This window comes from Pseudarthrobacter sp. rb, from assembly GCF_056389225.1.
The window spans coordinates 439,465-494,131 of sequence record NZ_JBWJAR010000001.1 but is presented as its reverse complement, the minus strand read 5'-3'; the positions used below and the strand labels follow the sequence as shown (position 1 = coordinate 494,131).

General features: G+C 67.3%; 56 protein-coding genes and 3 tRNA genes (2 of these 59 running past the window's edge). 20 read left to right on the top strand and 39 right to left on the bottom strand.

Annotation, left to right across the window (positions count from 1 at the left end):
* Window positions 1-566, top strand: the 3' end of a protein-coding gene (locus ACWRN3_RS02165) for a lipase maturation factor family protein (protein WP_476739813.1). It extends 904 nt beyond the left edge of the window; 566 of the gene's 1,470 nt are visible here — the last part of the coding sequence; the start codon falls outside the window, past its left edge; its stop codon occupies window positions 564-566.
* On the opposite strand, the gene ACWRN3_RS02160 is transcribed toward ACWRN3_RS02165, so the two are convergent.
* The 7 genes from ACWRN3_RS02160 to ACWRN3_RS02130 are packed head-to-tail and all read right to left on the bottom strand — an operon-like array spanning window position 567 to window position 8,514.
* Complete coding sequence (locus ACWRN3_RS02160) at window positions 567-1,406, bottom strand: HpcH/HpaI aldolase/citrate lyase family protein (RefSeq protein ID WP_476739748.1); 840 nt, start codon at window positions 1,404-1,406, stop codon at window positions 567-569. It lies immediately after the preceding gene.
* Window positions 1,407-1,410: 4 nt separating this feature from the next.
* Window positions 1,411-1,977 carry a MaoC family dehydratase gene (locus ACWRN3_RS02155; protein WP_476739747.1) on the bottom strand — a complete coding sequence of 189 codons (567 nt, stop codon included), beginning with the start codon at window positions 1,975-1,977 and terminating at the stop codon, window positions 1,411-1,413.
* Window positions 1,974-2,756 (bottom strand): CoA transferase subunit B, encoded by a 783-nt coding sequence (locus tag ACWRN3_RS02150; RefSeq protein ID WP_476739746.1) that lies wholly within the window; start codon window positions 2,754-2,756, stop codon window positions 1,974-1,976. Before ACWRN3_RS02150 ends, ACWRN3_RS02155 begins: the two co-directional genes overlap by 4 nt.
* A complete protein-coding gene (locus ACWRN3_RS02145) occupies window positions 2,753-3,517 on the bottom strand; it encodes a CoA transferase subunit A (RefSeq protein WP_224027299.1) in 765 nt (254 codons plus the stop codon). Before ACWRN3_RS02145 ends, ACWRN3_RS02150 begins: the two co-directional genes overlap by 4 nt.
* 20 nt (window positions 3,518-3,537) lie before the next feature.
* Window positions 3,538-4,701, bottom strand: coding sequence for an acyl-CoA dehydrogenase family protein (locus ACWRN3_RS02140; protein ID WP_255175011.1), 1,164 nt, complete (start codon window positions 4,699-4,701; stop codon window positions 3,538-3,540).
* A gap of 2 nt (window positions 4,702-4,703) precedes the next feature.
* Complete coding sequence (locus ACWRN3_RS02135; protein ID WP_476739812.1) at window positions 4,704-6,875, bottom strand: acetyl/propionyl/methylcrotonyl-CoA carboxylase subunit alpha; 2,172 nt, start codon at window positions 6,873-6,875, stop codon at window positions 4,704-4,706.
* A gap of 31 nt (window positions 6,876-6,906) precedes the next feature.
* On the bottom strand, window positions 6,907-8,514 hold the full coding sequence (locus ACWRN3_RS02130) for a carboxyl transferase domain-containing protein (RefSeq protein ID WP_476739745.1): 1,608 nt from the start codon (window positions 8,512-8,514) through the stop codon (window positions 6,907-6,909).
* Window positions 8,515-8,660: 146 nt separating this feature from the next.
* Here ACWRN3_RS02130 and ACWRN3_RS02125 point away from each other — a divergent pair, with 146 nt between their 5' ends.
* On the top strand, window positions 8,661-9,344 hold the full coding sequence (locus tag ACWRN3_RS02125; RefSeq protein ID WP_476739744.1) for an SACE_7040 family transcriptional regulator: 684 nt from the start codon (window positions 8,661-8,663) through the stop codon (window positions 9,342-9,344).
* Window positions 9,345-9,451: 107 nt separating this feature from the next.
* Here ACWRN3_RS02125 and ACWRN3_RS02120 read toward each other — a convergent pair whose 3' ends face one another.
* The 3 genes from ACWRN3_RS02120 to pdhA are packed head-to-tail and all read right to left on the bottom strand — an operon-like array spanning window position 9,452 to window position 13,019.
* Window positions 9,452-10,843: a dihydrolipoamide acetyltransferase family protein gene (locus tag ACWRN3_RS02120; protein ID WP_476739743.1), complete on the bottom strand. Its 1,392-nt coding sequence runs from the start codon at window positions 10,841-10,843 to the stop codon at window positions 9,452-9,454.
* The gene (locus ACWRN3_RS02115) at window positions 10,840-11,850 is read right to left on the bottom strand and encodes an alpha-ketoacid dehydrogenase subunit beta (RefSeq protein WP_275180341.1); all 1,011 of its coding nucleotides are present in this window, start codon (window positions 11,848-11,850) and stop codon (window positions 10,840-10,842) included. Before ACWRN3_RS02115 ends, ACWRN3_RS02120 begins: the two co-directional genes overlap by 4 nt.
* The gene (gene pdhA / locus ACWRN3_RS02110; protein WP_476739742.1) at window positions 11,850-13,019 is read right to left on the bottom strand and encodes a pyruvate dehydrogenase (acetyl-transferring) E1 component subunit alpha; all 1,170 of its coding nucleotides are present in this window, start codon (window positions 13,017-13,019) and stop codon (window positions 11,850-11,852) included. Before pdhA ends, ACWRN3_RS02115 begins: the two co-directional genes overlap by 1 nt.
* 194 nt (window positions 13,020-13,213) lie before the next feature.
* Here pdhA and ACWRN3_RS02105 point away from each other — a divergent pair, with 194 nt between their 5' ends.
* From ACWRN3_RS02105 to ACWRN3_RS02090, 4 genes are all read left to right on the top strand, one after another.
* Entirely contained in the window at window positions 13,214-13,687 is a 474-nt protein-coding gene (locus ACWRN3_RS02105; protein ID WP_476739741.1) for an Lrp/AsnC family transcriptional regulator, read from the top strand.
* A gap of 142 nt (window positions 13,688-13,829) precedes the next feature.
* Window positions 13,830-14,375, top strand: a complete 546-nt coding sequence (locus tag ACWRN3_RS02100; RefSeq protein ID WP_324644665.1) for a hypothetical protein — start codon at window positions 13,830-13,832, stop codon at window positions 14,373-14,375.
* Between the two features lie 148 nt (window positions 14,376-14,523).
* Window positions 14,524-14,928, top strand: coding sequence for a DUF4383 domain-containing protein (locus tag ACWRN3_RS02095; RefSeq protein ID WP_159632381.1), 405 nt, complete (start codon window positions 14,524-14,526; stop codon window positions 14,926-14,928).
* A 58-nt stretch (window positions 14,929-14,986) separates the two neighbouring features.
* Entirely contained in the window at window positions 14,987-15,571 is a 585-nt protein-coding gene (locus ACWRN3_RS02090) for a hypothetical protein (RefSeq protein WP_476739740.1), read from the top strand.
* Between the two features lie 169 nt (window positions 15,572-15,740).
* Here the strand turns inward: ACWRN3_RS02090 and ACWRN3_RS02085 are convergent, their stop codons facing one another.
* Both ACWRN3_RS02085 and ACWRN3_RS02080 read right to left on the bottom strand, forming a co-directional pair.
* Window positions 15,741-17,357, bottom strand: coding sequence for a solute symporter family protein (locus tag ACWRN3_RS02085; RefSeq protein WP_324644663.1), 1,617 nt, complete (start codon window positions 17,355-17,357; stop codon window positions 15,741-15,743).
* Complete coding sequence (locus ACWRN3_RS02080) at window positions 17,354-17,734, bottom strand: DUF485 domain-containing protein (RefSeq protein ID WP_324644662.1); 381 nt, start codon at window positions 17,732-17,734, stop codon at window positions 17,354-17,356. Before ACWRN3_RS02080 ends, ACWRN3_RS02085 begins: the two co-directional genes overlap by 4 nt.
* 214 nt (window positions 17,735-17,948) lie before the next feature.
* On the opposite strand from ACWRN3_RS02080, the gene ACWRN3_RS02075 reads away from it, so the two are divergent.
* Genes ACWRN3_RS02075 through ACWRN3_RS02055 form a run of 5 tightly spaced genes read left to right on the top strand, consistent with a single transcriptional unit; the run spans window position 17,949 to window position 22,431 of the window.
* Window positions 17,949-19,130: a sensor histidine kinase gene (locus ACWRN3_RS02075; protein ID WP_324644661.1), complete on the top strand. Its 1,182-nt coding sequence runs from the start codon at window positions 17,949-17,951 to the stop codon at window positions 19,128-19,130.
* Window positions 19,131-19,163: 33 nt separating this feature from the next.
* Window positions 19,164-19,880: a LytR/AlgR family response regulator transcription factor gene (locus ACWRN3_RS02070; RefSeq protein WP_476739739.1), complete on the top strand. Its 717-nt coding sequence runs from the start codon at window positions 19,164-19,166 to the stop codon at window positions 19,878-19,880.
* A complete protein-coding gene (locus ACWRN3_RS02065; RefSeq protein ID WP_255174998.1) occupies window positions 19,877-20,248 on the top strand; it encodes a DUF485 domain-containing protein in 372 nt (123 codons plus the stop codon). The genes ACWRN3_RS02070 and ACWRN3_RS02065 overlap by 4 nt, the downstream gene beginning before the upstream one ends.
* Window positions 20,249-20,255: 7 nt before the next feature.
* Window positions 20,256-21,722: a sodium/solute symporter gene (locus tag ACWRN3_RS02060; RefSeq protein ID WP_324645245.1), complete on the top strand. Its 1,467-nt coding sequence runs from the start codon at window positions 20,256-20,258 to the stop codon at window positions 21,720-21,722.
* Window positions 21,723-21,741: 19 nt separating this feature from the next.
* On the top strand, window positions 21,742-22,431 hold the full coding sequence (locus tag ACWRN3_RS02055; protein ID WP_476739738.1) for a hypothetical protein: 690 nt from the start codon (window positions 21,742-21,744) through the stop codon (window positions 22,429-22,431).
* 22 nt (window positions 22,432-22,453) lie between these two features.
* Here the strand turns inward: ACWRN3_RS02055 and ACWRN3_RS02050 are convergent, their stop codons facing one another.
* From ACWRN3_RS02050 to rpsB, 6 genes are all read right to left on the bottom strand, one after another.
* A complete protein-coding gene (locus ACWRN3_RS02050; RefSeq protein WP_324644659.1) occupies window positions 22,454-23,038 on the bottom strand; it encodes a DivIVA domain-containing protein in 585 nt (194 codons plus the stop codon).
* Window positions 23,039-23,157: 119 nt separating this feature from the next.
* Window positions 23,158-24,078, bottom strand: coding sequence for a phosphatidate cytidylyltransferase (locus ACWRN3_RS02045; RefSeq protein ID WP_324644658.1), 921 nt, complete (start codon window positions 24,076-24,078; stop codon window positions 23,158-23,160).
* The gene (gene frr / locus ACWRN3_RS02040; RefSeq protein WP_255174994.1) at window positions 24,078-24,635 is read right to left on the bottom strand and encodes a ribosome recycling factor; all 558 of its coding nucleotides are present in this window, start codon (window positions 24,633-24,635) and stop codon (window positions 24,078-24,080) included. Before frr ends, ACWRN3_RS02045 begins: the two co-directional genes overlap by 1 nt.
* Window positions 24,636-24,764: 129 nt before the next feature.
* Window positions 24,765-25,502, bottom strand: coding sequence for a UMP kinase (pyrH, locus tag ACWRN3_RS02035; RefSeq protein ID WP_159632390.1), 738 nt, complete (start codon window positions 25,500-25,502; stop codon window positions 24,765-24,767).
* A gap of 150 nt (window positions 25,503-25,652) precedes the next feature.
* Window positions 25,653-26,489, bottom strand: a complete 837-nt coding sequence (tsf, locus tag ACWRN3_RS02030; RefSeq protein WP_141161028.1) for a translation elongation factor Ts — start codon at window positions 26,487-26,489, stop codon at window positions 25,653-25,655.
* Window positions 26,490-26,617: 128 nt separating this feature from the next.
* On the bottom strand, window positions 26,618-27,481 hold the full coding sequence (gene rpsB, locus ACWRN3_RS02025; RefSeq protein WP_110544706.1) for a 30S ribosomal protein S2: 864 nt from the start codon (window positions 27,479-27,481) through the stop codon (window positions 26,618-26,620).
* Between the two features lie 447 nt (window positions 27,482-27,928).
* On the opposite strand from rpsB, the gene ACWRN3_RS02020 reads away from it, so the two are divergent.
* Window positions 27,929-28,555 (top strand): M23 family metallopeptidase, encoded by a 627-nt coding sequence (locus ACWRN3_RS02020; RefSeq protein ID WP_476739737.1) that lies wholly within the window; start codon window positions 27,929-27,931, stop codon window positions 28,553-28,555.
* Window positions 28,556-28,623: 68 nt separating this feature from the next.
* Here ACWRN3_RS02020 and ACWRN3_RS02015 read toward each other — a convergent pair whose 3' ends face one another.
* The 6 genes from ACWRN3_RS02015 to ACWRN3_RS01990 form a co-directional block, all read right to left on the bottom strand.
* Window positions 28,624-29,814: an acyl-CoA dehydrogenase family protein gene (locus tag ACWRN3_RS02015; RefSeq protein WP_476739736.1), complete on the bottom strand. Its 1,191-nt coding sequence runs from the start codon at window positions 29,812-29,814 to the stop codon at window positions 28,624-28,626.
* A 137-nt stretch (window positions 29,815-29,951) separates the two neighbouring features.
* A tRNA-Ile gene (locus tag ACWRN3_RS02010) sits at window positions 29,952-30,025 on the bottom strand.
* Window positions 30,026-30,099: 74 nt separating this feature from the next.
* Window positions 30,100-31,296, bottom strand: coding sequence for a glycosyltransferase (locus tag ACWRN3_RS02005; RefSeq protein WP_255174991.1), 1,197 nt, complete (start codon window positions 31,294-31,296; stop codon window positions 30,100-30,102).
* A gap of 111 nt (window positions 31,297-31,407) precedes the next feature.
* On the bottom strand, window positions 31,408-32,316 hold the full coding sequence (locus ACWRN3_RS02000) for a DMT family transporter (RefSeq protein WP_255174990.1): 909 nt from the start codon (window positions 32,314-32,316) through the stop codon (window positions 31,408-31,410).
* Window positions 32,316-32,939: a CDP-alcohol phosphatidyltransferase family protein gene (locus ACWRN3_RS01995; RefSeq protein WP_255174989.1), complete on the bottom strand. Its 624-nt coding sequence runs from the start codon at window positions 32,937-32,939 to the stop codon at window positions 32,316-32,318. The genes ACWRN3_RS02000 and ACWRN3_RS01995 overlap by 1 nt, the downstream gene beginning before the upstream one ends.
* A gap of 101 nt (window positions 32,940-33,040) precedes the next feature.
* Window positions 33,041-33,892, bottom strand: a complete 852-nt coding sequence (locus ACWRN3_RS01990) for a phage holin family protein (RefSeq protein ID WP_324644654.1) — start codon at window positions 33,890-33,892, stop codon at window positions 33,041-33,043.
* A gap of 178 nt (window positions 33,893-34,070) precedes the next feature.
* Between ACWRN3_RS01990 and ACWRN3_RS01985 the strand changes: the two genes are divergently transcribed.
* The 3 genes from ACWRN3_RS01985 (at window position 34,071) to ACWRN3_RS01975 (ending at window position 36,034) form a co-directional block, all read left to right on the top strand.
* Window positions 34,071-35,294, top strand: a complete 1,224-nt coding sequence (locus ACWRN3_RS01985; protein WP_476739735.1) for a multidrug effflux MFS transporter — start codon at window positions 34,071-34,073, stop codon at window positions 35,292-35,294.
* Window positions 35,295-35,366: 72 nt separating this feature from the next.
* Entirely contained in the window at window positions 35,367-35,546 is a 180-nt protein-coding gene (locus tag ACWRN3_RS01980; RefSeq protein WP_476739734.1) for a hypothetical protein, read from the top strand.
* Between the two features lie 80 nt (window positions 35,547-35,626).
* On the top strand, window positions 35,627-36,034 hold the full coding sequence (locus ACWRN3_RS01975) for a hypothetical protein (RefSeq protein WP_255174986.1): 408 nt from the start codon (window positions 35,627-35,629) through the stop codon (window positions 36,032-36,034).
* A gap of 71 nt (window positions 36,035-36,105) precedes the next feature.
* Here the strand turns inward: ACWRN3_RS01975 and ACWRN3_RS01970 are convergent.
* The 10 genes from ACWRN3_RS01970 to dusB form a co-directional block, all read right to left on the bottom strand.
* Window positions 36,106-36,178 (bottom strand) — tRNA-Asn (locus ACWRN3_RS01970).
* 122 nt (window positions 36,179-36,300) lie between these two features.
* Window positions 36,301-36,373: transfer RNA gene (locus ACWRN3_RS01965), tRNA-Asn, on the bottom strand.
* A gap of 95 nt (window positions 36,374-36,468) precedes the next feature.
* On the bottom strand, window positions 36,469-38,400 hold the full coding sequence (gene dnaG / locus ACWRN3_RS01960) for a DNA primase (RefSeq protein WP_255174985.1): 1,932 nt from the start codon (window positions 38,398-38,400) through the stop codon (window positions 36,469-36,471).
* A gap of 29 nt (window positions 38,401-38,429) precedes the next feature.
* Complete coding sequence (locus tag ACWRN3_RS01955; protein WP_476739733.1) at window positions 38,430-38,690, bottom strand: ferredoxin; 261 nt, start codon at window positions 38,688-38,690, stop codon at window positions 38,430-38,432.
* Entirely contained in the window at window positions 38,687-39,955 is a 1,269-nt protein-coding gene (locus ACWRN3_RS01950) for an NADH-ubiquinone oxidoreductase-F iron-sulfur binding region domain-containing protein (protein ID WP_476739732.1), read from the bottom strand. The genes ACWRN3_RS01955 and ACWRN3_RS01950 overlap by 4 nt, the downstream gene beginning before the upstream one ends.
* Window positions 39,952-40,509 (bottom strand): ferric reductase-like transmembrane domain-containing protein, encoded by a 558-nt coding sequence (locus ACWRN3_RS01945; RefSeq protein ID WP_255174982.1) that lies wholly within the window; start codon window positions 40,507-40,509, stop codon window positions 39,952-39,954. The genes ACWRN3_RS01950 and ACWRN3_RS01945 overlap by 4 nt, the downstream gene beginning before the upstream one ends.
* Entirely contained in the window at window positions 40,502-41,491 is a 990-nt protein-coding gene (locus tag ACWRN3_RS01940; RefSeq protein WP_476739731.1) for an FAD:protein FMN transferase, read from the bottom strand. The genes ACWRN3_RS01945 and ACWRN3_RS01940 overlap by 8 nt, the downstream gene beginning before the upstream one ends.
* A gap of 184 nt (window positions 41,492-41,675) precedes the next feature.
* Window positions 41,676-41,999 carry a hypothetical protein gene (locus tag ACWRN3_RS01935; RefSeq protein WP_476739730.1) on the bottom strand — a complete coding sequence of 108 codons (324 nt, stop codon included), beginning with the start codon at window positions 41,997-41,999 and terminating at the stop codon, window positions 41,676-41,678.
* A 116-nt stretch (window positions 42,000-42,115) separates the two neighbouring features.
* Window positions 42,116-43,435 (bottom strand): deoxyguanosinetriphosphate triphosphohydrolase, encoded by a 1,320-nt coding sequence (locus ACWRN3_RS01930; RefSeq protein WP_420716255.1) that lies wholly within the window; start codon window positions 43,433-43,435, stop codon window positions 42,116-42,118.
* Window positions 43,428-44,606 (bottom strand): tRNA dihydrouridine synthase DusB, encoded by a 1,179-nt coding sequence (gene dusB / locus ACWRN3_RS01925; RefSeq protein ID WP_159632404.1) that lies wholly within the window; start codon window positions 44,604-44,606, stop codon window positions 43,428-43,430. Before dusB ends, ACWRN3_RS01930 begins: the two co-directional genes overlap by 8 nt.
* Window positions 44,607-44,738: 132 nt before the next feature.
* Here dusB and ACWRN3_RS01920 point away from each other — a divergent pair, with 132 nt between their 5' ends.
* On the top strand, window positions 44,739-45,950 hold the full coding sequence (locus ACWRN3_RS01920) for a globin domain-containing protein (protein ID WP_476739729.1): 1,212 nt from the start codon (window positions 44,739-44,741) through the stop codon (window positions 45,948-45,950).
* A gap of 48 nt (window positions 45,951-45,998) precedes the next feature.
* On the opposite strand, the gene ACWRN3_RS01915 is transcribed toward ACWRN3_RS01920, so the two are convergent.
* The gene (locus ACWRN3_RS01915) at window positions 45,999-47,498 is read right to left on the bottom strand and encodes a YibE/F family protein (RefSeq protein ID WP_476739728.1); all 1,500 of its coding nucleotides are present in this window, start codon (window positions 47,496-47,498) and stop codon (window positions 45,999-46,001) included.
* Window positions 47,499-47,608: 110 nt separating this feature from the next.
* On the opposite strand from ACWRN3_RS01915, the gene ACWRN3_RS01910 reads away from it, so the two are divergent.
* The gene (locus ACWRN3_RS01910; RefSeq protein ID WP_476739727.1) at window positions 47,609-48,457 is read left to right on the top strand and encodes an alpha/beta hydrolase; all 849 of its coding nucleotides are present in this window, start codon (window positions 47,609-47,611) and stop codon (window positions 48,455-48,457) included.
* Window positions 48,458-48,466: 9 nt separating this feature from the next.
* Window positions 48,467-49,291, top strand: a complete 825-nt coding sequence (locus ACWRN3_RS01905; protein WP_476739726.1) for a lysophospholipid acyltransferase family protein — start codon at window positions 48,467-48,469, stop codon at window positions 49,289-49,291.
* A gap of 75 nt (window positions 49,292-49,366) precedes the next feature.
* Here ACWRN3_RS01905 and ACWRN3_RS01900 read toward each other — a convergent pair whose 3' ends face one another.
* The 3 genes from ACWRN3_RS01900 to ACWRN3_RS01890 form a co-directional block, all read right to left on the bottom strand.
* Window positions 49,367-50,410 carry a GNAT family N-acetyltransferase gene (locus tag ACWRN3_RS01900; protein ID WP_476739725.1) on the bottom strand — a complete coding sequence of 348 codons (1,044 nt, stop codon included), beginning with the start codon at window positions 50,408-50,410 and terminating at the stop codon, window positions 49,367-49,369.
* Between the two features lie 2 nt (window positions 50,411-50,412).
* Window positions 50,413-51,798 carry a glycine--tRNA ligase gene (locus ACWRN3_RS01895; RefSeq protein WP_255174973.1) on the bottom strand — a complete coding sequence of 462 codons (1,386 nt, stop codon included), beginning with the start codon at window positions 51,796-51,798 and terminating at the stop codon, window positions 50,413-50,415.
* A gap of 129 nt (window positions 51,799-51,927) precedes the next feature.
* A complete protein-coding gene (locus tag ACWRN3_RS01890; RefSeq protein ID WP_476739724.1) occupies window positions 51,928-52,917 on the bottom strand; it encodes a DMT family transporter in 990 nt (329 codons plus the stop codon).
* A 32-nt stretch (window positions 52,918-52,949) separates the two neighbouring features.
* On the opposite strand from ACWRN3_RS01890, the gene ACWRN3_RS01885 reads away from it, so the two are divergent.
* Window positions 52,950-53,180, top strand: coding sequence for an RNA-binding S4 domain-containing protein (locus ACWRN3_RS01885; RefSeq protein ID WP_255174972.1), 231 nt, complete (start codon window positions 52,950-52,952; stop codon window positions 53,178-53,180).
* 58 nt (window positions 53,181-53,238) lie between these two features.
* On the opposite strand, the gene ACWRN3_RS01880 is transcribed toward ACWRN3_RS01885, so the two are convergent.
* Window positions 53,239-53,889, bottom strand: coding sequence for an alpha/beta hydrolase (locus ACWRN3_RS01880; RefSeq protein WP_255174971.1), 651 nt, complete (start codon window positions 53,887-53,889; stop codon window positions 53,239-53,241).
* A 79-nt stretch (window positions 53,890-53,968) separates the two neighbouring features.
* Between ACWRN3_RS01880 and ACWRN3_RS01875 the strand changes: the two genes are divergently transcribed.
* Window positions 53,969-54,667: the 5' portion of an SGNH/GDSL hydrolase family protein gene (locus ACWRN3_RS01875; protein WP_255174970.1), read on the top strand. It continues 171 nt past the right edge of the window; the window shows 699 of its 870 coding nt (coding positions 1-699); its start codon is at window positions 53,969-53,971; its stop codon lies off the right edge, out of view.

The window sequence follows — 54,667 nt, the reverse complement described above, 5'->3', positions numbered from 1 at the left end:
CCATCACCCTGGCGGCCTCCCTCCTGCTGCTGGCGCTGAGCTACTGGCCGCTGCGGAACCTTTTCTCCCGCCGGCAGCTGATGAATGCCAGCTTCAACCGGTGGCAGCTGGTCAATGCCTACGGTGCGTTCGGCACGGTGACCAAACAGCGCATCGAGATCGTGGTGGAGGGCACGCTGGATGAGGACCCCGATGACAGCTCGGACTGGCGCGAGTACGGCTTCAAGGGCAAGCCCGGTGATGTGCGCCGGATTCCGCGGCAGTGGGCCCCGTACCACCTGCGGCTGGACTGGCTGATGTGGTTCCTGCCGCTGCGGACCGTGCACGAGGAATGGTTCTATGCGTTCCTGGGCAAGCTGCTGGCGGCGGACCGGCAGATGCTGCGGTTGCTGCGAAAGGACCCGTTCGACGGCGCCGCGCCACGCTGGGTGCGCGTGCGCAGCTTCCATTACCGCTTCGCCAGCCGGAAGGAGTTCCGGGAAACAGGGAACCGCTGGGTGCGGACACTGCTGTATGAGCCGATCCCGGCCACGTCCCTCCGGCGGCCGGAGGGACGGCAACGGTAGCTATGCCTCCACGGCGGCGCGGCGGACGATCTCCTGGGCGTGCTTGAGGATGGGGCCGTCAATCATTTTTCCCCGGTACTTGAAGACCCCGGATCCCGCCGACGCGGCAGCGTCCAGCAGGGCAGTGGCTGCGGCCACCTCATCGTCCGAGGGCGCATAGGCCTTGCGGACCACGGCGGCCTGGCTGGGATGGATGCAGGCCTTGGAGCTGAAGCCGGAGGCCACGGCGTCGGCCGCCTCGGCGGCGAGCCCGTCGAGGTCCGGGATGTTGGTGTACACGGCGTCCACTGCTTCCTTGCCGTGGGCCCGCGCTGCCAGCAGCACTGACGAGCGGGCGTGCAGGGCCACTGCCCGGTAGCCGCCGTCGTCCTTTCGGCTGGACGTACCGCCCAGGCTGGCCAGCAGGTCCTCGGCACCCCACATCAGGCCCACCACGTTCGGCGCCGCGGCGATGGCCGGGGCGTTGAGGACGCCCACCGCTGTTTCGCACAGGGCGATCACCTGGTATCCCTCCAGCGCCTTGAGCTGTTCGGCAGACTCCGCCTTTGCCAACATCACGGTGCGGTAGGGCGTGTGGGCCAGGCAGTGCAGGTCCTTTTCGAAGTCCTCCGTACCGACGGGGTTGACCCTGACAATGGTGCAGCTGGGCTCAAGCTCGGGCTCCACGCCGGTGGTGCCCAGTTGGGCCAGGATCGCGCCGCGGGCCCGCTGCTTGTCCGCCGGCGCCACCGCGTCTTCGAGGTCCAGGATGACGGCGTCCGCGCGGGCGGCGGCCTTTTGGTAGCGCTCGGGACGATCGGCGGGGCAGAAGAGCAGGGCGGGGCCCATCACAAAGGTCATAAGGCTATTCTCCGACGTTTTGGCTGCTCTGCGCGTTCTGATGCGCTTCCCGGGTCCACATCAGGCAGCTGCGGGTGGCGCGTGCCACCACGGCGCCGTCCTGGTTGCGGCCGGTGTGCTCCATGGTAACGATGCCCTGGCCCGGGCGTGAGGCCGAAAGCCTCCTGCCGGTGATGACCGTCTCCGTGTACAGCGTGTCCCCGTGGTAAAGCGGGTGCGGGAAGGAAACGTCGGTCAGGCCCAGCTGGGCGATGATGGTCCCCTGGGTCAGCTGGGTGACGGACTGGCCCACCATGGTGGCCAGGGTGAACATGGAGTTCATCAGCCGTTGCCCAAAGGGCTGGCCGGCGCTCCAGGCGGCGTCCAGGTGCAGCGCCTGCGTGTTCATGGTCAGGGTGCTGAAGAGGACGTTGTCCGTCTCCGTCACCGTCCTGCCCGGACGGTGCGCATACACCAGGCCGTCCTCAAGTTCGTCGAAGTACAGCCCGCGCTGCTCGATGACCCGCCGGCCGCCGTCCACCGCGTGGTTGCCGTCTATGGGGTTACCGTCTGTTGGGTTGCTGCCGGTCATACGGTGAGTTCCCTGTCTTCCTCGAACAGGTCCGCGCCGGTGGCGGCCACCACATCTTCGACGGAGACGTTGGGGGCCAGTTCGCTCAGGACCAGCCGTGATCCGCTGCCGTCCCGGACCACATCGATGACGGCCAGGTCCGTGATGATCCGGTCCACGCAGCCCTTTCCGGTCAGCGGGAGCGAGCATTCCTGGACGATCTTGGGGTTGCCGTTGCGGTCGACGTGCTCCATCATCACGATCACGCGCTTGGCCCCGAACACCAGGTCCATGGCCCCGCCCATGCCCTTGACCATCTTTCCCGGGACCATCCAGTTGGCCAGGTCCCCGTTGGCGGCCACCTCCATGGCGCCGAGCACGGCCACGTCAACGTGGCCGCCGCGGATCATGCCAAAGGACGTGGCCGAGTCGAAAAACGCCGCTCCCCTGTTCACGGTCACGGTCTCCTTGCCGGCGTTGATCAGGTCGGGATCGATGGCGTCCTCTGTTGGGTAGGGTCCGACGCCGAGGATCCCGTTCTCGGAGTGCAGCACCACTTCCACGCCCGCCGGGATGTAGTTGGGGATCAGGGTGGGCATGCCGATGCCCAGGTTCACGTACTGGCCGTTGCGGAGTTCCTTGGCCACGCGTGCGGCAAGTTCGTTGCGCGTCCAGCCTTTGGTCTCCGCCGCCGGTGTGGAATCACCGGGCCCGGCATGCTGCTGGGAACCGGCCCGCCGGTATTCCGCGCGTACGGCTTCGGGCCGGGGCGCTTCGGGGCTGTTGGGATCCATGGTCATGCTCCTGCCTGGTTGAGTGCCACCGTCCGCTTTTCGATCCGCTTCTCCCCGTCCTGCGCCAGGACCACCCGCTGGACGAAGATCCCGGGCGTGTGGATGTGCTCCGGGTCCAGTTCGCCGGGCTCCACGAGTTCCTCCACCTCGGCGATGGTGATGCGCCCTGCCATGGCGCACAGCGGGTTGAAGTTCATGGCGGTGGCGTGGAAGACCAGGTTGCCGTGCCGGTCGCCCTTCCACGCGTGCACCAGCCCGAAGTCAGGGGTAAGTGACTCTTCCAGGACGTAGTCCACTCCCCCGAAGGAGCGCACTTCCTTCGGAGCGGAGGCAACCGCGATCCCGCCGTTGGCGTCGTACTTCTGCGGCAGGCCGCCGTCGGACACCTGCGTGCCAACCCCCGCCTTGGTGTAGAACGCCGGGATCCCGGCCCCGCCGGCCCGCAGTTTTTCAGCCAGCGTGCCCTGCGGGGTGAGCACCACCTCGAGCTCGCCGGCCAGGTACTGGCGGGCGAACTCCTTGTTCTCGCCAACGTAGGAGCTGATGGTGCGGCGGATGCGGCCGTCACGGAGCAGGATGCCGAGCCCCCAGTCGTCCACGCCGCAGTTGTTGCTGACGGTTTCCAGCCCCGAGGTGCCGGCCCGGTGGAGGGCGTCGATCAGGGCCACCGGAATTCCGCAGAGCCCGAATCCGCCCACTGCCAGCGACGCGCCGTCGGGAATGTCCGCAACGGCTTGGTCTGCACTGGCAACAACCTTGTCAATCATCATTGATCCTTTCGGGCCGGCTAGAGTCCCAGTTCGCGGGCGATCAGCATCAGCTGGACCTCCGTGGTGCCCTCCCCCACTTCAAGGATCTTGGAGTCGCGGTAGTGGCGTGCCACGGTGAACTCGTTGATGAAGCCATAGCCGCCGAATACCTGGGTGGCATCCCGCGCATTGTCCATGGCCGCCTCGCCTGCGACCATCTTAGCGATGGCCGCCTGGGTCTTGAACGGCTTGCCGGCAAGCATCCGGGCGGCCGCGTCGTAGTAGGCCAGGCGCGCCGTGTGCGCCCGCGCTTCCATCCGGGCGATCTTGAAGGAAATGGCCTGGTACTTGCCGATTTCGTGGCCGAACGCCCGGCGCTCGCGGGCGTATTTGACGGACAGGTCAACGCAGCCCTGCGCGGCACCGGTAGCCAGTGCGGCGATGGCGATCCGGCCCTCGTCCAGGATGGACAGGAAGTTGGCGTAGCCGCGCCCCTCGGTCCCCAGCAGGTTTTCCTCCGGCACCCGGACGTCCTTCAGGGTGAGGGGGTGGGTGTCCGAGGCGTTCCAGCCGACCTTGTTGTAGGGCTTTTCCGCCTTGAAGCCGGGCGTGTCGGTGGGTACCAGGATGGTGGAGATGTCCTTCTTGATGCTGCCGTCGGAGCGTTCCTGCTGCCCGGTAACAGCCGTGACGGTGACAAGCCGGGTGATGTCGGTTCCGGAGTTGGTGATGAACTCCTTGTTGCCGTTGATGACCCACTGGCCGTCCTCGCGCCGGGCATGGGTCTTGGTGCCCCCGGCGTCGGAGCCGGCCTCGGGTTCGGTGAGTCCGAATCCGGCGAGCGCCTGGCCCGAAGCCAGCATGGGCAGCCATTCCTGCCTCTGCGCGTCCGTGCCGAACCGGTACACCGGCATGGCCCCCAGGGAGACGCCCGCTTCGAGCGTGATGGCGACGGACTGGTCCACCCGGCCCAGCTGCTCCAGCGCGAGCGCCAGGGCAAAGTAGTCCCCACCCATGCCGCCGTACTCCTCAGGGAACGGCAGCCCGAACAGGCCCATCTCCGCCATCTGCTTCACCACTTCATAGGGGAAGCTGTGCTCTTCGTCGTGCTTGGCGGAGACCGGGGCCACCACGTTGTCCGCGAAGTCGCGAACGGTGTCGCTGAGGTCCTGGTATTCCTCGGTAAGTTCAAAACCGGTCATGGTCAGGCTCCTTCGCCTTGCTGTGTGTCTGTGTCTGTATCTGTGTCGGTGTCCGTGGAAGCACCTTCCGCACCGGTGGGATGCGGGTGGATGGTGGCCAGGATCTGATCCGCCTTCACAAGGTCACCGGTGCGGGCGGTCAGGTGGACCGTTCCTGCCAGGGGGGCCACCAGGTGGTGCTCCATCTTCATGGCCTCCACCGATACCAGGACCTCCCCGGCCTGGACCGGGTCTCCGTCGCTGACCGGGACGGCCACAACCGTTCCCGGCATCGGCGAGCGCACCTCGGGGTCGGCTGCACCTTCCTGGCGCTGTACGGCTGCCAGTACCCGTTCCAGCCGCGCTTCACGGGTCAGGAGTTCCAGCCGGCAGGACCAGCCGCCGTTGCCGAGGAAGAGCTGGAGCGGCTGCCCGGGCGATACGGCCACCTGGTACTCCCGTGTCGCCCCGCCAAGGGTAAGGACTGCGCCGCCGTCCTCCGCCAGGCGCAGCGCCGCGGCCTGCCGGGCGCCGCCGTCAACAGCAACCACGGCAGTGTCGGTTCCGGTGGGACTTCCGCTGACCTGCACTGTTGCCACACCGCCGTCGGGCGTTCCCAGGCTGATCCGGCGCGGCGCGGGCGCACCCAGGCGCCACCCGCTGCGGGCCTGCCACGGTCCGCTGGCCGGAGCGGGGTGGTCCTGCGCCTCCCGGGAGAGGGCGTAAAGGGCGGCGGCCACCAGTTCGGGGGCGCCGACGCGCCGGAATTCCAGCGCCGGCTGCTTCCGTTCGATCAGCCCAGTGTCCAGGCGCCCGGCGCGGACATCGGAATCGTTGACCAGGAGCCGCAGGTACTCGACGTTGGTCTCAATGCCCAGCGCCGTGTAGCCGGCCAGCGCCGCGTCGAGGGATTCCAAGGCCTCACCGCGGTCCCTGCCCCAGGCGATCACCTTCGAGATCATGGGGTCGTAATTAGCGGAGAGCTCCAAGCCCTCCACCAGGGATGAATCCACCCGGACGCGGTTGTCCGTTGCGTGCGGCAGTTCGTCCAGCTGGAGCACCGTCCCGGTTGACGGGAGGAAATTCTTCTCCGGCACCTCGGCGTAGACCCGCGCCTCCACCGCATGGCCGGAAAGGCTGACGTCAGCCTGACGGACGGTCAACGGTTCACCGGCGGCGATCCGTACCTGCCATTCCACCAGGTCGATCCCGGTGACCATCTCCGTGACAGGGTGCTCCACCTGCAGCCGGGTGTTCATCTCCATGAAGAAAAACTCATCCGGTGCATTGTCCGAGACCAGGAACTCCACGGTTCCGGCCCCTGTGTAGTTCACGCTGCGGGCGGCGTTACAGGCGGCCTCGCCTATCCGTGCACGGACCTCCGGACCGTTGGGGAGGCTTTCCAGCAGGGGCGAGGGGGCTTCCTCAATGACTTTCTGGTGCCGTCGCTGCAGGGAGCATTCGCGTTCGCCGAGGTGGATGACATTGCCGTGCCCGTCCGCCAGCACCTGCACCTCGATATGCCGCGGTGTGGTCACCAGGCGCTCCAGGAACAGGGTGTCGTCCCCGAAAGCGGCTGCGGCCACCCGCCGTGCGGTGGCCAGGGCGGCGGGCAGGTCCGCCTGCCTTTCGACGACGTGCATGCCTTTGCCGCCGCCGCCGGCTGAGGGCTTGATCAGGAGGGGATAGCCGACGGCGGCAGCGGCTTCCACCAGTTCGCTGTCCGTCATGCCGGGCCTGGCAATGCCGGGGACCACCGGCACGCCATACCCTGCCACATGGTTCTTGGCGCGGATCTTGTCGCCCATGACATTCAGTGCTTCCACGCCGGGACCAATGAAGGCAATGCCGGCCTTTTCGAGGGCACGGGCGAAGTCCGCATTTTCGCTCAGGAAGCCGTAGCCGGGGTGGACAGCGTCCGCGCCGGACTGCCGGCACGCCTCCACGATGGCGTCGATGCTGAGGTAGCTTTCGGCTGCCGCGGCGGGGCCGATACGCACGGCAGTGTCAGCCTCGCGCACATGGCGGGCGCCGGCGTCGGCATCGCTGTAGACCGCGACGGAACGGATTCCCAGGAGGCGCAGCGTGCGGATGACGCGGCACGCGATTTCACCGCGGTTGGCCACCAGGACGGCGCTGAAGAGGGGGCCTGCGCCGGCTTCCCTGGCTTCGGCGCCGGAAGTGCCGTGCTGCATGGCGGTGTTGGTCTGCATGGTCATTGCTGGCTCACATCCGGAAGAGGCCGAAGGAGGTCTCCGGCAAGGGGGTGCGGGAGACGACGTCAAGCGCCAGTCCCAGGACGGTGCGCGTATCGGCGGGGTCGATGACACCGTCATCCCACAGCCGCGCGGTTGAGTAGTAGGGGCTGCCCTGGTCCTCGTACTGCCGGCGGATTGGCGCTTTGAAGGCTTCCTCGTCGTCGGCCGCCCATTCCTCCCCCGCCGCTTCGTACTGGTCCCGCTTCACGGTGGCCAGCACGCCGGCCGCCTGGTTGCCGCCCATCACCGAGATCCGGGCAGCGGGCCACATCCACAGGAACCGCGGCGAGTAGGCACGGCCGCACATGGAGTAGTTGCCGGCGCCGAAGGAGCCGCCGATGACCACTGTCAGCTTGGGGACGCGGGCCGTGGCAACGGCGGTCACCATCTTGGCCCCGTTTTTGGCAATGCCGCCCTGCTCGGCGTCCCTGCCCACCATGAAGCCGGAGATGTTCTGCAGGAACAGCAGCGGGATGCCGCGCTGGTCGCACAGCTCAATGAAATGCGCGCCCTTGAGCGATGACTCGCTGAACAGCACGCCGTTGTTGGCCACGATGCCTACGGGGTGTCCATCGATCCGGGCGAATCCCGTGACCAAGGTGGTGCCGTAGTCCTTTTTGAACTCGTGGAATTTACTGCCATCCACCAGGCGCGCAATGACCTCATGGACGTCGTAGGGTGCGTTGACGTCCGTGGGCACGGCGCCGTAGAGGCCTTCCGGGTCCACGGCCGGTTCGACGACGGGTTCCACCTGCCAGGCCGGCGCGGCAGGAGGCGGCAGGGTGGCAACGATGTCCCTGATGATCTGGAGGGCATGTTCGTCGTTTTCGGCCAGGTGGTCCGTCACTCCGGAGACCCGCGAGTGCACCTCGCCGCCGCCCAGTTCCTCCGCGGTGACGATTTCCCCGATGGCTGCCTTTACCAGCGGCGGGCCGCCCAGGAAGATGGTGCCCTGGTTCCGGACAATGACGGTCTCGTCACTCATGGCGGGGACGTAGGCTCCGCCGGCCGTGCAGGAGCCCATAACGGCGGCGAGCTGCGGAATCTTGGCTGCCGAGAGCCGTGCCTGGTTGTAGAAGATCCGGCCGAAGTGCTCCTTGTCCGGGAACACCTCGTCCTGCTTGGGCAGGAAGGCGCCGCCCGAGTCCACCAGGTAGATGCAGGGCAGCCGGTTTTCCAGCGCAATCTCCTGGGCGCGGAGGTGCTTCTTCACCGTCATGGGGTAATAGGTTCCGCCCTTGACCGTTGCGTCGTTGGAGATAACCAGGACCTGGCGGCCCTGCACCAGGCCGATTCCGGCGATGACTCCTGCGCCGGGTGCGTCGTCACCGTACATCCCGTTGGCCGCAAGGGGCGCAATTTCCAGGAAGGGGCTGCCGTCATCCAGCACTTGGTCGATCCGGTCCCGCGGCAGCAGCTTGCCCCGGGCCACATGGCGGTCCCGCGACTTTTGGGTCCCGCCCAGTGCGGCATCCGCCAGCTTCTTCCGCAGCTCCCCGGCAAGCGAGAGCTGCTCGTCCCGGTTGGCGCGGAAGGACTCGCTTGCTGGGTCGAGCCGGGTGGCCAGGGTCTCCATCGACGTTCCGTCCTTGTGTGGGTCCGGGCGGCCGCCAGGCCAACTCGGTTAGTGACTAATAACTGAAATTCAGGTTAGTCTCGATTAACTGTGATGTCCAACACATCGCCGCGTTGCTAGACTCTGGGCTGGCCCAAGGAGGAAAAGTGTCCAGCAATACAGCGCAGCCGGCCCCTGCCGCCCAAGCACCCACAGCGCAGGCAGCCACGGCCCAAGCCGCCACACCCCCCACGCCAACCACCCAGCGCGGGAGGGCCAAGGAGAGCCGGCGGCAGGCCTTATTGTCCGCCGCTGCCACGCTGTTCGCGGCCAACGGCTTCAACCGGGTTTCGCTGGAGGACCTCGGCGCGGCGGTAGGCGTCAGCGGACCTGCGGTGTACCGCCACTTTTCCGGCAAGCAGGCAGTCCTGGCGGACCTGCTTGTCACGGTGAGCCAGGAACTGCTCGACGGCGGGCGCCAGGTTGTGGAGCGCACTGCCGACCCCCAGGCCGCGCTCCGCCAGCTGGTGGAGTTCCAGGTGGACTTCGCCCTCGGCAAGCCTGACGTGATCCGGGTGCAGGACCGGGACTTCTCCAACCTGTCCGAGCAGGACCAGTTGGCCGTACGGACCCTCCAGCGCAGCTACGTAGAGGTATGGGTGGACGTCCTGGCCAAGGTCCATCCCGCGACCGACCACGCTGAGCTGCGGATGCGCGCCCACGCCACATTCGGCCTCATCAACTCCACACCGCACTCCGTCCGCAGCCATGGCAGGCGCATGGCGGCCGGCGTCGCCCGTCCCTTGCTGGAACGGATGGCGCTCGCGGCCCTGACCGTGCCCCCGGCCTGACCCGCCCGGCACCGGGCACCATACGAACGGCCCCGGTCCGCACAACCGGCCCCTGGCAGCACCGCCTTATGCGGCTTGGGGCCCGGTGATGTGCAGGCCAGGAGCCGCTACACCATGGTGAGCACCATCCCGGGCTCGGCCAGGATGGCCCCCACGTCCGCCAGGAACCGGGAGCCTTGCTCCCCGTCCACCAGGCGGTGATCGAAGGACAGGCTCAGCGTGAGCACCTGGCGCAGCGCTACCTCGCCCCGGTATTCCCATGGCATGGTGCGGACCGCCCCAAGGCCAAGGATCGCGGCCTCCCCCGGATTGAGGATGGGGGTGCCTGCGTCGATGCCGAAGACGCCGATGTTGGTGATGGAGATGGTGCCACCGGAAAGGTCCGCCGGCGTGGTCTTGCCCGCCCGCGCGGTTTCGGCGAGCGCCGTGAGCGCCTGGGCCAGCTGCGGGAGCGGAAGGGCCTCGGCGTCCTTGATGTTCGGAACCGTGAGTCCGCGCGGCGTCGCGGCCGCGATGCCCAGGTTCACGTAATTGAAGGTGACGATCTCCTGGTTTTCTTCGTCCCAGCGGGAGTTCAGTGCCGGGTTGCGGCGCAGGGCGACCAGGAGGGCTTTGGCGGCGAGCGTCAACGGGGTGAGCTTGATACCCGCGAATTCCCTGCTGTTCTTGAGTTTGGCCAGCAGCTCCAGGCTCGGCGTGACATCCACGGTCAGGAATTCGGTGGCATGCGGCGCGGTGAAGGCGCTCTGCACCATCGCGGCAGCGGTGTGCTTGCGTACCCCCTTGATGGGGGTCCGGGTCTCCCGCTCCCCCGGCCTGGCTCCACCTGGGGACGCGGCCCCCTGCGCCTGCATGGCAGGTTCCGCGGCGTGCCCGGAAAACTCCTGCACGTCCTCCCGCGTGATCAGGCCACCGGGACCGGTCCCGGGAACCAGGGCGAGGTCCAGGCCAAGGTCCTTGGCCAGCTTGCGGACCGGGGGCGTGGACCGGGGACGTTCGGCGGCCTTGCCCTCCACAGGTGCTGGTTGGACAGCTGCAGGCTCGACCAGGCCGGCCTCCGGGGCCAGGGTTCCCCCCGCCTCAACCACCGTGGCAAAGTTCCGCGCCCGGCGCGTGGGGCGCCCGGAACCTTCGACGACGGCGCCGTACCCCACGAGGTTCGGTTCCCTTTTCGGGGTGTCCACCGCAGCCTCCCCGGACCCCGCGCCCGCGGTGCCGGACGGCGCCGAAGGTGAGGGCCCGGCGTCGTCCGCCACCTCGAAGGAGACAATCGGCTTGCCCACCTCCACCACGGAACCGGGCTGTTCATGAAGTTCTTTGATGACCCCGGCGAAGGGCGACGGGAGCTCCACCACGGCCTTGGCGGTCTCCACCTCGGCGATGACCTGGTTCAGGCTGACGGTGTCGCCGACGTCCACTTTCCAGCTGAGGATTTCAGACTCCGTAAGTCCCTCCCCCAGGTCCGGGAGCCGGAATTCCTTGATCATGGTGGCGCTCATCCTTCCAGTCCACTCAGGGAATTGGGGCGGCCCAGGGCACGGTCCACGCCGTCCAGGATGCGGTCCAGGCCCGGGAGGTGGTGCATTTCCAGCTTGGAATAGGGGTAGGGAATGTCGAACCCCGTCACCCGGACCGGAGCGGCCTCGAGGTGGTAGAAGCACCGTTCGGTGATGCTGGCAGCCACTTCCGCTCCCAGCCCGCCGGACTGGGCAGCCTCGTGCGTGACGACCAGGCGCCCGGTCTTGCGCACCGAGGCCACCACCGGTTCATAGTCCACGGGGGCAAGCGAGCGCAGGTCGATGACTTCGATGGAGATGCCCTCGTCCGCGGCGGCGGAGGCTGCGTCCAGGGCGGTCTTGACCAGTGGCCCGTAGGCCACCAGGGTCACGTCACTGCCGTCGGTCAGCACCCGGGCCTTGTCCATGGGCAGGGCCGAGGCAGGATCTGCGTTTTCGTCTACCTCGCCTTTGTCGTGGTAGCGGCGCTTGGGCTCGAAGTACAGGACGGGATCGTTACAGGCGATGGCCTGCTGAATGACCGTATAGGCGTCCTGCGGGTTGGCAACGGTGACCACCCGCAGCCCCGAGGTATGGGTGAAGTAGGCTTCCGGGGATTCGGAATGGTGCTCCGGTGAGCCGATGCCGCCGCCGAACGGGACCCTGATGGTGATGGGCATCTTGACGGCCCCGCGGGTGCGGTAGTGCAGCTTGGCCACCTGGCTGACGATCTGGTCGAAGGCCGGATAAATGAACCCGTCGAACTGGATTTCCACGACGGGCCGGTAGCCGCGGTAGGCCAGGCCGACGGCGGTTCCCACGATGGCGGACTCCGCCAGCGGGGTGTCCACCACGCGGTGGGTGCCGAAGTCCTTTTGCAGGCCGTCCGTCACGCGGAATACACCGCCCAGGGCGCCGATGTCCTCGCCGAGGAGAACCACTTTGGAGTCGTTTTCCAGCGACTTCCGGAGACCGGCGTTGATGGCGCGGGCAAAGGTCAACTGGGTCATCAGCGTGCACCTTCCTCTGAAACGGCACCTGCGGGATCGACGAAGGAGGCCAAATACCGTGCGTAATGGTCCTGCTGGCGTTCCAGCCAGGAGTTGGGGGTGCTGTAGACGTTCTTGAAAATGTCCATGGGGCTGGGGTCCGGCATGGTGGTGCAGCCGCGGCGCATCTGCGCGGCCACGGTGTCGGCTTTGTCCTTGACCTGCTGCTGCAGCTCCGCGGTCAGCAGCCCCTTGCGCTCCAGGAGGCCGGCCAGCCGGCTGATGGGGTCCTTGGCGGCCCAGTCCTCCAGCTCATTGGCGTCCCGGTACCGGGTGGGGTCATCGGCGGTGGTGTGCGGCCCCATGCGGTAGCTGACAGCTTCGATGAAGGTGGGGCCGCCACCTCGCCTTGCGCGGTCAAGGGCCAGCCTGGTGGCGGCCATGACCGCCAGGACATCGTTGCCGTCCACCCGCATGCTGGGGATTCCGAAACCGGTGGCGCGGTCCGCGAGCTGGATGTGGGACTGCAGGCGCACGGGCTCGGAGATGGCCCAGTGGTTGTTGGTGCAGAAGAACACCACCGGGACCTGGAAGCTGGCGGCGAACACCATGGCCTCGTTCACGTCGCCCTCACTGGTGGCACCGTCGCCAAAGTAGGTGACGGCCACGGCATCGGCACCGTCATTCTGGATGCCCATGGCGTAGCCCGTGGCGTGCAGGGTCTGGGCGCCAATGATGATCTGCGGGGTGGCCATGTTGATGCTGTACGGGTCCCAGCCACCGGAGGCGTTTCCCCGCCAGACCCGCAGGAGGTCCGTCAGGTCCACGCCGCGGCAGTACGCCACGCCGTTCTCGCGGTAGCTGGAGAACACAAAGTCGTCCGCCCGCAGTGACCGTCCGGATCCGATCTGGGCCGCCTCCTGGCCGAGGAGCGGGGGCCAGAGGGCCAGCTCACCCTGCCTCTGCAGGGCGGTGGCCTCAACATCAATCCGCCGGATGACGGTCATGTCCTCAAAGAGGGAGCACAACTGATCATCGGTGATGTCCCTGACCCAGAAATCGAACTCGGGGTGGCTGATCCGTTCACCGGCCGGGGTGATCAGCTGGAGGAATTCCGGCCCGGTTTCTCCCGGACTCCCTGCGCTTTGGGGGGTGTTAGCGCCGTCATGGCCCGTTTGGTCTGTAGACACGATTGCCGCAACCTTCGAACGTCGTTGACCCGTGGTTTGCGGGCTTTTGGCCCCCTGCCGCCACCGGCCTTCCGGGCGTCATTGCCCCAGATACTGTGACCCTACTCACAATAGCCAGGGGGTACAACCACCGCCGCTGTTTCTGAGCAAAGTGCCCTGTCCCGCGCCCCGGCACCGTGCTAGCGTTGCGCATTATGCGAGCTTTGGATGGCACTGACACCCGCCTGCTGTCGGCGTTGGCGCAGGATCCGCGCCGTACCGTAGTGGCCCTCGCCCAGAAGCTTGGCCTGTCCCGCAATACCGTCCAGGCGCGCATGGCCCAACTGGAAAAGAAGCACGTCTTCCTCTCCTTCGAGCGGCGCCTCAACCCGGTGGCACTGGGGTACCCGCTGATGGCGTTCATCTCCGTCCACGTCCAGCAGCAGAAACTCGGGCGGCTCGCTGAGGAAATCGCCGCCATCCCGGAGGTCCTGGAGGGCTACGGGCTGACGGGGTCGGCAGACCTGCTGCTGCGCGTGGTAGCCAGGGACGCCGAGGATCTTTTCCGCATCAACGGCAAGATCCTGGCGTGCGACGGCGTGGAGCGGGCAGACACGGCACTGGCCATGGGCGAGTTGATCCCCTTCCGGGTGCAGCCCCTGCTGGACCGTGGCTCCGAAGCCAGCTAGCAGCAGCGGAGCGTCGGGTGCGGCACTCCAGGCACGACGGCGGCGGGCCGGGTTATAGGCTGGTTCCAGTCATGTGCCGGGCCGGGAAGGTCCGGCGCAGTCCGCCGGGCGCCAGAGCGCCTGTTCCACGAAAGGCCCACCCTTGAGCAGTCCCCAGGATCCGTACCGGCAGGGCCAGGCGGGCTTCACGCCACAGCAGTTTGGCCGGCTGCCGGAGCAGCCCGCGCCGTTCGGCCTTCCCGGCGAGCCACCACGCCAGCGGAGCCGGCGGAAGCTGTGGATCATCCTTGGCAGCATTGGCGGGGTGCTGCTCCTGGTGATCCTCGGCATCGTGATCCTGGTGAACGTGGTGGGAAGCGCCACCAACCAGGCACGGGGCCTTGCGGATGATTTCACCAAAAAGGTGATTGCCGGCGATTCTTCCGGCGCCTACGACGAGTACCTTGACCCGGACCTCAAGAAGCAGCTTTCCAAGGAGGCCTTCATCTCCGGCGTGAAGAGCCTGGAAATGGACGGTTCCTGCCAGCCGGCCTACAACAACCTCAAAGTTGCCACCGATAACGGCGTGAAGTCCGCCGAGGTGGTGGGCCAGATCAGCTGCACCGGAAAGAAGGTTGACCTCGCCTACCGCTTCCAAGGCACCGACAAGCTGCTGATGACCAACATCAAGCTGCGCCCCGCGGCCTAGGAAGGACCAGCCGGACGGAAAAATGGAAAGGGTACTGATCTTTTCACCCATCCGGCCCCGGCAATGATCCGAATCGCTTCCGAGGGCCCCACCCGGGGGCCCATATCCGGCGGGACAATCCACCCGCCCTGAAGGAAGGATTCGGACCATGCGCAACTCACCCAACCGCCTCGTCGCCACCATTTTCGGAGCCGTCTACCTGCTGGTGGGCCTCCTGGGCTTCGCCGTAACGTCAGGCGTCGGTTTCGTCGCCACAGAGGGCGCGAACCTCATCATCTTCGAGGTCAACCCGCTGCACAACGTCATCCACCTGGCCATCGGCGCCGCACTGCTCTTCGCCGGCCTCCGCGGGACTGACAGCGCACGCACCGTGAACTCCTCCGTCGGCGCCGTCTACCTCCTGGTGGGCATTGTGGGGCTGTTCCTGCTGAATTCGCCGCTGAACATCATCGCCCTGAACGGTGCCGACAACGTCCTCCACCTCGCCAGCGCCGTGCTCCTCCTCGGCGTGGGCCTGTCCCTGGACAAGTCCCCGGCCGCTGCCCGCGCCTAGCATGCCAAAGTCCGGCATGGTTTCGCTCCGGCCCACGGCACTACCGGCCCATCAGGTGATGGTGCACTCCACTGCGCCCCAGGCGGACTCTTCGGTCCGCCTGGTCACCGGGTTCGCCGGCTTCGGTGCGGGCTCAGTCAACCTGGCCATCTCCTCCAGCTTCCTCGCGGCAGGCTCCCCTGGACCGGCAGGCCTCCTCGCGGGCGTGGTGGCCGGCCTTTGGGGCGCCGCGCTGCTGGCCGGAGCCGTGGCCTTCCTGGCCAGGGACCGGCTGGCCGGCAACCGGTGGGCGCGGTACGCCCTGGCAGGCGCAGCCGCGGCCCACCTGGCCGCCATCGCTTTCCCCACCTCAGGGCTCAGCCTGACGCAGCTTTCGGCGCTCCTGCTGACGCTGATGATCATCGCCTCGCTCGGGTGGCTCCAGCGGCACAGCGGACAGCAGGACAGCGCACAGCAGGACAGTGCGCAGGAGGCGGCAGGGGTGCGCATGCGCCCGGGGAGGCTGTTGCTGGCAGCGTTCGCCGGCGCCGTGCTGGTGGCAGGAATTACGACGCCGGGCCTCGCCGCCTCGACGGCCGGCCAGTACGCCGTGCCGCATGGTGAACACGGGAATCCGGCACCGGGCGGGCACCACCAGCGCTGACCGCCCGCAGGAAAACACGCCGGGTCCGTCCCCAACGAAAGAGCCTCCGTGCCGCAGTCCGCGGCAGGAGGCTCTTCACGTTGTGCCGGAACAGGTTCGGCGCTGGTTGGTGCAGTCCCTGTTTCAGGGCCTCCCTGTTCCGGCGTGTCCCGGTTCGAGGGTGTCCGGTTTAGTGGTCCACAGCCTTTTCCGCACCGATGCCGGTCAGGGAGCGGACCTCCATCTCGGCCTGCTTGGCAGGATCCTCCCGCCGCTTGTCCAGGGTGGTGCCCAGCCAGCCAAGGAAGAAGGCCAGCGGGATGGACACGATGCCGGGGTTGCTAAGCGGGAAGAGGGCGAAGTTGGCACCCGGGATCATCGAGGTCTTCAAGCCCGAAACCACCGGGGAGAACACGATGAGCAGGATGGCCGAAGCCAGGCCCCCGTACATGCTCCACACCGCGCCCTGGGTGGTGAACTTCCGCCAGAACAGGGAGTAGATGATGGTGGGCAGGTTCGCCGATGCGGCGACGGCGAAGGCCAGCGCCACCAGGAAAGCCACGTTCTGGCCGTTGGCGAAGATCCCGCCCAGGATGGCCAGGATGCCGATGACCACCACGGTGCGCCGGGCCACCCGGACTTCAGTGGCGGCGTCGGCCTGGCCCTTGGCGATGACGTTGGCGTAGATGTCATGCGCGAACGATGCTGCGGCCGTGATGGTCAGGCCGGCCACCACCGCCAGGATGGTGGCGAACGCCACCGCGGAGATGAAGCCCAGCAGCAGTGGCCCGCCCAGGTGGAAGGCCAGCAGCGGGGCGGCAGCATTGACGCCGCCCGGCGCGGACTTGATGGTGTCCGCTCCCACCAGGGCAGCTGCACCGTAGCCCAGCACCAGGGTGAACAGATAGAACAGGCCGATCAGCCAGATGGACCAGACCACGGACTTGCGTGCTTCCTTGGCCGTGGGCACGGTGTAGAAGCGCATCAGCACGTGCGGCAGGGCGGCCGTGCCCAGGACCAGGGCCAGGCCCAGGGACATGAAGTCCAGCTTGGAGGTTTCCGTCTTGCCGTACTGCAGGCCCGGGTTGAGGACGGCCGGGTTGTTGGCAGTCTCCACGGCGCCGCCCAGCAGGGCCGAGAGGTTGAAGCCGTAGATGGCCAGGACCCAGAGGGTCATCACGGCGGCGCCTGCGATCAGCAGCATGGCCTTGATGATCTGGACCCAGGTGGTGCCCTTCATGCCGCCGATCAGGACGTACATGATCATGAGGGCGCCGACGACGATGATCACCAGGGCCTGTCCGGTCCAGTCGCTGATGCCCAGCAGGAGGGAGATCAGGCTTCCCGCCCCGGCCATTTGGGCCAGCAGGTAGAAGAAGCAAACCGCGAGGGTGGAGATGGCGGCGGCGATCCGGACCGGGCGCTGCTTCAGCCGGAAGGACAGCACGTCCGCCATGGTGAACTTGCCGGTGTTGCGCAGCAGTTCAGCCACCAGCAGCAGCGCCACGAGCCAGGCGACGAGGAAGCCGATGGAGTACATGAATCCGTCGTAGCCGTTGATGGCGATGGCCCCGGTAATGCCCAGGAAGGACGCGGCGGACAGGTAGTCACCGGCGATGGCGGTGCCGTTCTGCGAGCCCGTGAACGACCGTCCGGCGGCGTAGTAGTCGGCGGCGGTCTTGTTGTTGCGGCTGGCGCGGAACACGATCACCATGGTCACGGCCACGAACAGGCCGAAGATGCCCATGTTCAGAAGGGTGGTGTCCTTGAGGGCGGCGACATCCACCGCGGCGGGAATTGCGATCATTTGTTGGCTCCGCCCACTCGGTTTCCGTGCTTATCGAATTCGTGCCCCTCAATCTCGTGCCTGATCTCCGTGGCGATGGGGTCCAGCCGCTTGTTGGAGTAGTGCACGTACCAGCCGGTGATGGCGAAGGTCGAGACGAACTGGAGCAGGCCCAGGATCAGGCCGACGTTGATGTTGCCCCAGACCTTGGTGGACATGAATTCCACCGCGTAGTCGGCGAGCAGGACATAGGCGAAATACCACAGCAGGAAGGCCACTGCCATGGGGAAGACAAAGCTGCGGTGACGCTTGCGCAATTCCTGGAACTGCCCGGTCGACTGGACTTGTTCAAAGTCCACGGACGCCGCTGCGTCCGGAGTATGGGCATCATTACCCATCGTTCCTCCTCATTGAGTTGCCGGAACACACCGGGCGGAGGGCCCCGAACTGCTGGACAGGGAGCCTGGCCGGCAGCACCACGCAGGGGCACCGCAGATGTGACACCAATCACTTTGCCGCCCGCGCGCCGCCGTGTTCCAGCACTTCACCGCCCACTGTCGCTCAACGGTTGCGATGCTGCGGCAAGCGGCACCCGCCGCTACGCTGGGCACCATGCCGGACTCCCCCCTCCTCACCGCCGCTGCCGTCGCGGTGATCGCCATGGCCATTGCCGTCGTCGTCGGCGTGGGCCTGAAGGTGCTCCGCTCCTTCCGTGAGCTGGGCACTGACGCAGAACGCGCCACGTACCACACGCTCCACGCTGCCTCCCAGGCCGGGCAGCACCTGCGCCGCGGACTGAACCCGGCCGGCGCCGCGAAAGCCAGCCGCCAGCTGCGGGCCCTGCTGGCCTGCGATGCCCTGGCCATCACGGATACCAACGGTGTCCTGGCCTGGGACGGCGGTGCCGAGGACATCAGGCCACGCCTGATGGAACTCGCAGCGGATGTCCTGGCATCCGGCCGGACAGCAGTTCTCTCCCCCGGTGCAGACGGAACCGGCAGCCACCTTGCCGGAGTCATCGCCCCGGTGCGGGCGGGCACCCGGGTGGTGGGCGCGGTGGCAGCCTTCGCCCCTTCCGCGGGGGCAGGCCTGGTCAGGGCAACGGGGGAAGTGGCCGACTGGGTCGCGGTACAGGTGGAACTTGCCGAACTGGACGCCTCCCGCACGCTGCTGATGGAAGCGGAAGTCCGGGCGCTGCGCGCCCAGATCAGCCCGCATTTCATCTACAACTCGCTCAACGCCATCGCATCCTTCATCAACACCGATCCGGAGCGGGCCAGGGAGCTGGTGGTGGAGTTCGCGGACTTCACCCGCTACTCGTTCCGCCGGCACGGAGACTTCACCACCCTTGCCGAGGAACTCCGCTGCATTGACCGCTACCTGCTCCTGGAGCGCGCCCGGTTCGGCGAGCGCGTCCAGGTCAGCCTGCGGATCGCCCCGGAGGTGCTGGGCACCGTCATCCCCTTCCTCAGCCTGCAGCCGCTGGTGGAGAATGCCGTCCGGCACGGGCTCGAGGCCAAGGCGGGTCCCGGGCACATCAGCATCACGGCGGAGGACGCCGGGGCCTTCGCTGAGGTCACCATCGAGGACGACGGCGTGGGGATGGATCCGGAGCATCTCAGGTCCGTGCTGGCAGGCCATACCGACGGGGACCATGTGGGGCTGCGGAATGTGGATGCACGCCTCCGCCAGGTGTACGGCAACGATCACGGCCTGGTGGTGGAAACGGCGCCCGGCGAGGGAACGCTGATCACCATGCGGGTGCCGAAGTCCCAGCCGGGGCACGATGCGTGAGGAGCGCCGTGCCGCTGGAAGTACCCTAGGAGAATGATTAACGTCCTCGTCGTTGATGATGAGCTGCCCGCCGTTGAGGAGCTGGCCTTCCTGCTGGGCAGGGACGAGCGCATCGGGAAGGTGCTGCGTGCCACGTCCGGCGCTGAAGCCCTTACGGCCCTGTCCGCCGGCGGCATCGACGCCGTATTCCTGGACATCCATATGCCTGCGGTGTCAGGCCTGGACATCGCCGGTGCCATCGCCCACAGCAGCAATCCGCCGGCCGTTGTTTTTGTCACCGCCGATGAGGACCACGCCCTGGCTGCGTTCGAACTCGCCGCCGTGGATTACCTGCTCAAGCCGGTGCGCGCCGAGCGCCTGGCACGTTCCGTTGGGCGGATCAGCGAACTGCGCGACGGCGGGGCGGCACCGGAGATGATCACGGTGGACCAGGGCGGGACCACCAGGATGATCCGCCGGGACGACGTCACCTACGTCCAGGCGCAGGGGGACTACGCGCGGCTGCACACCGCCGACGCCAGCTACCTCATCCGGGTGCCGCTGGCAGATCTTGAACAGCAGTGGGCGGACGCCGGCTTCATCCGTACCCACCGCTCCTATCTGGTGGCGCTGAAGCATGTGTCCTCGATGAAGCTGGCGGCCGACGGGCCGCGTGTCACGGTGGCCGGGGCCGGCCTGCCCATCAGCCGCCGGCACCTGCCCATCGTGCGGGAGAAGCTGGAGGCAACCAGGATCAGGCCGCACGCATGACCCGGGTGCGGGTTACGGCCCCGCGCGCGTCTGCGCGCACGGCGGTGCGCGGCACGCCCCGCGCGCTTGAGTCGCGGGAAGCGGCGCAGGACTCCGAGGTGGGACAGGTGTTTGTCCGGTCACTGATCAGGTCCCAGCTGCGGCTGGCCCTGGTGGTGGCGGGCGGCTTCCTGCTGATCCTGGCCGCGTTCCCGCTGACCCTGGTGGTGGTTCCCGGCCTGGCCGATACCCGGGTCGCCGGCATCCCGTTCGGCTGGCTGCTGCTGGGCGCGGGAATCTATCCGGTGATCGGCTTGAGCGCATGGTTGTACGTCAGGACGGCGGCACGCAATGAGGCGCGGTACCGGGACCTGGCAGGTGAACAGTGATGCGCAGGTGAATGCCGGCGTCGCCATCACAGCGGTCGCGGTGGTGTCCCTCGCCACGGCCATCATCGGGTTCTATGGGCTGCGGATCTCACGCACCACCGGCGACTTCTACGTTGCATCCCGGACCGTGCGGCCCTGGTGGAACGCATCGGCGATCGGCGGGGAGTACCTGTCCGCAGCCAGTTTCCTGGGTGTGGCAGGCCTCATCCTGCTGTCCGGGACGGATGCACTCTGGTTCCCGGTGGGGTACACCGCCGGCTACCTGATGCTGCTGCTCTTCGTTGCCGCCCCGCTGCGCCGGTCCGGCGCCTACACGATTCCGGACTTCACCGAGTCGAGGCTCGCTTCCCGGACGGTCCGGCGCGTCACCAGCCTGGTGGTGGTGATGGTGGGGTGGCTGTACATCGTGCCGCAGCTGCACGGGGCAGCGCTGACCATCCACATCGCCACGGGACTGCCGTCCTGGGTGGGTTCCGTTGCCGTCGTGGTGGTGGTGTGCCTCACGGTGGTGGCAGGCGGGATGCGGTCCATCACGTTTGTCCAGGCCTTCCAGTACTGGCTAAAGCTGACGGCCCTGGCCGTGCCCATCCTGTTCATCGTCTTCGTACTGGCCGGCAAGGGGGCGGAGCCCCAGTCCCTGCCCGCGGTCAACCCCACGGGCGTGGCACCGGCCGGGCTGTACCAGAACGTGTCGCTGTTGGTGGCGCTGCTGTTCGGCACCTTGGGACTGCCGCACGTGCTGGTGCGTTTCTACACCAACCCGGACGGGCACTCGGCCCGGCGGACCACGCTGATCGTCCTGGGCCTGCTCTCCGTGTTCTACCTCTTCCCCACGGCGTACGGGCTGGTGGCCCGGATGTTTGCCCCCGATCTGGCCCGCTCCGGGCAGCCGGACGCCATGGTCCTGCGGCTGCCCGGCGAACTCGTGGGCGGGGTGCCCGGCGATCTGCTCTCCGCGCTGGTGGTGGCCGGGGCGTTCGCGGCGTTCCTGTCCACCACCTCCGGCCTGGTGGTCTCCCTGGCGGGCGTGATCAGCCAGGATGTCCTGGGCGGAAGCGTCCGCGGGTTCCGGCTCGCCGCCGTCGTCTCTGCCCTGGTTCCTCTCGGCTTTGCGTTCATGACCGGTTCCCTGGCACTTGCCGGCAGCGTGGGCCTGGTTTTCGCGTTCACCGCGTCCACGGTCTGCCCCGTCCTGCTGCTGGGCATCTGGTGGCGCGGCCTGACCGACGCCGGGGCCATCGCGGGCATGGTGACCGGCGGGGTGCTGTGCGGTGGGGCGATGATTGCGGGCGCAGTATCGGGTTCGGGCCTGACGCCGCCCTGGCTCGCGCAGCCGGCGGCCTGGAGCGTGCCTGCCGCGTTCGCCGTGATGGTCATCGTGTCCCGGGCCACTTCCCACCGGATCCCGGGCACCATGCCGCGGATCATGACCCGCCTGCACACCCCGGAACGGCCGCTGGCAACCGAACGGTGATCGGGAGGACAATAACGCCATGTCCATCGAGGACGGCGGCACCTCCCACCAGCACGGCGGGGTCCCTGCCTCCGTGCGGGCCCAGCTGCTCGCCACGGAGCACTGGGGCCTGCTGGCATCACGCAGCACGGCCCAGGGCGAGGTGCTGACCCGCATCAGCATGTTCCTGACGTTCACCTCGGCCAGCATTGTGAGCGTGGCGCTGGTGGGCCAGGCAACGGGCTTTTCGGATGCCTTCGTTTTGCTGGCAGTGGTTGTCCTGTTCATCGATGCGGCGATCGGGCTGCTGACCCAGCTCCGGGTGATGAACGTGGCCCACGAGGACCTGATGTACGTCACGGCCATGAACAGGCTGCGGGCCGCGTATGTGGACCTTGACCCGGGCGTGGCGCCGTACCTGATGGCCGCGCACCACGACGATGAGGCCGGTTCGGTGCAGACCTACTATTTCTTCGGCAACCGCGGTTCGTTCAGCCATGTGGCGGGCAGCAGCATGATCTTCATGACGACGGCGAACGCTGCCTTGATTGCCATTGTTGCCGGGCTGCTGGTAACCCTCGCCGGGGCAGGGACAGCGGGCGGGCTCATCGTGGGGGCCCTCTGTGGCGTGGCGTTCCTGGCGGTGTCCGCCGTCCGCGGGTACCGGGGCTACCGGGATGTGTGGCGCCGCTTTACGCCGCTTTCCCCCACCCCGCCGGCCGGGGGCTGAAAGTCCCGGGGACCAAGACGCGTCAGTCGATGGCCGCCATCAGCTCGACAACGCGGTCCAGGAAGGCGTCCACCTGTGATTCCTCGTAGCCGTCGCGGCCCACTGCGGGACGGAAAACGGCGCGGCGCACGCTGTCCACGCTCAACGGTTTGTCCTGTTCGAGGTAGGCGACGAGCTCGCGGCACAGCCGGTCGACGTCGTCCGTGTTGTAGCTGCGGGCCTTCTTCTTGGTGGGACGCCGGAAGCGGTCTCCGTCAGGCCGGTGCAGGCGGCCCCGGAGGATGCCGGAGAGGCTCCCGATCTCGCGCAGCCAGGCTTCCTCCCCGTGGGCCGCGATCAGTTCGTCCCGCTCCCGGCGGGCGAAGGCGTCCTCAAGCCGGTCCAGGGCGGCGTCCACGACCGTGGCAGAGTAGCCGCCTTTGACGGGGTCGAAGGACACGGCCCTGACGTCGGCGCTGTTGACGGGGTCGGTGGCGGCCTGGGGTGTTTCCAGGGAGATCCGTGCCCGCTGCAGGAACTGGTCAACCTGCCTGGCGTTGTACCCGTACTCGCTGCGCTCCACGCGCTCAAAGGACGCAGGGATCTGCCGATGAATGTCCAATGCCACTTCGTTTCCTTCAATGCTCTTCAGCGGTAGTGCTTCCGCACCAGTTTAGGGGCCGCGATTGGTGCGGCCGCCCGGGACCATGTTTGTGTCGGATGCCCGGGCGCACCGGGCAGGAGGGGTCAGGCGCCGGCCACCAGGCCGTACAGGATGAACGCCACCGGGGAGGCGAAGACGATGGAGTCCAGCCGGTCCATCACTCCCCCGTGCCCGGGCAGGATGCTGCTCATGTCCTTGACGCCCAGCTCACGCTTGACCATGGACTCGGCGAGGTCGCCGGCGGTGGACGCTGCCACTGTACCGACGGCGAGCACGGCGCCCACCCACCACGGTTTGTCCAGCACGAAGAGGGCCGCCAGGATGCCGATCAGCATGGCGCCTGCCACCGACCCCGCGAAGCCCTCCCAGGACTTCTTGGGGCTGATCTTCGGTGCCATGGGGTGCTTTCCCAACGACGCACCCACCAGGTAGCCGAAGGTGTCGTTGGAGACCACCAGCAGGAGCATGACGGCAATCTCCCACGCCCCGATGGGGGCCATCCCGTCCGGCCAAAGCCCCAGCGGGGTGGTGCCTGCGGCGTGCAGCGGCAGCGCGGCGAAGCTGATGAAGAAGGGAACCCACCCCAGGGTGAAGACACCGGCGAAGATGCTGTTGGCCGAGCCGGCGGCACTTTCGATCGAGCGCCACAGCAGTACGGCCACGGCACTGAGCAGCAGCGCAAACAGCTGGCTCTCGATGCCGCCAAAGTAGGCGGCGAAAGGCATGGCCAGCGTGCCGGTCATGACAGGCACGATCGGCATCCTGGTGCCGTTGGCTTCCAGCGCCCGGTAGATCTCCCACACGCCAAAGACGGCGAAGGCCGTGACGATGGCTACGAACGCCAGCGGGAGGAACAGCAGCCCGCCGAGTACCGCGATAAGCATGGCCAGGCCCACCACGACGGCGGCGGGCAGGTTCCGCCCGGCCTTTGGCGTCGGGTTGCTCCTGGGCTGCTTCCCCCGTGTGCGCGCCCGTGGTGCGGGGGCCTGATCTGCCTGGCCCATCAGACTTCGAGCAGCTCTGCTTCCTTGCGCTTGAGCAGTTCGTCGATGCCGTCCACGTGGGCCTTGGTAAGGCTGTCCAGTTCCTTTTCGGCGCGGTTGCCTTCGTCTTCGCCCGCCTCGCCGTCCTTCACCAGGCGGTCCAGGGTTTCCTTGGCCTTGCGGCGGATGTTGCGGATGGAGACCTTGGCGTCCTCGCCCTTGGTCTTGACGATCTTCACGTATTCCTTGCGGCGTTCCTTGGTCAGTTCAGGAATAGTGATCCTGATGACGTTGCCGTCGTTGGACGGGTTGGCTCCGACCTCGGAATCGCTCAGGGCGCGTTCGATGTCCCGCATGGCGGTCTTGTCGAACGGGGTGATCAGGATGGTGCGGGCGTCCGGGATGGCGAAGGAGGCCAGCTGCTGCAGCGGCGTGGGCGAGCCGTAGTAGTCCACCAGGACCTTGTTGTAAAGGCCCGGGTTGGCGCGGCCGGTGCGGACGGCGGCGAAGTCTTCCTTGGCTACCTCTACCGCCTTGTCCATCTTTTCTTCGGCTTCGAGCAAGGTTTCTTCGATCACGGTCTCTCCTGACGGTTCTGGTGCAGTCCGGGGCGCCCGATCCATGCACTCACGTGGTTCTTTGTTGCTGGTTCCGTCCCCGCCCGAACGGGCGGGGACGGAACTGTCCTGAAATCATCCTAGCCGCAGCTAGGCGGTGACCAGCGTGCCCAGCTTTTCGCCAAGGATGGCGCGGGTGACGTTGCCTTCACCCTCCATGCCGAAAACCACCATGGAGAGGTCGTTGTCCTTGCACATGGTCATGGCCGTCTGGTCCATGACGCGGATGTCGCGGCGCAGGGCATCGTCGTAGCTGAGGGTCTCCAGCCGCTCCGCGGTGGGGTCCTTCTTGGGGTCCGCGGTGTACACAGCATCCACCCCGCTCTTGGCCATGAGGACCACGTCAGCGTGGACTTCCAGGGCGCGCTGGGCGGCCACGGTGTCGGTGGAGAAGTAGGGCAGGCCTGCGCCGGCGCCGAAAATAACCACGCGGCCCTTTTCCATGTGGCGGATGGCGCGGCGCGGAATGTAGGCCTCGGCCACCTGGCCCATGGTGATGGCGCTCTGGACGCGGGTTTCCACGCCCGCCTGCTCCAGGAAATCCTGCAGCGCCAGGCAGTTCATGACGGTTCCCAGCATGCCCATGTAGTCGGCGCGGGAGCGGTCCATGCCGCTCTGGGACAGTTCGGCGCCGCGGAAGAAGTTTCCGCCGCCCACCACAATGGCCACCTCCACTTCGGGGACGGCTGCTGCGATCTGCTTGGCGACGTTGCGGACGGTCTCGGGATCGACACCGAGCTTCCCACCGCCGAAGACCTCGCCGGAGAGCTTCAGGAGGACCCGCCGCCGGCTCTTCTCCGAATGCGTGACAGTGTTGACGGCTTCCATGATGCCTTCCCGTTGGTGACTCTGAAAAAAGGGTATCCTGCCGGATCCGGTGCCCGGAACCGGCAGCGGTCCAAACGGACTGGACTGCCAGCCGTTTGGGCGCATGCAAAAGGGGCGGCCACCGAAGTGGCCACCCCCTTGCAGTTTCGGCTAGGAGCCGACGCGGAAACGCGTGAAAGCAGTTCCCTTGACACCGGCCTCTTCGAGGACCTGTGCCACGGACTTCTTGGCGTCCTTTGCGAATGCCTGGTCAACCAGGACCTCGCCCTTGTAGAAGCCCGTCACGCGGCCTTCCACAATCTTGGTGAGGGCAGCTTCCGGCTTGCCCTCGGCCTTGGCGGTCTCTTCGGCGATGCGGCGCTCGGACTCGACGAGCTCGGCCGGAACGTCCTCACGGGTGAGGTAGTTCGGGGCCATGGCGGCGATGTGCACGGCAACGTCGTGGGCAGCGGCCGTGGCGGCTTCGCCTTCACCGTCGACAGCGAACAGAACGCCGACCTGGGCCGGGAGGTCCTTGGAGGTCTTGTGCAGGTAAGCGTCAACCGTTGCACCCTCAACGCGGGAGATGCGGCGGACAACAACCTTCTCGCCCAGGATGGCGCCTTCTTCGACGACAACCTCGGAGAGCGGCTTGCCGTCAACGTCGGTGGCCAGCAGGGTCTCGAGGTCGGCAGCGCCGGACTCGACGGCCACGGCCAGGACCTTGTCGGCCAGCTGGATGAACTTGTCAGCCTTGGCGACGAAGTCGGTCTCGCAGTTGACCTCGATCATGACGCCGACCCCGTTGCTGACCTTGGCGGCCACGAGGCCTTCAGCGGTGGAGCGGCCTTCGCGCTTGGTAGCGCCCTTGAGGCCCTTGATGCGGATGATCTCGATGGCCTTCTCGGCGTCACCGTTGGCTTCGTCAAGAGCCTTCTTGACGTCCATCATGCCGGCGCCGGTGCGCTCGCGCAGGGCCTTGATGTCCGCGGCAGTGTAGTTCGCCATGTGAACCCCTCTGTCTAGAAATGTGTGGTGGTGTACGGACCGACAGGACGGCAGCCCACGGGGGTGGGCCGCCATCCTGTCAGCAGCTCCGGCTGCGGACAGCGCGGAGAATCCGGATTTTGCGTGTGTTACTTGGCGTCTTCGGCGGGAGCCTCGGCAGCTGCCGGAGCTTCCTCGGCGGCCGGAGCTTCAGCGTTCTCAGCCGGAGCGGCAGCAGCTTCTGCCTTGCTGCCTTCGAGGAGCTCGCGCTCCCACTCGGCCAGCGGCTCTTCCGGAGCTTCGGTGGCGCCCGTGCCGCGGTTGTTGCGGGCGATCAGGCCCTCGGCAACAGCGTCGGCAACAACGCGGGTCAGGAGGTTCACGGAGCGGATGGCGTCGTCGTTGCCCGGGATCGGGAAGTCGACTTCGTCCGGGTCGCAGTTGGTGTCCAGGATGGCCACAACCGGGATGTTCAGCTTCTTGGCCTCGTCAACGGCGAGGTGTTCCTTCTTGGTGTCAACAACCCACAGCAGGGACGGAGCCTTGGTCAGGTTGCGGATACCGCCCAGGTTGGACTCCAGCTTGGTGAGCTCACGCTTGAGGAGCAGGAGTTCCTTCTTGGTGTAAGCGGAACCGGCGACGTCATCGAAGTCGATCTCTTCGAGTTCCTTCATGCGCTGGATACGCTTGGCAACCGTCTGGAAGTTGGTCAGCATACCGCCGAGCCAACGCTGGTTGACGTAGGGCTGGCCCACGCGGGTTGCCTGCTCGGCAATTGCTTCCTGGGCCTGCTTCTTGGTGCCGACGAAGAGCACGGTGCCGCCGTGGGCAACAGTGGCCTTGACGAACTCGTAGGCGCGGTCGATGTAGGACAGCGACTGCTGCAGGTCGATGATGTAGATGCCGTTGCGCTCGGTGAAGATGAAGCGCTTCATCTTCGGGTTCCAACGGCGGGTCTGGTGTCCAAAGTGGACGCCGCTGTCAAGCAGCTGGCGCATGGTTACGACGGGCATTCCGGCGCTCCTTATTTTCCGGCAGGTCATTCATGAGAAAACCCGGAGGCTTCTTACCCTGCCAATAGTTGACGGTTGATCAGCGTGGCCCGGACGGGCCGTGCTCCTGGCATCCCCCGCCCTTCCCATCAGGACGAAAGCCTGACCGCAGGAAGAGCGATCCTCCATGGACGACGCCGGGGCGTTCGCTGCCGGAGGGCTGGATGCGCGTAGTCAGCCGCCGCTCCCCCACACTCCTGAATGAGATGTGCCGACGCGATCCGGACAGGGGGATGCACCGCGGGGGTGGACCACTGGGACGTAACGCGTTGAGGGCGCAGCAAACTGCTCCATCAAGTGTACTACAGGCACCCCCACCCGCCGGACAGGTCGTGCCTGTCCGGGCCGTTGTCCACATAGCCGGAACCGGCCCTGCCGGCGCGCGATGCAGGCGGGCAGGCTGGTCGCATGAAGACATCAGTCCTGCTGGCCGCCTTCCTGCTGCTGCCGGCGTCGATTGCCACCCCGGGCGCCGGCCTTCCGAACAGCGCAGCCCTCCCCTACAGCGCAGCTCTTTCATACAGCGCAGCTCTTTCATACAGCGCCGCCGGCTTCGGCCCTACGGCGGCCGCCAGCCAGCAGGGAAGTACGACGACGGCCGCCCGGGCGGGTGCTGCCCCTTCCTGGCAGTGGCCCCTGGCACCGCGGCCGCGGGTGCTGCGCCCTTTCGATCCACCGCCCAAGCCATGGCTGAGCGGACACCGGGGCGTCGACCTTGAATTCACTGCAGGCACGCAGGTCCTGTCACCCGCGGCCGGAATGGTGAGTTTCGCGGGCGTGGTGGTGGACCGTCCCGTCATCACCATCGACCATGGCGGCGGCCTGCGCAGCAGTTTCGAGCCAGTGAAAAGCACGTTGGCCGTGGGCGCCACCGTAGCCCGGGGTGAGGTCATCGGCACCGTGCTGCCGGGGCACTCCCCGGCGGCGCAGTGCCTGCACTGGGGCGTGCGGGAAGGAGAGGACTACGTCAATCCCCTGCAGTTCGTCCTGGACCTCCGCCCGTCCATCCTGCTGCCGCTGTCCGGTGGCCCATAGCCACGGAGAACGCAGGCATGGCCCCGGAACATCAATTAGTCAGACAACTGCCCGTGTGGGCGTCCCGCCTAGACGATGGCCGAGATACCGGTGATGGCCCGCCCTGTCACCAGGGTGTTGATTTCTGCCGTGCCCTCGTAGGAGTAGATGGCCTCCGCGTCGGCGAAGATTTTGGCCATCCCGTAGTCGGTCACGATGCCGTTGCCGCCCAGGATGCTGCGGCCCAGCGCCACACTCTCCCTCATGCGGTCGGTGGCGAAGGCCTTGGCGAGTGCAGATTGTTCGTCCTTCGCCTCCCCGGCGTCCTCCAGCTGGGAGAGCCGGACCATCATGCCCATCGAGCTGACCGTGTTGCCCAGGATCCGGACCAGCTGGTCCTGGATGAGCTGGAAGGAGGCCAGGGGGCGGCCGAACTGCTGGCGCTCCACGGCATAGCGGCGGGCAACATCGAAGGCGGCCATCTGGAGGCCCACGGCCTGCCAGGCAACTGACAGGCGGGTGACTTTGAGCACCTTGTTGACGTCGCGGAAGCTGTTGGCGTTGGCGAGCTTGAAGTGGTCCGGTACCACGACGTCCGTCAGGACGATGTCGGCGTTCTGGACTGTCCGCAGAGAGATCTTGTTCTCGATCTTTGTTGCGCTGTATCCGGCCAGCGTGGTGTCCACCATGAAGCCCTTGACCTGGTTGTCCGCCACGTCGCGTGCGTACACCACCACCCAGTCGGAGAATGTGGCATTGCCGATCCAGCGCTTCGCGCCGTTGAGGATCCAGTTGTCCCCGTCCCTGCGCGCCGTGGTGCGAGTTCCGCCGGCCACGTCGCTGCCGCCCAGCGGCTCGGTCAGGCCGAAGGCCCCGATCTTCTTCAGCGCGTAGATATCGGGAAGCCATTCATCCTGCTGCTCTTGGGATGCCAGCAACTCAATGGAGCCGGTGAACAGCCCGTCGTGCACGCCCAGGAAGGTGGCGATGGAGGCGTCCGCTCGGGTGGCTTCGGCGTGCAGCATGCCGGCGAAGAGGTTCGAATACCCCTGCCGCCGCACCGGGCTGACCAGGTCCAGCCCGGCAAGCTTGGGCACCAGGTCCATGGGGAACTCTCCGCGGTTCCAGCAGTCCGCCGCAATGGGCTTGACCTCACGCGCCAGGAAGTCGCGGACTTCGGCCAGCCGGTCCTGCTCCTTGGCGGAGAGAAGCTGCTCGAAGGCGAAGAAGTCGCCGTCGGCGTAGGGAAGCTCTGGGAAATCGGCTGCGGAGGTGGCCATGGTTACCTTCTTTGATGATCAGCGCTGACCATGCCGCGGAGCGGAGCACGGTATGTTACTTGTCAGTAACATACCGCAGGGTGCGGGGTTAACCAAGAAAACCGCGGCCAACGAAAACTCGTCGGCCGCGGTCGAGGTAGGGCTACTCGGACTTGAACCGAGGACCTTAGGATTATGAGTCCCGCGCTCTAACCAGCTGAGCTATAGCCCCCCAAGCCCCGGGAGCAGTGTTCGGGCGCCGTGCTCCGGCAGGGCAAAAACACTCTAGCAAACCCGGGAAAGGGTTCAGACCACTTTGTCATCGTAGGAGGCGCCGCGGTACAGGTCCTCGAAGGTCTGCAGCGTCCCCTGGATGCTGTGGGGCTCCACCATCTGCCGGCTGGCGCGGCCCATGGCCTGCTGTTCGTCCTTGGGCAGTTCCAGCACCTGCGTGATCTTCTTGGCGAGGTCGTCACTGTCGTTGGGGGTGAAGAGGTACCCGTTCCCGCCGTCGCGGACCAGGTGCGGCAGCGCCATGGCGTCCGCCAGGACCACGGGGGTGGAGGCGGACATCGCTTCCAGTGTCACCAGGGACTGCAGTTCCGCCGTTCCGGGCATGCAGAAAAGGTCGGCACGGATGTAGGCGGTCCGCAGTTCCTCGTCGCTGGCAAGGCCCAGGAACTTGACCCGGCTGGTGAGGCCGAGCCGCCTCACCAGGTCCTCCAGGGCGGAGCGCACTTCGCCGCCGCCCACGATCTCGAGGTGTACGTTCAGCTCCGGCGGCGTTTTGCCGATGGCCTCGATCAGCACGTCCACGTGCTTTTCCTCGGCGAGGCGGCCGGCGAACAGGACGGTGGGGTGGGCGTGCGGCTCGATGTGTTCACCGGGCTGCAGTTCGTAGGCGGCGGAGTCGATGCCGTTGGACAGGGGCAGGACTTTGCGGAGGAACGCGTGCTCGTGCATGGCCCGGGCGGCAAGCGGCGTGGGCGTTGTCACCACGTCCGCCTGGCTCATGACCTTGCCCATGTCCTTCCAGGAGACCCGCCCAATAATGTCCTTGAACCACTGCGGGAACGGCAGGAAGGGGTTGAGGTTCTCGGGCATGAAGTGGTTGGTGGCAATGATGCGGACGCCGCGTTTCACGGCCTCATAGAGCACGTGCTCGCCGATCATGTAGTGGCTCTGGATGTGCACGACGTCGGGCTTGACCCGGTCGAAGAGGAGGCTGATTTCCTTCTTGATTTCCCAGGGGAAGCAGAGGCGGAAGGTCTCATGCGTGAATGCCTTGTGCGAGCGGAGCCGGTGCACGGTTGCTTCCTCGCGGAACTCGGTGAAGCTCTTTCCCTTGCTGTCGCGGGACGCCAGGACATGGACGTTGTGGCCCCGGGCAGTCATTCCCTTGGCCAGCCGGTAGCCAAACTGGGCCGCACCGTTGACGTCCGGGGGGTAGGTGTCTGCGGCGATGAGGATGGTCAGGGGGCGCTGGTCGGCGGGCGTGGTCACGGGGAGTACTCCTGATGGTCACGGTGCGGACAGCCTGGAACTGACAGCACGGTTGGCCGCTGGCGCAAGGCGCCGGGCTTCGTGGGATTGCTGGTTACGGACGGGAAGGGACTAGTGGGACGGCCTGCCGGCGGCCTTCCGCGCGTCCTTCTTGCGCTTGGTGACCTCCGGGTGGTGCCGGGAAAGGGCGATAACCCCAACGATAGCAAGGGCGGCAGCCGTTCCCATCGCAATGGCCATGACGGCATGGACGTCGGGGCGCAGTTCGCCCAGGATGATGATGCCGATGGCGATGCCCACCATGGGGTCGACCACCGTGAGTCCGGCGATCACCAGGTCCGGCGGACCGGTGGAGTAGGCACTCTGCACGAACCAGGACCCCAGGCCGCCGGCCGCGACAATGGCCACCACCGAATACCACTGGACATTCAGCAGGAACAGGCCATTCGGATCCAGGAGGTGCTTGCCGATGATCCGGGTGAGGACTGCCACAAAGCCGAACAGAATGCCGGCGCCGAGAATGTAGATGAACGCGTTCATCCGGTGCTTGAACGTCACCGCCAGCGTGCCGAACAGTCCCACCGCCAGGGCCAGCAGCAGGACGATGGTGAGCTCATCCTCCGGGCTGACATGGTGGTTCTCCTGGGTGACGTTGACCGCGAGGAGGACGAAGAGCGCGGATCCGGTGACGCACGCGGCAATGGACACCGCCGTGGCGCGGTTGATGGTCAGGTCCTGGTCCCGGGCATTGACCACCGTGGTGATCACCAGGGCAATGGCGCCGATGGGCTGGATGACCGTGAGCGGTGCGGAGACCAGGGCGACGGCATTCATCGCCATGCCGGTGCACAGCAGCAGGAGTCCAAGCATCCACCGGGGATTGCGCAGGAGGCGCAGGAAGCCATTCGAGCTCAGGGCCAGGCCACCGGTATCGGCTTTGACGGCGCTGCCCTGGCGCTGCGCGCCCAGCGCAAGGCAGAAGGCGCCAAGCACCGCCAGGCCGACGGCAAACCACACCATCAGCCGTTCCCGCCGTCGTGCTGTTTCAATGCCCGGCCCTTGCGCAGCATGGCCCGGAAATAGTTGTACGCGGCAATCCAGTGACCCACCAGGCCCAGGCCCAGCACCACCCAGGCGGCGGCGAAGAGCTGGCCGGAAAACCCGGTGTCCATCCGCGAAAGGACCAGCAGCGGCGTGCCCAAAAGCAGCAGCCCGGTCCGCACCTTGCCCACCACGCTGACCGGGAGGTCCGGGTGGCCGCGGAAGAGGGAGAGAGTCAGTACCAGCAGGACGGCATCGGGCACCACCAGCGCGGCCAGGTACAGCCAATGCACGACGCCGGCAATCACCAGGGTGAAGGCCACCGCCAGCAGGGCAAGGCGGTCGGCGATGGGGTCAAGGACCCTGCCCAGCTTGGAGGCTTGGTCGAAGCGGCGGGCGATGTAGCCGTCAATCCAGTCCGTCCCTGCCATGACAGCCAGGACGATCACGCCTGCCCCGTACTCCTTTTGGGCCAGGACCAGCCAGATGAAGAGCGGAACACCCATGAACCGCACCACGGTGAGCAGATTGGGAATAGTGACCACGCGGTCATGGTCCACCTGGGGACGGCCGGGGCGGGCGCCTGCACCTATGAACTTCACCCGTCCCCCTCTCCTTCCTGCTGCGCCGCGGCGCTGTCATTCGGTTGTGCCTTCACAGGCGGAAACAGCGTCCGCCGGAATGTTGCGTGCGGAACAGGGGCCTAGTTGGCGCGCAGGAGCCTGCGCAGGAGGACCACCAGGACCGTACCGGCGGCGACAAGAGCCGTCAGCGGCTTCCAGCGCCTGGGCAGGTCAGCGGAGGCGGACAGGGCCGCAAACCGCTGCCCCGCCTCGTCCAGGCCGCGCTGGGCCAGTACCTGGCCTTCGCGCGCCTTGACCTGGGCGGCGGCCAGCACATAGCGTGCCTGGGTCTTGACGTCCAGTTCCGTGCCGAGCTCGTCCCGGACCTCGGTGAGGTGGTGGCGGCGCTGGCTCAGGCGGCGCACCAGCTCGGGTTCGGATGCGTGCGGGAACTCCTGGTCGTGCCGGGCGGCCTTGGCTTCCTTCTCGGCTTTCGCCTTGGCGGCTGCCTCGGCCTTGGCGGCCTTCGCAGCCTTGGCTTCGGGGCTCTCAGGATCCAGGATAGCCGGGTTGAAGGCGGAACCTTCGCGGGCGACCCCGATATCGTGCCTGATGCCACGGATGGTTTCCTCCGGCATCAGCGGCATGGCCTTCTTGAACCGGGCGAGGCCCACCAGGCCCCCGACGAGGGCTATCAGCAGGAAAGCGGCGGAAACCAGGAGGGCTGCCAGCCACGCGGGCATGATGGTGGCCAGCCCCATGATGGCAGCGACGATCAGGCCGACCACCAGGAGCGCCAGGAACAGAAGCGCCACGGCGAAGAAGGCCGCGGCCACACCCACCTGGACGCCCTTGCGCTTGAGTTCGATCTTGGCGAAGGCGATCTCGTCGTTGAGCTGGCGGGGGGCCAACCGGAAAAGGAGTCTTGCCGTCCCGGGCAGCGCAGTGATACGCAATCCCGGGCTGGTACGCCCGCTGTGACGTCCGCTCATCGGTTCCGCCTTACTGGTTCATGAGTCGATACTGCATCCGTTAGTGCGGAAATGTGCAGCCGCACAGTCCACGCCACCAAAACTACCATTCAGGTTCAGGGCGAACTTGGGGGCTTGCCGGACGGCGCGGCCTACAACGCTGCAAAAACCGCCGTGGCCGGGCCTAGGATTGTTCTCCGTGACCAATCCCCCCAATCCGGGCGACCTGCTGACCCGCCGCCGGAAGCTTCTGTACATCCTCCTTCTGGGTGCCTTGACGGCCCTCGGTCCGTTCACCATCGACCTTTACCTGCCCGCCTTTCCGGCGCTGGAGGCAAGCCTGGGGGTGACCGAGGCGCAGGTCCAGCTCACCCTGGCCGGCACCACGGTCGGTTTCGCGTTCGGGCAGCTGGTGGTGGGTCCGTTCAGCGACAAGTTCGGCCGCCGGACTCCGCTGATCCTGGCGACTGCCCTGCACATCGCAGCATCCCTGGGCGCGGCCTTGTCCACGGACATCACTACGCTGGGGATCTTCCGCGTCCTGATGGGCGTGGGCGCCGCCGGCGGCGGCGTAGTGGCCATGGCCATGGTGCGGGACCTGTTTTCCGGCTACGCCATGGTGCGGATGTTCTCCCGGATGTCACTGGTCAACGGGCTTGCGCCCATCCTTGCCCCCGTGATTGGTTCGCAGCTGCTCCTGGTCATGCCGTGGCCCGGCATCTTCGTGTTCCTGGCTGCCTACGGGACTTTGGTCATCGTGGCCGCCCTGCTCCTGGTCCGCGAGACGCTTCCGCCGGAAAAGCGGGGCCGGAGCGGCATGACCGCCCGGCAACGCTACCGGGCGCTGTTTACCGACCGGATCTTCGTGGGGCTGCTGATGGTGGCGGGCTTCAATTTCGGCGGCCTCTTTACCTACCTGTCGGCCTCGCCGTTCCTTTTCCAGGATGTGTTCGGGTTCTCCGCCCAGCAGTACGGGCTGCTCTTTGGCATTAACTCCCTGGGCATCGTGGCCGGCGTGCAGACCAGTTCCCGGCTTATCAGGATTGTGCCTCCGCAGTGGATCCTGGCGGGCGCCACGGCCTGGATGTTCCTGATGGCGGTGCTGATCGTGGTCTTCGACCGGGCGGGCCTGGGGCTGTGGGGCGTGATGGTCCCGCTGTGGTTCTACATCATGGGCACCGGCTTCATGTTCCCCTGCGTCCAGGTGCTGGCCCTGGCCGGGCACGCGGCCCAGGCGGGAACGGCAGCCTCCCTGCTGGGCGCGGCCACATTCCTGATGGCCGGGCTCATCTCCCCCGTGGTGGGCTGGCTCGGCATCACCAGCGCCGCTCCCATGGGAGCAGTGCAGGCGGCCTGCATCCTGCTGGCGATCGCAGCACTGTGGCTGGTGGTGCGGCCCCGCACGGTACCCTCGATCCACTGAGACCTACCTCCAATGCGAGCCGTTCTTCCGGCCCGCTGGGCCCTGTCCCCGCTCCCCCTCGAAAGGCAGCCTGTGAGCCGCGCACCGCACCGGAATGGACGGGGACTTTTCCTCGGGGCGGTGCTGGGCGCCGTCGTGGCTTATTTCGCCGGCCGCGCCCTGGGAAACCCTGCCTGGGGCATCATCCTGGGGACGCTGGCAGGCGCGGCGATCCTGTACCGGGTGAATCCGGGGTCCCGCGGCCGCCGCTGAACGGCCTGCAGCGATTTTGTTGTGGCAGGCCGGTGCGGCATTCCCTGCCGCCAGGGTCCCTCCCGCGATAAAATGATGCCGTGCCCAACTGGCAGAACCAACCGCCACTTCCGGCCACATGGCAACGGTGCGACGCCCGGATCCTGCCACTGTGGTGGGAGCGGCTGTGTGCGCAGGCCGGGCAGCAGTCCGCGGCGCTGTACGCGGCGGGGTTGTTCACGGAAGACCGCCGCCGGCCCATCGCCCAATGGTTCAATCCGGCCTTCAACGCGGCCCTGCTGGTGGCGCCGGAAACCTCGCCGGAATGGCCGGTGCAGCGCTTCGGGATTTTCTACGCTCCCCCCGACTCAGGCTTTGTGAGGATCCACTCCGCGCCGCACGAGTGGAGCCCGCGCGAACCCCGGAAGTCCCCCACGGAGCAGGAAGCCTTCCAGGCGGCCATCGTCGAGGCGGAAAGGTTCCTGCAGGTGGAAATGGATTTCGTCTGAACAGACTCCCACCCCGCGGAAAGAAAAAATCCCCGTTCCTCCATGTGGAGGAACGGGGATTTTTCGTTGCGCTCCTCCTGCTGGACTTGAACCAGCAACCCTTCGATTAACAGTCGAATGCTCTGCCAATTGAGCTAAGGAGGAATGAAGCAGGTATGACATTAGCAAAGGATTCCGGCCGAAGGGAAATCGGCGGTTTTCCGGGCCCGGACGGGCCTGCAAGGAAACAAAAATCCCCGTTCCGGAGGCCGGAACGGGGATGGAAGCTCCTCCTGCTGGACTTGAACCAGCAACCCTTCGATTAACAGTCGAATGCTCTGCCAATTGAGCTAAGGAGGAATGAAGCGGGTATTAGCCTAGCAAACAGTTGGCGCGGAAACGAAATCGGGCGGCCGTGAGCTGGCCCACCTCCAGATCCGCTGAGCAGGCCACCCCTACGACTCCGCGCGCAGGGCCCGGCGTTCCATTTCCAGCATCATCAGCTCGCGGTTGAGCCGCTGGTAGGTCTCCGGGTCCGCCGCCGCGTCAAGGCGCTGCAGCTGGCCCATCTTGTCCGCCTTGACCCGGGTGATCTGGAGTTCGAAAAGGCGGGACAGGATGTCGCGGCAGTACTTCAGCACCGCTTCCTCGGTGTGGGCCGGCAGCGGCACGACGGCGAGCTCGGATACCAGCGGCCGGAGGGGTTCCGGAACCTCGTGCATGACGTGCTCCACCCAGCGCACCGGATCGACGGTCAGGCCGGGACCAGTGGCGCGCATGGCGTCATGGACGGCCTGGAAGGCAGGGATAGCGAACCGGGCAGCGGCAAAACGGTCCCAAACCCCGCCGGCCAGCAGGGAGGGTTGCTGCAGCGCCACTTCCAGCGCCTGCCGCTCCATGGAAGCCACAGGATCGCGCGGGTCCGGGCGGTGGAAGGAGGGGACAACGCCCGACGACGGCGCGGCAGCTACGCCGGGTCCGCCCGGCTGGGCAGGGGCCGGGCTGGAGGGGCCGCCTGGCTGCGGCTGGCCCGGAGCCGGGGGCCGTCCGGTCTCGCCGCGCTTGACGGCCGCGGTGACCAGGCGCAGGACTTCGTTGGGGTCCGGCATGCCCAGCCAGCCGGTCAGGGCCTGGCAGTAGCCCGTCCGGGTGGAGGCGTCGCGGATGGCGGCCACCACGGGCACGGAAGCCTTGAGGCCCTGGACGCGGCCTTCAACGGTGTCCAGGTTGAACTGCTTGAGAGTGCTGCGGATGGCGAACTCGAACAGCGGCCGCCGGGACTGGATCAGGGCGTGCACCGCCTCGTCCCCGCGGCTGAGGCGGAGATCGCACGGGTCCGCGCCTGTGGGTTCCACGGCCACGTACGTCTGGGCGGTGAAGCGCTGGTCCTCTTCAAAGGCGCGCAGGGCTGCCTTCTGCCCGGCGGCGTCGCCGTCGAAGGTGAACACCACTTCTCCCCCGGTGCCGTCGTCGGACAAAAGCCGGCGGGCGATCTTGATGTGCTCGGTACCGAAGGCGGTGCCGCAGGTGGCTACCGCCGTCGTAATCCCTGCAAGGTGGCAGGCCATGACATCGGTGTAGCCCTCCACCACCACCAGCTGCCTGTCTTTGGCGATGCTCTTCTTGGCGAGGTCGATGCCGTAGAGGACCTGGGACTTCTTGTAGAGGGTGGTCTCCGGGGTGTTGAGGTACTTGGGGCCCTGGTCGTCCTCATACAGCTTGCGTGCACCGAAACCGATGGTGTCACCGGCCATGTCCTTGATGGGCCAGATGAGGCGGCCGCGGAAACGGTCGTAGATGCCCCGGTTTCCTTCGCTGAACATTCCGGTGAGCTTGAGCTCGGCGTCGGTGAAGCCGCGGCCGCGCAAGTGCTTCAGGAGGGCGTCCCACCCCTGGGGAGCGTAGCCGCAGCCAAAATGTTCCGCGGCGGCCCGGTCGAAGCCACGGCCAAAGAGGAAGTTGCGGGCCGTTGCGGCACCGGGCGTGAGCATCTGGGCACGGAAGAATTCGTCCGCAATCTTATGGGCGTCCAGCAGCCGCTGCCGGCGGCCCACTTCCTCGCGGTTGGGGCCGGTTCCACCGTCTTCGTAGCGGAGCTCGTAGCCGATCCTGGACGCGAGCTTCTCCACGGCTTCCTGGAAGGAGCTGTGGTCCTGCTTTTGGACGAAGGCGATGACATCGCCGTCCTCGCCGCAACCGAAGCAGTGGTAACGGCCTACCTGGGGACGGACAGTGAAGGACGGCGAGCGCTCGTCATGGAAGGGGCACAGGCCCTTGAAGGTTCCCAGCCCGGCGCCCTTGAGCGTGACGTAGCCGTCAACCACTTCCTTGATGTCCGTGCGCTGGCGTACTTCGTCAATATCTTCACGTTTAATCAGCCCAGCCACACAGCAATCTTAGTGTCACCGGCCAGGCGTCACTGCCCGGGCACCCGCGTCCCCGGTTCCGGTGTCCTCCCGTCGAGCAGGCTGAGGGCCAGCTTGGGGCAGAGGAAGACTGCCTCCTGTGCGGCTTCCCGGTCTGCGTCGCGCAGCGGAACGTCGGTCCTGTCGCGGCCTGCCTTCCCGCGCGCCACGGGGTACCCCCAGTCGTCCCGGTCCAGCACGCCGGGAAGCAGTTCGGCACACAGGCCGCGGCCGTCGCAGCTGGTCCAGTCGATATGCAGGTGCGTCTTCATGCTGCTGCGCCCCCCGGGCCTGTGCAGTATCCGGAGAGGTGGGCGCGGAAGTCTGCGGCGAAGACCTCCAGGGCACTGCTGACCAGCCCGGTGGTCCCCTCCGGGTGCCTGCACGCGCCCCGCCCGGAGACCAGCCTCCCCAGCCGGTCCAGTTCGGAGGCAAGGCGTGGATTCGTTTCCCCTCCGGCGATCCTGTTGAGGACGGACGCCATGGCCGGAAGTCCGAACATGCAGGGCCCGCACTGCCTGGCGGACTGGTCCGCAAGGTAGCTGACGATCCGGGCCGTCGCCTGGATCCCGCAGGTCCGCAGATCCAGGGCATGGATCACTCCTGCGCCCGGCCGGGCGGTCCGGTCCGGCGGCCCCACGGGTGAAAGCGCGTGCGCCGCGGGCCGCACCCACCGGCCGTGGTAGCCGCCCACCAGGACGGCGGACAAGGCGGCAGGGTCCATGCCCGCTTCCTGCAGGACCGCCGAAAGCTGCGCACCGCCGGGCACCTCCAGCACCACATCCCGTACCGGGGCAGGCCCGGAAACGGACACCAGCCGGGTGCCCGGATCCGTCGCGGTGCCCGCCTGGCGGAACCACTGCGCCCCGTAACGGGCGATCAGGGCAACCTGGGCGAGGGTTTCGACGTTGACCACCAGTGTTGGCCGGCCGTTGAGGCCGGATTCGCTGAGGCGCCGGCGTTGGTCGGTGGGGACAGCGCTGCCGTTGCCGATCATATTGACGACGGCGCTCGACTCGCCGGAGATGAAGGTTTCGGGTGCCTGCACTACCCGGATCCGGTTGCCCCGGGGGCGTTCGCCGACGGCCTGCTGCACGCGGGGCAGGCCGGCCGCCGGCGCGTAGACATACATGCTTGCGCCGCCCAGGGCCGCGGCCATGGCGGCCAGCCCGTCGATGACCAGGTGGGGCGCGTGGGCAAGGAGGGTGCGGTCCTTGAAGCTGAGCGGTTCGCCCTCGGCGCCGTTGGCGATCACCACCGGCCGGGCCGTAAACAAACCCTTCCGGCCGGACCCGGCAGCGGCAGTGGCTTTGCGCCAGGTTTCGAAAGCGGCTCCGCCCCGGCCGGTCAGTCCAGCCTCGGCGAGCGCCTCCAGCAGTCCGGCTCCCGCAGCGTGCGGGTCCCAGGGCCCGAAGGTGTCGAGGTGCTGTTCCCAGCCTGCGTCAGGGCCTGCTGCCAGGAGCCGCGGTTCCTGCCGCTTGTTGTCCTGTACGGCGTGAAGGGGCGTCGTCGGGTAGGTGTCCTTGGCGTGGCTCACGGGAGGTTTCCTTGCCGGGCGTGGGAGGTTTCGAGGAAGGAGGGGCTCAGCCGCCACAGCAGGGCCGCGGCAACGGCCACCGCGGACGCCGCGGCCAGCAGGAGGAACCAGCCGCTGGAGACGTCAGTGCCGTTGCCCAACGCGTGCGCCATCGCCACCGGCCAGACGCCATAGCTGAGCCAGTGCACGGCCTTGAAACTGCGCTGCCCGATCCGGTGCCGCAGCAGGCCCGTCACCACCACGGCCAGGACAAGGTCCAGCGCCACGGTGCCCAGCCCCTGCCAGAACGGCTGGAAGGAGCCCAGGAAGGGCACCACGATGTCCACCGGGTTCAGCTTGGCAAAGGAGTCAAGGAGCAGGGAGCCCACATGCAGTCCGAGGAACACCGCGGCGAGCAGTGCGATGTTCCGGTGCAGGAGGCTGATGGAGAACCGGGGCAGCACCAACAGGGGGCGGCCGGACCGGTTGAGGATGCCCAGCAGCACCGACGCGGTGAAGAGTGCCAGGGACACAAACCCGCTGACCCGGCCGAACGCCCACATCGCCTCATCCATGGCCGCCACCCCCGGGAGTAATGCTTTCCCCGGTGCTCCCACCGGGGTTGCAGGTTTCCGCCGGCCAGCCGCCAGTGGTGGCGACCCTGCCCCGGCTGTCCACCAGCCGGGCAGTAATGCCTTCGGTCCGGAACCAGTCCATGGCAGCGAAGCCGCGGACAATGGCCGCGGTACTGAAAGCGTTCGCTTCCAGGCAGGTGGGCGCTGCGACACTCACCGAACGCCAGACCGGCTCGGCGGGGAGGCCAAAGCGGGGATCAAGGATGTGGTGGACCTGCGTCCCCTGGTGCTTCCAGCGGCGTTTCTGCGTACTGGACGTGGCCACGGCGAACCCCGGGGCCAGAGAGATGTACTGGGCAGGATCGGCAGGAAGGTCCTGCACCATGATCTGCCAGTGGCCGGGCCTGCCGTCCTCGTGCGGTCCGGGCCCGGCGCTGGCCAGGTCACCGCCCAGGCCCACGAGCACCCCGCAGCCCAGCTCCCGGGAGGCACCTGCGGCGGCAAGATCGGCCGCGACAGCCTTTGCCGACGCCCCCAGGTCCAAGCGGAGGTCGGCCGGCACAGTGAGGGTCCCGGCACCAAGCTTGAGGCGGGACCAGCCGGGTGCCCGGGGTGCCGGTAGAGGGTGCTGCGGTACCGGCTGGGATGACACAGGCTGCGGCGGTACCGGCACGCTGGTGAGCCCCGGACTGCCCTGCGTTCCCGGGCCGTGGCCCAACGCGGCCAGATCGGCGCCGAGAGTGGGGTCAACGTCGCCGCCGGTCATCCGGGCAGCGTCCAGGGCACGTTCAAGGAGCAGCCGGAACATGGGGCTGATGCTGACACCCCGCGCCATCTGGGGCTGGAGCCTCATCAGTTCCGAATCTTCCCGGAAGCGGCTGCAGGCGAGGTCAACCTCCGCCACGGCATTCCGGACAATGTCCCCCGCCGCGCCAAGCAGTGCCGGTTCCGTGACCGTGACCGAGGCCTCAAGCCCCCACACAGTCCAGCGGGTTTGCGCTGTGTCTTGCGGGGATGCTGTGCCTTTCGGGGACGGTGTGCCTTCCGAGGACGCTGGCCCTTGCGGGGGTGCTGTGTCTTCCGGGGGTGTGCACCCAGCGGGTGCTGTGCGCCCTGCGGTCCTGGTAGCCGGGGCACCGGGACCTGCCATAGCGGAACGTGCCACGTCAGGACCCCGAGGACCGGCCGTGGACGGTACCCCCGCTGCCTGGCTGGACCGGCGTGGTGCTGCCGTAATTGCCGTAGCTCTTGGAGCGGCGGGGGCTGCTGTCCTGGCGGGTCCCGTAGTCGTCGTCATCGGAGCGGGCAGCACCGGATTTGGGGGTGCTTCCCTGCGTGCTGGTGTCCGTGGCTGGAGTGGTCCTGGCGATGACAGACGGCGTTGCGGCGTACACGGCAGCTGCCGCGACCCCGGCAGCGGCGAAGCTGCCAACACCCACGGCCGCGGTGATCCCGGTGGCGAGGCGCTTGCCCCTGCTGCGAGTACTCATGACCAGCTCCCGTTCCTAGCGGCCTGTCTTTCCTCCCATGGTGCGCTTCGTTCCTGTGTAGATGCTTTAAGGAAGCTGTTGATCGGGCGGACGTCCGGGCGGGAACCAACGGCGGGTCACCAGAGCGAGGGCAGGCTCCCCACCAGGCGCTCGTACATGGCCAGGGCCGATCCATCGGTGAGTGACGCCACCTGGTCGATGACCACGCGAAGGCGCGCGCCGTCGTCGTCCGCCGCCCGCCAGTCCGCTGCGAACATCGGCTCCAGGTGCCGGTCACCCGTGGCGCTGAGGGCGGTCACCAGGGCATGGAGCACTTCCCGCTGCCGCTCGTAGATGGGTTGCCGGTGCTCTGTGGTCATCACGAAGGTGGTGGCCAGGCCCTTCATCACCGCGATCTCCATGACGGTTTCGTCGGGAACCATCAGTTCGGCGCTGTAGCGGGTCAGGTTTTCCGGCCCGTACACGGCGCGGGTGGTTTCCAGGGCGCTCTGGCAGAACCGGCCGATCAGCTGGCTGGTCATGTTCTTCAGCGCCGCCATGGATTTGCGGCTGCCGTCGGCCTCGCGCACCCAGACGTCTGTGGCTTCCAGCCGGGCGAGGGCTGCGTCAATGGCGGCGGGGTCGTTGTGCGGCAGGTACCACTGCTTGGCGTAGCCCACCACGCGTGCGCGGTGGTCCGGGTTGTCCATCCAGCGCAGCTGGAAGTGGCCGGCGACGATCGCGTCTTCCACGTCGTGCACCGAATAGGAGATGTCGTCCGCCAAGTCCATGACCTGGGCTTCGAGGCAGGTCCGGCGTTCCGGGGCACCTTCGCGGATCCAGTTAAAGATGGGGAGATCGTCCTCGTAGGCGCCGAACTTGCTGGTCCGCTGCCCGTGGATCACCGGTGCTTCCAGCGCTGACCAGGGGTATTTCGACGCCGCGTCAAGGCTGGCGCGGGTGAGGTTCAGTCCGGCGGGCCTGCCGTCGGCCGCGAGGACCTTGGGTTCGAGCCGGGTGAGCAGCCGGAGGGTCTGGGCGTTGCCTTCGAAGCCGCCGATGGCGTGGGCCACCTCGTTCAGGGCCGATTCGCCGTTGTGGCCGAAAGGCGGGTGGCCGAGGTCGTGGCTGAGGCAGGCGGTGTCCACTACATCCGGATCGCAGCCCAGGGCGCGGCCCAGTTCGCGGCCCACCTGTGCTACTTCCAGGCTGTGGGTGAGGCGGGTGCGGACGAAGTCGTCGGTGTCCGGTGCCACCACCTGGGTCTTGGCGCCCAGCCGGCGGAGGGCCGACGAGTGCAGAACCCGGGCGCGGTCCCGCTCAAAGTCGGAGCGGTACGTGCTCTTGGGCGGCTCCTCCACCCAGCGGGCGGAATCGTGCGTGTCGTAGCCCGGCAGTGCCAGGGCTGCGGTGGGGGTGCCCGCGGGCGGGTGTCCGGCCAGGGATGCGTCAGCCACCGGAAACGTCCAGCTCTGCGGCCGCAATGTCCTTGGACTGGTCCTCGTTGAGCGCCCGGGAGTCCAGCCAGTCCTTGGGCAGGGCGGGCCTTTTCGGCGAGCCGGCGCGGCCGCGGGGGCCCTCGGCGTCCACGCCGGGGTAGGGCGAGTCCAGGTCCAGTTCGGCCAGCGTGTCCCGGAGCACCTCAAGGCTCGTCACCAGGGCCAGCCGGGTGCGCAGTTCCCCGCCCACCACGTAGCCCTTGAAGTACCAGGCGATGTGCTTGCGGATCTCCCGCAGGGCCTTGCCCTCGTCACCGAAGGTTTCCACCATCAGTTCAGCGTGGCGGTACACGCCTTCGGCCACCTGGCGGAGGTTGGGGCGGTGCCGGACGTCGCTGCCTTCGAACGCGGCCTGCAGGTCGCCGAACAGCCAGGGCCGCCCCTGGCAGCCGCGGCCCACCACCACGCCGTCCACGCCGGTTTCGCGGACCATCCGGACGGCGTCCTCAGCCGACCAGATGTCGCCGTTGCCCAGCACCGGAATGTCCGGCAGGGCTTCGCGGAGGCGGGCGATGGCGGACCAGTCGGCCTTGCCCGAATAAAACTGCGCGGCTGTCCGGCCGTGGAGCGCGACGGCGGCGACACCGGCGTCGCGGGCGATCCGGCCGGCGTCGAGGTACGTGAGGTGGTCGTCGTCGATCCCCTTGCGCATCTTGATGGTCAGCGGGATGTTGCCCTTGGAGGCTTCCTTGACGGCGGTCTGCACGATCGAGGTGAAGAGATCGATCTTCCAGGGCAGGGCCGAGCCGCCGCCCCGCCGGGTCACCTTGGGGACGGGGCAGCCAAAGTTGAGGTCAATGTGGTCAGCCCGGTCTTCCTCCACGAGCATCCGGACGGCAGCGCCGACCGTGCCGGGGTCCACGCCGTACAGCTGGACGGAGCGGACCTTTTCGTCGTCGTCGTGCGAAATGATGCGGAGGGATTCGGGTGTCCGCTCCACCAGCGCGCGGGAAGTGACCATCTCCGCCACGTACATGCCGCCGCCATACTCACGGCAGAGCCTGCGGAAGGCGGAGTTGGTGATGCCGGCCATGGGAGCCAGGATCACGGGGGTGTCCACCGTGATGGGTCCCAGCTTCAGGGGCGGGAGTTCCAGCTTGGGGGCGGGAGGAGTTGCAGCAACAGTCACCTGTCCATTGTTGCAAAGCCGGGCAAATCGGGGATCCAGTCCAGTGCCAAAGTACCTGTCCCCGGTTTCGGACGGCTGTTAGCGTGGCGCGGGGACGGACAACCAGCCAGGACGTTTGAAGGAGACTTGCCCATGCTTTCCGACACCGCTTACCCCGTGATCCAGGCGACCCTTCCCGTCGTCGGCGAACATATCCAGGAGATCGCCTCCCGTTTCTACAAGCACATGTTCGGCGAACACCCCGAACTGCTCAACGGCCTGTTCAACCGCGGCAACCAGGCTGATGGCCGGCAGCAGCAGGCGCTGGCCGGTTCGGTTGCCGCGTTCGCCGGCTTCCTGGTCAACGACCCCACCCACCTGCCGGACCATCTGCTGTCCCGGATTTCGCACAAGCACGTCTCCCTGGGCCTGAGTCCTGAGCAGTACCAGGTGGTGCACGACAACCTGATGTGGGCCATTGTGGACGTCCTGGGCGACGCGGTGACACCCGAGGTGGCCGCGGCCTGGGATGAGGTCTACTGGCTCATGGCCAACATGCTCATCAACAAGGAACGCGGGCTCTATGACGCGGTCCGGCTGAGCCCGGAAACTGTCTGGCGTACCTGGCGGGTGGCCGAAAAGATCCAGGAAACCGACGACGTTGTCAGTTTCGTGGTGGAGCGGACCGACGAGAGGGAGGTTAAGCCGTCGCTGCCGGGACAGTACGTCACCATCCGCATGCAGATGCCCGACGGTGTCCTGCAGCCGCGCCAGTACAGCCTCACCCAGGCCGACGACGGGCAGCACCGGCGGTTCGCCGTCAAGCGCGTGCGCAGCGAGGGTGCGCCGGACGGTGAGATGTCAAGCCTCCTGCACGACCACGTCAACGTGGGTGACGAGGTCACCCTCTCAGCGCCCTTCGGCGATGTGGTGCTGGAATACACTGACCGGCCCGTGGTGCTGGCGAGCGCGGGCATCGGAATCACGCCCATGGCCGGCATGCTGTCCCACCTGGTCAAGTCCGGCTCCCAGCGGAAGGTCCTGTTCCTGCACGCGGCCGACTCCCCTGCCTCGTTTGCACTGCGGAACCAGGTCACGGCCGACCTCACCGCGCTTTCCGATGCTTCCCTCCATGCCTGGTTCCTCAACCCGGACGGCGGGGGCTCTTCCACCGATGGCAGCGTGCATTCCGGATTCATGAACATCAAGGACGTCCAGTTGCCGTCCGACGCCGAGTATTACCTCTGCGGCCCCATGCCCTTCATGCAGGCGGTGCGGACCGCCCTGGTGGGCGCAGGAGTGCGGGCGAAGGACATCCAGTACGAAGTCTTCGGCCCGGACCTCTGGCTGGCCGACTACCAGTAACCCGGCGAAGGCCGTGAAGGCAGGCCCCGCCGCCGGTTTATATGCAGGTCAGCCGCGGGCCGCCCGCCGGCCCCGGCGGGTGGCGGTCTCTTCCGCGGGCAGGACACCGGGTTCGACGGCGGTGCGCCGGCTGCGTTCCTCAAGGGCGGCTGCGGCGAGCGCCCCGGTGTCCGCGACGTCGTCCGCGTGGCTGTGCCCGCCGTCGTCGGCCACGCCGGCCCCTGCTGCACTGGGACCCGACGCGCCGGCCCCTGCTGCTTTGGGTCCAGCTGCACTGGGTCCTGCTGCGTTGATGCCGGTCGCCTTGACCACGAGCACGGCGATGAGGGTGGTGACCGGGATGGCCAGGACCAGCCCGATGGAACCCACGAGCGTCCGGATGACTTCCTCGGACAGTTCGGCGCTGGTGAGGGTGTCCATCAGGGGCCGGTCGTAAAGCATGACGATGATCAGGATGGGCAGTGCGGCGCCCGCGTAGGCGAAGGCGATGGTGTACACCGTGGAGGCGATGTGGTCGCGGCCGATCCGCATGGCGGAGGTGAACAGCTTCCGGGCGCTGCTGGCGGGTGCCAGTTCGTAGAGCTCCCACACGGCCGAGGACTGGGTGATGGTGACGTCGTTGAGGACGCCCAGGCCGGAGATGATGAGTCCGCAGAGAATCACGCCGGAGATGGAGATGTTGGAGGACGTATTCACCAGGGTGGCGGCGTCGTGGCTGCCCACGCCGGCCAGGTTGGCGGCGTCCGTGGCCCAGGCGGCCAGCAGCGCCGTGATGGCCAGCCCGAAGATGGTGCCCAGGAGTGCCGTGGAGGTGCGCGCGGAGAATCCGTGGGCGAAGTACAGCACCCCGATCATGATCACGGTGGATCCCACCAAGGCCAGCAGCAGCGGCGGTTTTCCTTCCACCAGGCCCGGGAGCAGGAAGTTTGCCAGCACGAAATATGCGCCGACCAGCCCGATCAGGGCCCGGAGCCCCCGCCACCTGGCGACGGCGATGACCACCACGGCGTAGAGGACGGCGAGCAGGACAATGGGCATGGTCCGGACGAAGTCCACGAAGATGTAGGCCGGCGACCCCTGCGACCCCGTGGCACCCTGGGCGTTTGACAGGTTCAGGTACCGGATCTGGTCGCCGGACTTCACCCCATGGGATGAGGCCACGTCAGGGTTGATGACCACCTTCACCGGGCTGCCGCCCTTGTCCGGCTCGGTGAAGGCGAAGGTGCAGTCCGAGCCCTTGCCGGGCGCCTGCTGCGGGCCCTGTTGGCCTGTTTGCTGCTGGCCGGTGTCGGGTTGCCCGTTTCCCTGCTGGTTTGTCCCCTGTTGCCCGGTTCCCTGCTGGCTGGCGTCCATGCAGCTCCCGGTGACCACGTTCTGGATGGTACCGGTATCGAAGGTGACCCCGGGGGCGGTGGAGTACGGGTTGGCGAGCGAGACCCCCTCCTTGCTGCCGGACGGCCACAGCGCGGCCATCCCGGCCAGGGTCAGCAGCGCCAACGGAATGAGCACCGCAGCCAGGATCCGGTTCGCTTTGCTGCGGGCAGCCATCGCCTGGGGCGTCGGCTCCGAATGATCCAAGGAAGAGTGGGAGTGACCGGCGCCCATCAGCAGTACAACCTCATGGTTGAACTCTACGTGCGGCGCCTTAGGGTTTATAAATGGACCATCGGGATGGGGAGGAACCAGGCATGGACAACCGTGGTGCACAGGGGGCCGGCAGCAGGGGAACCGGTACTAATGGGGCCGGGACCGGTACTAACGGGACACCGGACAGCGGCGCGGTGCGTGCCGGGCAGACGCCCCTTCTTCCCGCCCACCGGCCGGTGCTGAGCGTCCTGGAAGCATCCGGCAGCACCAAAGGCGTGGTCCTGGTCCTGCACGGCGGCAAGGCCCACAGCCGGGAACCGGTGGAGGCACGGCACCTAAGCCCGGCCAGGATGATCCCTTTCGCCAGGCACCTGCACCGTGCCGGCCGGAAACACGGATTGGCTGTCTGGTCCCTGCGCAACAGCGTCCGCGGCTGGAACGGCCCGGACATGTCACCGCTGCAGGACGCCCGGTGGGCCCTGCAGCAGATCGCGGAACGCCACCCCGACGTTCCCGTTTTCCTGCTGGGCCACTCCATGGGCGGGCTGACCGCCGTGTGCGCGGCAGACCACCCGCAGGTGGAGGCCGTGGTGGCGCTGGCGCCCTGGCTGGGCCCGGAAACCCCGGCGGACAGGGTCACCGACAGGAAAGTCCTCATCATCCACGGCACCACCGACCACATGACCAGCCCCTCGCAGTCGCTCGCCTTCGCCCGCCGGGCTTCCGCGGACGCCGCGAGTATGCAGTACGTGTCACTCAAGGGCGTGGGGCACTTCATGCTGCGGAAGGTCCGCGTGTGGCAGACGTTGGCCACCGGGTTCGTCATTAAGTCCTTCGCCGAGAGCACGGGCGCCGGCGTCCAGCCGTCCCGCGCCTTCACGGAACTGCTTCCCGAGTCCTCCGTCCACGTCACCCTGTAGGCCGTTCCTGTGCCCTGGCGTCCCCCGGCCAACGACCGCTTCTACCGCCTGATCGTCCGCACGGGCCAGTTCCTGCGCTGGGCCCTGCAACTGGACATTCAAGCCACCGGGCTGGAGCACCTGCCAGCACAGGGACCGGCCCGCGGTCCCTCCCGGACGGCCGTCCGCGGAGACGGAGCGGTTTTCGCCGTGACGCACTTCGGCTACGTGGATTTTGCGGTGGTCGAACTCCTCCTGTGGCGCCGCGCACGGGCCCAGCTGCGGTTCCTGGTCCACCAGGGAGCGGCGGACCATTGGCTGGCAGGCCCTGCCATCAGCGCCAGCGGCCACGTGGTGGTGGGATATACGGGCCGCGCAGACGCTTACGCCGCTGCCGTGGCCAGGCTGCGGGAAGGCGAATACCTGGCTGTGTTCCCCGAGGCGGGGGTCAGCAGGAGCTTCACTGTCCGCGAATGCCGCACGGGGGCTGTCCGGATGGCGGCGGAGGCGGGCGTTCCGGTCATTCCGGTATCCATCTGGGGCGCCCACCGCATCTTGACCCGGGGGCACGGCTTTTCCCTCCGCCGCAGCTGGCGGGCGCCGGTCCGGGTCTATGTGGACGCGCCGGTGGTATTTCCGGCCGGCGTTGACGTTGAGGCGGCAACGGAAGCTTTGCGCGGCACGCTGCAAGCGGGAATCGACCGCTGCATCGCCGACTTTCCGCTTCGGCCGGAACCTGGGGCATGGTGGGTGCCGGCACGGCTGGGCGGCGGTGCACCAACAGACGCCGAGCGGCAACTGCTGGACGCTGCCGACGCAGCCGCGGGCCGCCGTCGTGCTCCCCGCACCAAGTAGCCGGCCGGCTTAAACGACGGCGCCACGTACCGTCCGGGAACGGCACGTGGCGCCATCGTTGGGGCCGGAAGTGACCTAGTCTGAGACCACCAGGGTCTCGGCGGCCGCCAGCCGGGCTTTGCCGCTCTCCAGGAGAGGCTCGACGGCGGCGCGCAGGGCCGTCATGGAATCGTCCAGTTCCAGCATGACCGGGTGCTGGTAGGCAATCAGGGCGAGCATGTCCCGTACCGCCTCGGCAGCGTCGTCCGCGGCAAGCGAGGGCTCGTGGCCGACGAAGACGTCCGTGGGCGTCTCCTGGCCTGCGCTCCCGGCGCCGTCTGTATGGGGTGCGTCGTCAGGCCCGGCGGGAGCGGCGTAGCTGACCGCGAACGCCCGGATGCGGCCCTTCTTGCTCGGCGACACCCCCTGGCCGAACGCGGATTCCGGCTGGGCGCGGAGCACGATGGCACCGTGTGCACCGGTGAGCTCGTCCAGGAACAGCTTCTGCACCTGGCCCACGGAGAGGACCCCCGGGGAGTCCCAGCCGTGGATGGAGGTGTAGTAGCGGCCCACCACGTCAGTCAGTTCCACCGAGCCGGTGGCCAGGTCCATGACGATGTCGGAACCGGCGTTCTCACCGTCGATGGGGCGGCCGCCGTGGTCCTTGTCCGGGAAAACGGGCAGCCGCAGGGCTCCCGGCTCCACGATGACCAGCCGGGAACGCTGGATGGGTGCCAGCCCGGCGGCTTCGGCGAACGCAGCACCGGGGCTTCCCGGTTCCACCTTGGCGCGGAGCTTGGAAACGCCCGACGGCGCGTGGCCGGCCTCGCGCCGCAGCATGGCGAGGAGGGTGGCACCGATGCCGTTGCGGCGGTGGTCCCGCGCCACTTCAACGTACGTCCACAGGCGTTCCGGGTGCAGGGAGGCTTCATAGACGACGCCGGCTGCGACGGGGATGCCGACACCGTCAACAACGTCCTCGGCCACAATGCAGCGGCGCCACGGGGTGCCGTTCCCGCCGTTGGAAGACACGGCGAGGGCGCCGCGGAACTGGCGGGCCTGGGCGGTCTCCGGACCGCCCCAGATTTCCAGCAGGGCAAGGTCGTCGCCGTCCCGCCATTCGCGGTATTCGATGGCCATGCTCAGGCGCCGACCAGCCGTGCGGCCAGGTAGCCTTCCACCTTGTCCAGGGAGACGCGTTCCTGGCTCATGGTGTCCCGCTCGCGGATGGTGACGGCCTGGTCCTCGAGGGTATCGAAGTCAACGGTGATGCAGAACGGGGTTCCGATCTCGTCCTGGCGGCGGTAGCGGCGGCCGATTGCGCCGGCGTCGTCGAAGTCGATGTTCCAGTTCTTCCGCAGCTGCGCGCCCAGGGCCTTGGCCTTCGGGGACAGGTCCTCGTTGCGGCTTAGCGGCAGCACGGCGGCCTTGACCGGCGCCAGGCGCGGGTCAAGCTTCAGCACCGTGCGCACGTCCACGCCGCCCTTGGCGTTGGGGGCCTCGTCCTCGGTGTAGGCATCCACCAGGAACGCCATGAAGGAACGGGTCAGGCCGGCCGCGGGCTCGATGACGTACGGGGTGTAGCGCTCGTTGGTGGCCTGGTTGAAGTAGCTCAGGTCCGTGCCGGAGGCCTTGGCGTGGGTGGAGAGGTCGAAGTCGGTGCGGTTGGCGATGCCTTCCAGCTCGCCCCACTCCGAGCCCTGGAAACCGAAGCGGTACTCGATGTCCGTGGTGCCCTTGGAGTAGTGGCTCAGCTTTTCCTTGGGGTGCTCGTAGAACCGCAGGTTCTCCTCGCGGATGCCCAGGCCGGTGTACCAAGCCATGCGCTCCTTCATCCAGTACTGGTGCCATTCCTCATCGGTGCCGGGCTCGACGAAGAACTCCATCTCCATCTGCTCGAACTCGCGGGTGCGGAAAATGAAGTTTCCGGGCGTGATCTCGTTGCGGAAGGACTTGCCGATCTGGCCGATGCCGAACGGCGGCTTCTTCCGCGAGGTGGTGAGCACGTTGTTGAAGTTCACGAAGATGCCCTGCGCGGTTTCGGGGCGCAGGTAGTGCAGGCCCTCCTCGCTGGCCACCGGCCCCAGGTAGGTCTTGAGCAGGCCGGAGAACTCCTGCGGTTCGGTCCACTGGCCGCGGGTGCCGCAGTTGGCGCAGGCAATGTCCTTCAGGCCATTCTCGGCAGGCCGGCCCTTCTTTTCCTCGTATTCTTCCTCGAGGTGGTCGGCCCGGTAGCGCTTGTGGCAGGAGAGGCATTCCACCAGGGGGTCGGAGAACACTTCCACGTGGCCGGAGGCTTCCCATACCTGGCGGGGCAGGATCACGGAGGAGTCCAGGCCCACCACGTCCTCGCGGCCGCGGACCACGGACTGCCACCACTGGCGCTTGATGTTTTCCTTCAGCTCGGCACCGAGGGGGCCGTAATCCCAGGCAGAGCGTGAACCGCCGTAGATCTCACCGGCCTGGAACACGAAGCCCCTCCGCTTGGAGAGGGAAATGACCTGGTCGAGGACGGATTTTGCTGCCATGGGGTAACTCCAATTTCTACAGGGCCGCTGGGTGCGGTCCGCGGGTTGTCAGGCCCGGCACTGCTTTGCACCTGGGGCGCAGGGCAGCGGTTCGGGCGGATGAAGGAAGATCGTGGAAAAGCTTGTGTCCTAGCGTACCGGCCGCTGCCTGCGCAGCGCGCCCCGTGGCCACGGCAGGGTTGCCAGGACGATGGCGCCGAGCGTGAGCAGGGTCCCCAGCACAGTGGCCGGGGCCACGACGGTGCCCGGGGCGGGCAGCGCCAGGTCCAGGGCCAGCGAACCGAGCAGTTGGCCCGCGATCATGCCCAGCCCGGTGACCAGTACGCCCAGGCTGCGGACCAGGAGGGCGCCCAGGCCAATAAACACGCAGCCCATGGGACCGCCAAGGTAGTACCACCACTCCCCCGGCAGCGGGTTGGCGGGGCCGGCAACCGCGAGCTTCACGGCCAAGGCGGCCCATAGCACCGTGCAGCCGGCCACGAAGTTGACCAGCGTGGCGGCAATGGGAGTGCCGTAGTGGAGGGTGGCGGTGCCGTTCATGGCCTGCTGGAAGCTCATGAGGAACCCCGCCGCTACCGGCAGCAGGATGGGAACCAGCAACTCGGCGGCCCCGTCCCCTGAGCCACCGCTGCTGAACCGGGGCGACACGGCCCACGCGACGGCGGCGATGGTCAGGATGCAGCCAATGATGCGGATGCCGGTGACGGATTTCTTTCCAGCCGGCCCGATCCCCAGCCGGTCCACCAGCAGGCCGCTGACAGTCTGTCCGGTGACGGTGGCCACGGTGAAAAGTGCCACACCGAGGATGCCCACAGTGAAGGACTGGGCAAAGACGAACAACGCACCGATGGCACCGGCCACCACATAGATGCGGGGAAAGGCGCGGTTGCGGACCGCCGGGATGATGGCGGCCAGGCCGGCCCGTCCCCGCGGCAGGACCAGGGAAATGACGATCATGACCAGCAGGCCTGTGCTGAAGCTCACGGCCGCCGCTGCGATTCCGTCATTGAGGCGGGCGCCCAGCGCCCCGTTGATGCGGCCCTGGACGGGAATGGCCAGGCCGGAACCCACGGCCAGGGGCAGGCCTGCGAGTGCCGGCAGGCGGGAAGGGGAGGTCATTGAATCCACCTTAGTTCAGGCATTATTGCTCTATGAGCAACCCCATTGAGGACGTCCCCATCCGCGACAGCATGATCCGGCTCGGCCAGCTGCTGAAGCTCGCCAACCTCGTTGAGGACGGGGTGGAGGCGGCGGAGCTCATCAAGAACGGGCTGGTCAAGGTCAACGGCGGGATCGATGACCGCCGCGGCCGCCAGCTGCACAACGGAGACACCGTCACGGTCAACGGCCAGAGCGTCCGGGTAGTCGCGCCGGAGGCCTGACCCGCAGCCGGGGCGGACTGAACCAGCCGCTGGGACTGGCGCGCCGCCGTCGTACCTTTTACTTGTTCAGCACCTCATGGGTGAGGAATTCGCCCACATGACCGATTTCCTGCTGGTTGATGCCGTGCCACATCCCGGTGTAGAGCACCTTGGTGAGCTTGACGTGCTTGCGCACCCAGCCCATGGTGAACTCGACCTTGTCCTGGGTGATCACGGGGTCCTGCTGGTCCCGGCCCCAGAACATGGGCACGGTTCCGTCCAGCTCCGCGTCCTTGAAGGTGGGGTCGCCGGCGGCGTCCACCACGAAACCTGACAGTCCGACGACGGCGGCGAAGTCCGTGGGCCGCTGGCGGAGGAGCGTGGTGGCCATCGCCATGCCCATGGAGAAGCCGAGCAGGGTCACCGACGGGTGGCCCACGCGGATGGTGTCGATCCACTCCAGCGCGTAGGCCGAAGCCTTCTTGACCCGTTCCAGGGAGTATTCGATCGAGGCCGTCAGCGGGAACCAGGTGAAGCCGGGGCCCATGGCGATGGGCGCCCGCAGCGAGGCGACGGCGAAGTCCCCGGGCAGCAGGTCGGCCAGGCTGAGCAGGTCCTGCTCGTTGGCGCCGTAGCCGTGGAGCAGCACCAGCAGCGGCTTGCCGGCGCGCTGGTCTTCCGGATGGGACCACAGGACAACGGGGGCAGGAAATACTTCGGCGTCAGTCATGGTTTCCATTCTTACCAGTTACTTGTAGGTAACAACCTACGTTGGCGTAGCCAGAGAGGTGAAAGGCAGGATAGGGACCGTGACTGACGCAAGTGCCATCCAGACCCCGCCCGCCCACTCCGGATCCCACCCCTGGACCCGGTATGTGGCGATGGGCGATTCCTTCACCGAGGGCATCGGCGACCCCGAACCCTCGAGCCCCGGCGGACACCGCGGCTGGGCCGACCGCGTTGCAGAAGAGCTGGGCCGCACCCAGCCGGATTTCGCGTACGCCAACCTTGCCGTCCGCGGCAGGCTGCTGCAGCAGATCGTGGACCAGCAGCTGGCCCCGGCCCTGGAGCTGAAACCGGACCTGGTCACCCTGTCCGCCGGCGGGAACGACCTCATCCGCCCCGGCGGCGACCCTGACGCGCTGGCCGAGAAACTCGATTCCGTGGTCCAGATCCTGTCCATGGGCGGCGCCACGGTGGTGCTGTTCAACGGGCCGGACACAGGCTCCTCGGTGCTGGGCAGGATCCGCAGCAAGGTGGCCATTTACAACGAGAACCTGCGGACGGTGGCAGCCCGCCATGACGCAGTCATCGCGGACATGTGGTCGCTGCGGCAGCTGAGCGACCCGCAAATGTGGGACCAGGACCGCCTGCACTTCTCCCCCTTGGGGCACCACACCATTGCCGCCATGGTGCTGGACGCGCTGAACGTGCAGCATTCGCTGGAACCGCTTCAGCCCAAGCCGCTGCCGCCGCGCACGTGGCGGGAGGCCCGGAGCGGGGACTTC

Excerpts from the sequence above, each read along its gene's own strand:
- ACWRN3_RS02160 (WP_476739748.1), bottom strand. The coding sequence starts at position 1,406 with ATGACCTTTGTGATGGGCCCCGCCCTGCTCTTCTGCCCCGCCGATCGT.
- ACWRN3_RS02155 (WP_476739747.1), bottom strand. The coding sequence starts at position 1,977 with ATGACCGGCAGCAACCCAACAGACGGTAACCCCATAGACGGCAACCAC.
- ACWRN3_RS02150 (WP_476739746.1), bottom strand. The coding sequence starts at position 2,756 with ATGACCATGGATCCCAACAGCCCCGAAGCGCCCCGGCCCGAAGCCGTA.
- ACWRN3_RS02145 (WP_224027299.1), bottom strand. The coding sequence starts at position 3,517 with ATGATTGACAAGGTTGTTGCCAGTGCAGACCAAGCCGTTGCGGACATT.
- ACWRN3_RS02140 (WP_255175011.1), bottom strand. The coding sequence starts at position 4,701 with ATGACCGGTTTTGAACTTACCGAGGAATACCAGGACCTCAGCGACACC.
- ACWRN3_RS02135 (WP_476739812.1), bottom strand. The coding sequence starts at position 6,875 with ATGCAGCACGGCACTTCCGGCGCCGAAGCCAGGGAAGCCGGCGCAGGC.
- ACWRN3_RS02130 (WP_476739745.1), bottom strand. The coding sequence starts at position 8,514 with ATGGAGACCCTGGCCACCCGGCTCGACCCAGCAAGCGAGTCCTTCCGC.
- ACWRN3_RS02120 (WP_476739743.1), bottom strand. The coding sequence starts at position 10,843 with ATGAGCGCCACCATGATCAAGGAATTCCGGCTCCCGGACCTGGGGGAG.
- ACWRN3_RS02115 (WP_275180341.1), bottom strand. The coding sequence starts at position 11,850 with ATGACCCAGTTGACCTTTGCCCGCGCCATCAACGCCGGTCTCCGGAAG.
- ACWRN3_RS02105 (WP_476739741.1), top strand. The coding sequence starts at position 13,214 with ATGCGAGCTTTGGATGGCACTGACACCCGCCTGCTGTCGGCGTTGGCG.
- ACWRN3_RS02095 (WP_159632381.1), top strand. The coding sequence starts at position 14,524 with ATGCGCAACTCACCCAACCGCCTCGTCGCCACCATTTTCGGAGCCGTC.
- ACWRN3_RS02090 (WP_476739740.1), top strand. The coding sequence starts at position 14,987 with ATGGTGCACTCCACTGCGCCCCAGGCGGACTCTTCGGTCCGCCTGGTC.
- ACWRN3_RS02085 (WP_324644663.1), bottom strand. The coding sequence starts at position 17,357 with ATGATCGCAATTCCCGCCGCGGTGGATGTCGCCGCCCTCAAGGACACC.
- ACWRN3_RS02080 (WP_324644662.1), bottom strand. The coding sequence starts at position 17,734 with ATGGGTAATGATGCCCATACTCCGGACGCAGCGGCGTCCGTGGACTTT.
- ACWRN3_RS02075 (WP_324644661.1), top strand. The coding sequence starts at position 17,949 with ATGCCGGACTCCCCCCTCCTCACCGCCGCTGCCGTCGCGGTGATCGCC.
- ACWRN3_RS02070 (WP_476739739.1), top strand. The coding sequence starts at position 19,164 with ATGATTAACGTCCTCGTCGTTGATGATGAGCTGCCCGCCGTTGAGGAG.
- ACWRN3_RS02065 (WP_255174998.1), top strand. The coding sequence starts at position 19,877 with ATGACCCGGGTGCGGGTTACGGCCCCGCGCGCGTCTGCGCGCACGGCG.
- ACWRN3_RS02055 (WP_476739738.1), top strand. The coding sequence starts at position 21,742 with ATGTCCATCGAGGACGGCGGCACCTCCCACCAGCACGGCGGGGTCCCT.
- ACWRN3_RS02045 (WP_324644658.1), bottom strand. The coding sequence starts at position 24,078 with ATGGGCCAGGCAGATCAGGCCCCCGCACCACGGGCGCGCACACGGGGG.
- pyrH (WP_159632390.1), bottom strand. The coding sequence starts at position 25,502 with ATGGAAGCCGTCAACACTGTCACGCATTCGGAGAAGAGCCGGCGGCGG.
- tsf (WP_141161028.1), bottom strand. The coding sequence starts at position 26,489 with ATGGCGAACTACACTGCCGCGGACATCAAGGCCCTGCGCGAGCGCACC.
- rpsB (WP_110544706.1), bottom strand. The coding sequence starts at position 27,481 with ATGCCCGTCGTAACCATGCGCCAGCTGCTTGACAGCGGCGTCCACTTT.
- ACWRN3_RS02020 (WP_476739737.1), top strand. The coding sequence starts at position 27,929 with ATGAAGACATCAGTCCTGCTGGCCGCCTTCCTGCTGCTGCCGGCGTCG.
- ACWRN3_RS02015 (WP_476739736.1), bottom strand. The coding sequence starts at position 29,814 with ATGGCCACCTCCGCAGCCGATTTCCCAGAGCTTCCCTACGCCGACGGC.
- ACWRN3_RS02000 (WP_255174990.1), bottom strand. The coding sequence starts at position 32,316 with ATGGTGTGGTTTGCCGTCGGCCTGGCGGTGCTTGGCGCCTTCTGCCTT.
- ACWRN3_RS01990 (WP_324644654.1), bottom strand. The coding sequence starts at position 33,892 with ATGAGCGGACGTCACAGCGGGCGTACCAGCCCGGGATTGCGTATCACT.
- ACWRN3_RS01955 (WP_476739733.1), bottom strand. The coding sequence starts at position 38,690 with ATGAAGACGCACCTGCATATCGACTGGACCAGCTGCGACGGCCGCGGC.
- ACWRN3_RS01945 (WP_255174982.1), bottom strand. The coding sequence starts at position 40,509 with ATGGATGAGGCGATGTGGGCGTTCGGCCGGGTCAGCGGGTTTGTGTCC.
- ACWRN3_RS01935 (WP_476739730.1), bottom strand. The coding sequence starts at position 41,999 with ATGAGTACTCGCAGCAGGGGCAAGCGCCTCGCCACCGGGATCACCGCG.
- ACWRN3_RS01920 (WP_476739729.1), top strand. The coding sequence starts at position 44,739 with ATGCTTTCCGACACCGCTTACCCCGTGATCCAGGCGACCCTTCCCGTC.
- ACWRN3_RS01915 (WP_476739728.1), bottom strand. The coding sequence starts at position 47,498 with ATGGCTGCCCGCAGCAAAGCGAACCGGATCCTGGCTGCGGTGCTCATT.
- ACWRN3_RS01910 (WP_476739727.1), top strand. The coding sequence starts at position 47,609 with ATGGACCATCGGGATGGGGAGGAACCAGGCATGGACAACCGTGGTGCA.
- ACWRN3_RS01900 (WP_476739725.1), bottom strand. The coding sequence starts at position 50,410 with ATGGCCATCGAATACCGCGAATGGCGGGACGGCGACGACCTTGCCCTG.
- ACWRN3_RS01895 (WP_255174973.1), bottom strand. The coding sequence starts at position 51,798 with ATGGCAGCAAAATCCGTCCTCGACCAGGTCATTTCCCTCTCCAAGCGG.
- ACWRN3_RS01890 (WP_476739724.1), bottom strand. The coding sequence starts at position 52,917 with ATGACCTCCCCTTCCCGCCTGCCGGCACTCGCAGGCCTGCCCCTGGCC.
- ACWRN3_RS01885 (WP_255174972.1), top strand. The coding sequence starts at position 52,950 with ATGAGCAACCCCATTGAGGACGTCCCCATCCGCGACAGCATGATCCGG.
- ACWRN3_RS01880 (WP_255174971.1), bottom strand. The coding sequence starts at position 53,889 with ATGACTGACGCCGAAGTATTTCCTGCCCCCGTTGTCCTGTGGTCCCAT.